This is a genomic window from Streptomyces sp. NPDC014907 (assembly GCF_055562975.1).
This window is the reverse complement of the sequence record NZ_JBVHEG010000018.1, coordinates 1-53,529: the sequence shown is the minus strand read 5'-3', so window position 1 is coordinate 53,529 and position 53,529 is coordinate 1. Positions and strand designations below refer to the sequence as shown.

Sequence of the window (53,529 nt, the reverse complement as noted above, 5' to 3'; positions counted from 1 at the left end):
GCAGGGGGGACCCTGTGGGAGAGTAGGACACCGCCGAACAATCATTGTGGGAAAGCCCCGCACCTCATGGTGCGGGGCTTTTCTGCGTTCCGGGGCGGTTCGGCCCCCCTGTGCGGAACGGCCGGTGGCTGAAGGTAGGGTCGGGGGGCAACGTCGGCACCAGCCCAGCAGGAGGCCCCCGGGTGGAGGTCCAGGAGACTCGCGTTCAGACCGACCGGGTCCTCACCATCCCCAACATTCTCAGCATGGCGCGCCTCGTCGGCGTGCCGCTGTTTCTGTGGCTGATTCTCCGACCCGAGTTCGGCGGCCCCAAGAGCGACGGATGGGCGCTTCTCGTACTGGCGCTCAGCGGCGTCAGCGACTATCTCGACGGAAAACTGGCCAGGCGCTGGAACCAGATCAGCAGCCTCGGCCGGCTGCTCGATCCGGCTGCCGACCGTCTGTACATCCTCTCCACCCTCGTGGGCCTGACCTGGCGGGAGATCCTGCCGCTCTGGCTCACCGCGGCCCTTCTGGCGCGCGAGGCCATGCTTCTCGTCATGGTGGGAATCCTGCGGCGCCACGGCTACCCGCCGCCGCAGGTGAACTTCCTCGGAAAAGCTGCGACTTTCAACCTCATGTACGCGTTTCCGTTGCTCCTCCTCAGTGACGGAACCGGTTGGCTTTCGTCACTCGCTGAAGTTTTCGGGTGGGCCTTCGCCGGATGGGGTACAACTCTGTATTGGTGGGCAGGAATCCTCTACGTGGTCCAGGTCCGTCGACTCGTGAAGACGGATACCGAGGCCGATTGAGCCCGTCCCTCATGTGTCGAGCAGCGTCGCCGGCAACGACGAGGAAGTCCGCGGGTGACCGAGCGGACAGGTGAAGTCGGCAGGACCGTCATCTCTTGAAGGAGGACGCTTCCGACATGAAGGCCGTCGTGATGGCCGGTGGCGAGGGAACACGTCTTCGCCCCATGACCTCGAGCATGCCCAAGCCTCTTCTGCCGGTGGTGAACCGGCCGATCATGGAGCACGTCCTACGACTGCTCAAGAGGCACGGTCTCAACGAGACCGTCGTCACCGTCCAGTTCCTCGCCTCCCTGGTCCGGAACTACTTCGGCGACGGCGAAGAACTCGGGATGGAGCTGACGTATGCCAACGAGGAGAAGCCGCTCGGCACAGCGGGCAGCGTGAAGAACGCCGAGGAAGCGCTGAAGGACGACGCCTTCCTGGTCATCTCCGGGGACGCGCTCACGGATTTCGACCTCACGGATCTCATCGCCTTCCACAAGGAGAAGGGCGCCCTCGTCACGGTCTGCCTCACCCGGGTACCGAACCCGCTGGAATTCGGCATCACGATCGTCGACGAAGAGGGCAAGGTCGAGCGCTTCCTGGAGAAGCCCACCTGGGGCCAGGTCTTCTCCGACACCGTCAACACGGGCATCTACGTGATGGAACCCGAGGTGTTCGACTACGTCGAGGCGGACGTCTCGGTCGACTGGTCGGGTGACGTCTTCCCGAAGCTCATGAAGGAGGGCAAGCCGATCTACGGCTATGTCGCCGAGGGCTACTGGGAGGACGTCGGCACCCACGAGAGCTATGTGAAGGCCCAGGCGGACGTCCTGGAGGGCAAGGTCCAGGTCGACATCGACGGCTTCGAGATCTCGCCCGGCGTATGGGTGGCCGAAGGCGCCGAAGTACACCCCGACGCGGAACTGCGGGGACCGCTCTACATCGGCGACTACGCGAAGGTCGAAGCCGGCGCCGAGATCCGCGAGCACACCGTCGTGGGCTCCAACGTGGTCGTCAAGAGCGGCGCCTTCCTGCACAAGGCCGTCGTCCACGACAACGTCTACATCGGTCAGCAGAGCAATCTGCGCGGCTGCGTGATCGGCAAGAACACCGACGTCATGCGGGCCGCCCGGATCGAGGACGGCGCCGTCATCGGCGACGAGTGCCTGGTCGGCGAAGAATCGATTGTGCAGGGCAACGTCCGGGTCTACCCGTTCAAGACGATCGAGGCCGGCGCCTTCGTCAACACCTCGGTCATCTGGGAGTCCCGCGGACAGGCCCACCTCTTCGGCGCACGCGGCGTCTCCGGCATCCTCAACGTGGAGATCACCCCGGAACTGGCCGTGCGCCTCGCGGGAGCGTACGCGACGACCCTGAAGAAGGGCGCGACCGTCACCACGGCCCGCGACCACTCCCGGGGCGCCCGCGCACTGAAGCGGGCGGTGATCTCCGCCTTGCAGACCAGCGCCATCGACGTGCGGGACCTGGAGAACGTACCGCTGCCGGTGGCCCGCCAGCAGACCGCCCGGGGCAGTGCGGGCGGCATCATGATCCGGACCTCGCCCGGCGTGCCCGACTCCGTCGACATCATGTTCTTCGACGAGCGCGGAGCCGACCTCTCGCAGGGCGGGCAGCGCAAGCTGGACCGCGTGTTCGCGCGCCAGGAGTACCGGAGGGCCTTCCCCGGCGAGATCGGTGACCTCTCCTTCCCGGCGAGCGTCTTCGACTCGTACACCGGATCGCTGCTGCGGAACGTCGACACCTCCGGGATCGCGGAGGCGGGCCTGAAGGTCGTCGTGGACGCCTCCAACGGCAGCGCCGGACTCGTGCTGCCCAGCCTGCTCGGCCGGCTCCAGGTCGACTCGCTCACGATCAACCCGGGTCTCGACGAGTCGCGGCCCACCGAGTCGCCCGAGAGCCGGCGGGCCGGTCTCGTACGGCTCGGGGAGATCGTGGCCTCGGCCAGGGCCGCCTTCGGCGTGCGGTTCGACCCCGTCGGCGAGCGGCTGTCCCTCGTGGACGAGCGGGGCCGGATCATCGAGGACGACCGCGCGCTCCTGGTGATGCTGGACCTGGTGGCGGCCGAACGCCGCTCCGGGCGGGTCGCGCTGCCGGTGACCACCACCCGGATCGCCGAGCAGGTCGCCGCGTACCACGGCACCCAGGTGGAGTGGACGACCACCTCCCCGGACGACCTCACGAGGGTCGGCCGGGAGGAGGAGACCATCTTCGGCGGCGACGGACGCGGCGGCTTCATCGTGCCCGAGTTCAGCAGCGTCTTCGACGGCACCGCCGCGTTCGTGCGGCTGCTCGGTCTCGTGGCGCGGACCCAGCTCACGCTGAGCCAGATCGACGCCCGCATCCCGCGGGCCCACGTCCTGAAGCGGGACATCGCCACCCCGTGGGCCGTCAAGGGGCTCGTGATGCGCCGGGTGGTGGAGGCGGCGGGCAACCGCTCCGTCGACACCACCGACGGCGTCCGGGTGGTCGAGGCCGACGGGCGCTGGGTGATGGTGCTGCCCGACCCGGCCGAGGCCGTCACCCACCTGTGGGCGGAGGGCCCCGACGACACCTCCGCCCAGGCCCTGCTCGACGAGTGGGCCGAGGTGGTCGACGGCGCAGGTCGCTGACGGGTACGGACCGTCCGGTGGGGAGGTGCCCGAGGGGTGCCTCCCCACCGGACGGAGGGGCCATTCGGTGGTAGGCCGTACGACGTGCGACGATGTGCGGCATGTCGCAGCAGTCCCCCGTTCGGAGCACCGGTTCGCCGCCGCCGCGCCCGGACGCCTCCATGTCGCTGCTGAACAACGTCATCGACCACGCCCTCGACGACGGCTACGCCGAGGCCACCGCCCGGCGCGCCGCCGAGGGCGCGGGACTGCCCCGGAGCCTGCGGGCGAAGCTCGGCCTCGCCGCCGGCCTCGCGCTCGCCGCCGCGGTGGTGACCGTCGGAGCGGCCGAGGCGCGCGTCTCCGCGCCGGTCGTCGCCAAGGAGCGGCAGGAGCTGATCGGCCGGATCGAGGCGGACACGTCGAGCGCCGACGCCCTGGAGCGGGACGTCGAACGGATTCGTTCCGAGGTCGGGGAACGCCAGCGGCGGGCGCTGCAGCAGTACGGCGGCGACCAGGCCGAGCTGGTGGCCCTGCTCTCGGGCGCCACGCCGGTCCACGGCCCCGGGGTGCGGCTCGTCGTCGACGACGCCAAGGGAACCGGCGGCGGTGGTGGCGGGCCCCGGGAGAGCAGCGGCTTCTCCGACACGGGCCGCGTCCGCGACCGGGACATGCAGCGCGTGGTCAACGGGCTGTGGGAGTCGGGCGCCGAGGCGGTCGCGATCAACGGGCAGCGGCTGACGTCGCTGTCCGCGATCAGGGCGGCCGGCGACGCCATACTGGTCGACAACAAGCCGCTGGTGCCGCCGTACACCGTCCTCGCGATCGGGGACGGACAGCGGCTGAGCACCGCGTTCCAGAACAGCGCCGACGGGCAGTACCTGCACGTCCTGGTGGAGAACTTCGGGATCAGGAGCCGGATCTCGGCCGAGGGCGACGTGCGCCTGCCGGCCGCGCCCAGCCTGACCGTACGTACCGCAGAGCCGAGGAGGGCCGGGGCGACGCCGTCCGGCCGGGCCACGGCCGAGACAGGGAAGGGCACATCGTGATCGCCGTACTGGGCCTGATCGCCGGAGTGGTGGTCGGGCTGTTGGTCCGCCCCGAGGTTCCGGCGGTGTTCGAGCCCTACCTCCCGATCGCCGTGGTCGCCGCCCTCGACGCGGTCTTCGGCGGGCTGCGGGCCATGCTCGACGGGATCTTCGTCGACAAGGTCTTCGTGGTCTCGTTCCTGTCCAACGTGGTCGTGGCCGCGCTGATCGTCTTCCTCGGCGACAAGCTGGGCGTGGGCGCGCAGCTGTCCACCGGCGTGGTCGTCGTCCTCGGCATCCGGATCTTCTCCAACGCGGCCGCCATCCGGCGCCACGTCTTCCGGGCGTGAGGCCGATGAGCGAGAACCCGGAGAACTCCAGGAACCCCGAGAATCCCGAGAACGCCAAGAACCCCGAGATTCCCGAGGCTCCCCGGAAGGGCGAGAGCCCCCGGGAGACCGGGGAGTCCGGCCCCGGCGGCGTCCGGGGCGCCGGGAACGGCGGCCTGCCCGGCGAGGACCGGCCCGCTACGCCGGAGCCCCCGGGCGGGGAGCCGCGAGCGGACGAGGACGTCCGGAGGCCCGGTCCGCCTCCCGCGCCCGGGAGGTCCTCCGTACCGGGGCCGCCCCGCACTTCCCAGCCGCCTTCCGTACCGGCGCCGCCTTCCGTACCCGGGCCGCCCCGCACTTCCCAGCCGCCCTCCGTACCGACGCCGCCCGCCCCCCGGCCGCCCGGCGCCCCCGGGGCGCCGGCCCCCGCCCGGCCCGTCCGGGACGAGCAGGGCGGGCGGCGCAGGCTCGTCTCCGCGCTGTGGCCGCCCAGGGTGACCAGGGCCCAGCTCGTCGTCGCGCTGCTGCTGTTCGGCCTCGGCCTCGGCCTGGCCATCCAGGTCTCCTCGACCAGCGACAACAGCGCCCTGCGCGGCGCGCGCCAGGAGGACCTGGTGCGGATTCTCGACGAGCTCGACGACCGCACGCAGCGCCTGGAGGACGAGAAGACCCGTCTGGAGAAGCAGCGCTCCGAGCTGGAGTCCAGCTCGGACCAGGCCGAGGAGGCGCGCAAGCAGACCCAGGAGAAGGAACGCCAGCTCGGCATCCTGGCCGGCACGGTCGCCGCCGAGGGCCCCGGCATCACCCTGAGCGTCGGCGACCCCACCGGGGCGGTCGAGTCGGACATGCTGCTCGACGCCATCCAGGAGCTGCGCGCGGCGGGGGCCGAGGCCATCCAGGTCAACGGCGTCCGGGTGGTGGCGAACAGCTATTTCACCGGTGCCGGCGACGACATGCGCATCGATGGAACGAAGGTGACCGCTCCGTACGTCTTCAAGGTCATCGGCAAGCCCGAGGATCTCGAGCCCGCGCTCAACATCCCGGGCGGTGTCGTGCAGACCCTGGAGAAGGAGCAGGCCACGGCCACGGTGGAACGGGCGGCGAAGATCGTCGTCGACGCCTTGCGACCGGCGGAGCGGCCTGACTACGCTCAGTCGTCCTCGCGGTGAGAAGGAGCGCGAGGGGGGTCCCGCGACAAGCGCGAGAGGTTGCGGGGGGTCGGCGCATCACAACGGTGGTGCGTGGTGGAAACTGTCCGGAGGATACGGACGTTGTGAAGGTGTCCGGGTCGGCAGGTGTGATGGATCTCGGTTCGTCCTGCCCCACGGGCGGGTCTGTTTCGGTCAAGGGGAATCGCCCGTGAAGTTGTTTGCGAAGTTGTTCGGCAAGAGCGGACGCGAGGACGGCGGCAACGCCCGGCACCGCGCGTCGCGCCACCAGAGCGAGGATCAGGGGGACGAGCGCCCGCTGTTCCGCGATGAGGTCGAGGGCCGCCGGGGCGGTGACATTCCGGGCACACCGGGCGCGTCTTCTGTTGACCCCGCCGGGGCCGCCCGCATAGGTTTCGGAGAACCATCGACCTCGAGTACGGGTGGAGGGTTCTCTCCCGATCCGTACGCGACACAGACCTCGGCGGGGCAGCCGCGGCAGGAGGATGCGTCCATGCCGGTGTGCACGAGGTGCGGTCACCGCAACGCGGCCGACAGCCGCTTCTGCTCCCACTGCGGCACGCCGCTCCGGGGCGGTGCCGTCCCCGAGCGCGCGTCGGAGACGACGTCCACCATCTCCATCTCGGGCCTGGAGGCCTACGACGCGGAGGTCACCGGCCAGACCGCGCTGCCCTCGCTCTCTCCCGAGGCGCTGGCGGCCGTGGAGGCGCTCCCGCCCGGGTCCGCCCTCCTGGTGGCGCGCCGGGGGCCGAACTCCGGCAGCCGGTTCCTCCTCGACGGCGAGCTGACGACGGCCGGCCGTCACCCGCAGAGCGACATCTTCCTGGACGACGTCACGGTCTCCCGGCGGCACGTGGAGTTCCGGCGGGCGCAGGACGGCAGCTTCACCGTCTCCGACGTGGGCAGCCTCAACGGCACCTACGTCAATCGCGAGCCGATCGACTCGGTCGTCCTCTCCAGCGGTGACGAGGTACAGATCGGCAAGTACCGGCTGGTCTTCTATTCGAGCCAGCGGGGCGTGTGACGCCTCGGAGAAGCCCCTTCAGGGAAGGTCCATGCTGCGAACACCGACGGGCGGTGCCGGATTCGGCGCCGCCGCCGAGGGCGACAGGCTGGTCAGCATCGGCACGGTGCTGAACCAGCTGCGCGACGAGTTTCCCGAAGTGACCATCTCCAAGATCCGGTTCCTGGAGGCCGAGGGGCTCGTCGAGCCCCGGCGGACGGCCTCCGGATACCGCAAGTTCAGCCCGCAGGACGTGGAGCGGCTCGCCCAGATCCTGCGGATGCAGCGGGACCACTATCTTCCGCTGAAGGTCATCCGCGAGCACCTCGACGCCCTCGCCCGGGGAGAGCAGGTCCGGCTTCCGGCGCCCGGACGCCGGCGGGACCTCCTGGAAGGGCCCTGGGAGCAGGAGGCGGAGCCGCCGGCCGCCGCGCGGCTCGGACGGGCCGAACTGCTCGCCGCCGCCGGGGTGACCGAGGCCGAGCTCGCCGAGTGGGAGTCGTACGGCCTGATCGCCGAGGCGGTGGGCGGGGGCTACGACGCCGAGGCCGTCACCGTCGCCCGCCTCGTCGCGGATCTGGGCAGGTTCGGTCTGGAACCCCGGCACCTGAGGGCCGTCAAGGCGGGCGCGGACCGGGAGGCCGGGCTGATCGAGCAGGTGGTCGCGCCGCTGCGCCGACACCGGAACCCGCAGACCAGGGCCCATGCGGAGGCCACGGCCAAGGAGCTGGCGGCGCAGTCGGTACGGCTGCACGCGGCCCTGGTGCAGATCGCCCTGGGCATCCGGTCGCAGTGACCCGGGAGGGGCCCGACTATCCAAACCGGCCGGGCACGTCCTAGGGTTGCTGTGTGAACGAGCTCGACGTTGTGGGTGTCCGAGTGGAAATGCCCTCCAACCAGCCGATCGTGCTCCTGCGTGAAGTGGGAGGCGATCGGTTCCTCCCCATCTGGATCGGACCGGGTGAGGCGACCGCGATCGCCTTCGCCCAGCAAGGCATGGCGCCTCCGCGACCGCTGACGCACGACCTCTTCAAGGACGTGCTGGAGGCCGTGGGACAGGAACTCACCGAAGTCCGCATCACGGATCTGCGTGACGGGGTCTTCTACGCCGAACTGGTCTTCGCCAGCGGCGTCGAGGTGAGCGCGCGGCCGTCCGACGCGATAGCGCTGGCCCTCCGGACCGGGACGCCGATCTACGGCAGCGACGGCGTCCTGGACGACGCCGGCATCGCGATTCCGGACGAGCAGGAGGACGAGGTGGAGAAGTTCCGCGAATTCCTCGATCAGATCTCACCGGAGGACTTCGGGACCAACAGTCAGTGAGACCGGCGTCCGGTCACCGGCGGGGCCGGTGGCCGGCCGGACCGGGCGGTACGGCCGGAGGCCGTTCGCGGGGCGCCGTCAGAGCATTCGAGTAGCCTTTCCCCGGAGAGAGATACGGGAAACCACTCTCAGGGTGATTATCACTCGGCGTGCCGAGTGTGGCGATCGTTGACGCACCCCGAGTGACTGCCTACCTTCGTGTGGGCAGGTCAAGGACGGAGGGTCGGCGTGATGAGCAGCGCGGACGGTACGGCAGGCAGCTCCCTCGGACGTGTGTCCGGGGAGAGCGGTCCGTATCCGCTTCACGGCAGTGTGGGCGACTTCGGCACGGGCGCCGGTGAGGGCGTGCCGGACGAGGCGGTCGGCTACCGCGGTCCCACGGCCTGTGCGGCCGCCGGGATCACCTACCGCCAACTGGACTACTGGGCGCGCACCGGGCTGGTGGAGCCGAGCGTGCGGCCCGCGTACGGGTCGGGGACGCAGCGGCTCTACAGCTTCCGCGACGTCGTCGTCCTGAAGATCGTGAAGCGTTTCCTCGACACCGGGGTGGCCCTGCAGAACATCCGGGCCGCCGTGCAGCACCTGCGCGCCCGGGGCTTCCGCGACCTGGAGCGGATGACGCTCATGAGCGACGGGGCCACCGTCTACGAGTGCTCCTCGCCCGACGAGGTCGTGGACCTGCTCCAGGGCGGCCAGGGAGTCTTCGGCATCGCCGTCGGGGTGGTCTGGCGGGACGTGGAGGCTGCGCTGTCCCAGCTGCACGGGGAGCGGGTGGACACCGGCGAGACCCTCGTGGGGCACAACCCGGGGGACGAACTGGCCAGGCGGCGCAGGGACAGGGCGGTCTGAGACCGTCCGCCCCGCCGCGCCGGCCCCGGCCCGGTGGGGCGCTGTCAGTGGCATGAGGCAGCATCGGACGCGTGAGAGCCGCGCCGACGATCCTGCACCTCGACATGGACGCGTTCTTCGCCGCCGCCGAGCAGGCGGCGAAGCCCAGCCTGCGCGGAAAGCCCGTGATCGTCGGCGGTCTCGGCCCCCGGGGAGTGGTGGCCACCGCGTCGTACGAGGCACGCCGCTTCGGGGTCCACTCCGCGATGCCGATGGGACAGGCGCGGCGGCTCGCGCCGAACGCGGCCTACCTCGTACCGCGCTTCGCCTTCTACCGGTCGATCAGCGAGCAGGTCATGGGACTGCTCGGGCGTCTCTCCCCGCTCGTGGAACCCCTCAGCCTCGACGAGGCCTTCGTGGACCTGGAGGCGGGGGGCGTCGCCGGTGACGCCGCGAGCGCGCGGGCCGCGGGGGAGCGGCTGCGGGCCGACATCCTGGCGACGACCGGGCTCACGGGGTCGGTCGGGCTCGCCGGGTCCAAGATGATCGCGAAGATCGCCTCCGAGGAGGCGAAGCCGAACGGGCTCGTCCTCATCGAGCCGGGAACCGAACGGGAACTCCTGGGACCGCGTTCCGTGCGCATCCTCCCCGGCGTCGGGCCGGCGACCGGGGAGCACCTGCGGAGGGCCGGGATGACCACCGTCTCCGATCTCGCGGAGGCGGGCGAGGACGAACTCGTACGGCTCCTCGGCCGGGCGCACGGGACCTCGCTGCACCGGATGGCGCTGGGGCACGACGACCGGGCCGTGGTGGCCGAGCGGGACGCCAAGTCCGTCTCGGTCGAGGACACCTTCGACGTGGACCTGCACGACCGGACACGGATCCGGGCCGAGGTCGAGCGCCTCGCCGAGCGGTGTGTCGCACGGCTGCGGGCGTCGGGGCACTCGGGACGGACGATCGTCCTGAAGGTCCGGCGGTTCGACTTCTCGACGCTGACCCGCTCCGAGACGCTGCGGGGGCCGACGGACGCCCTCGGAGTCGTGCGGGAGGCCGCCGGGCGGCTGCTCGACGCGGTGGACACCACGGGGGGCGTGCGGCTGCTGGGGGTGGGGGTGAGCGGCCTCGCGGACTACACGCAGGAGGACCTGTTCGCCCAGGCGGAGGCGGAGGCGGTGGAGGACCGGGGCACCGGGGGGAAGGACGGCACGACGGGGGCGGACGCCGAGGCGGCGGAGGCCGCCGGAACCGGGCCCACCGGGCCCGTGGAGCGGCGCTGGACACCCGGGCACGACGTGCGGCACGCGGTGTACGGGGCCGGCTGGGTGCAGGGGAGCGGCATCGGACGGGTCACGGTGCGGTTCGAGGACCCGTGGTCGGCACCGGGACGGGTGCGGACGTTCGCCGTGGACGATCCGGAGCTGACGGCGGGAGAGGCGCTGCCGCTGGTGAGGGGAGGGACACCGGTGGCCGCCGTGCCGGCGGCGGCCGGGGAGCACGGGGACGTGCCCGGCCCGGGCTCCCCTCCGCGCCGCCCGTGACGCCGGGCGGAGGGGCGGGACCGTTCCTCCGGGCGGTCCGGTCCCCGGCCGCCGTACGGCGGCCGCGCGCCTCCCGGCCGGGCCCCGCCGCCTCGGCGGGGCGCCCGGGACGGGTCAGGCGCCGTCCCGGCCCGCCAGGCGGCCGAAGTCCTTGTCCGGGTGGTCCTCGGGGGACGGGGGGAGGGCGAGGTCGTAGTGGCGGTAGAGCTGGAGCTCCTGCTCCGGGGAGAGGTGGCGGCCCACACCGAAGTCCGGGGCGTCCCTGATGAGGGCGCGTTCGAACGGGACGTGGAGGCCGTCGTCGAGCAGGCTGCTCGGCTCCAGGGGGACGAAGGCGTCCCGGCTGAACAGGCCGGTGCGGACGGCGGCCCACTCCGGTACGCCGGTCGCGTCGTCCAGGTACACCTCGTCGACGGTCCCGATCTTGTTCCCGTCGCGGTCGAACGCCTTGCGGCCGATCAGGCTGCGCGGATCGATGTCGGTCTGCACGGTCCCTCCAAATGGTCGCAGCTCCTCTACCCCCTACCAAAGGGCACATCCGGGATGTCGGCCACTTGAGCGAAAGGAGCCACAATCGCGCTGGTAGGCTGGGCGTGGCTGTCGACCCCGTGCGGGAGAGTCCCCCGGAGAAAGCTTCCGGAGGGCGCCGAAGGAGCAAATCCTCCCCGGAATCTCTCAGGCCCCTGTACCGCGCGGACGAGGTCACTCTGGAAAGCAGAGCGGATGTCCGACGGCATGCGCTCTCACCGACGGTGAAAGCCGGCGGGCCGCGAGGCGCGCCGGTGAAACTCTCAGGTTGAGATGACAGAGGGGGAGGCCGTCCGGGCACCCGCGCCGTGGTGCCCCTCGCAGGTCGTGACGACCAGGAGGCCTCCGTACATGACCGCCAACCGCATTCCGCTCTCCGAGCTCGAGCAGGGCATCCCGTTCGAGCAGCGGCACATCGGGCCCGATGCCGAGGCCCGGGCCAAGATGCTCGCCCAGGTCGGTTACGGCTCGCTCGACGAACTCACCGCCGCCGCGGTGCCGGACGTGATCAAGAACGCCGAGGCGCTGGACCTGCCGGCCGCGCGCACCGAGGCCGACGTCCTCGCCGAACTGCGCGCGCTCGCCGACCGCAACCAGGTGCTCGCCCCGATGATCGGCCTCGGCTACTACGGCACCTTCACCCCGCCGGTGATCCTGCGGAACGTGATGGAGAACCCCGCCTGGTACACGGCCTACACGCCGTACCAGCCGGAGATCTCCCAGGGCCGCCTGGAGGCCCTGCTGAACTTCCAGACGATGGTCGCCGACCTGACCGGTCTCCCCACCTCCGGCGCCTCCCTCCTGGACGAGGGCACCGCCGCCGCCGAGGCCATGGCGCTGTCCCGCCGCGTCGGCAAGGTCAAGAACGGCGTCTTCCTGGTCGACGCCGACGCCCTGCCGCAGACGATCGCCGTCATCGAGACCCGCGCCGAGCCGACCGGCGTCGAGGTCGTCGTCGCCGACCTGAGCGGGGGCATCCCCGCCGAGGTCGCCGAACGCGGCGTCTTCGGCGTGCTCCTCCAGTACCCCGGTGCCTCCGGTGCCGTCCGCGACCTCAAGCCGCTGATCGACGCGGCCCACGAGCTCGGCGCGATCGTCACCGTCGCCGCCGACCTCCTCGCCCTCACCCTGCTCACCTCGCCCGGCGAGCTGGGGGCCGACATCGCCGTCGGCACCACCCAGCGGTTCGGCGTCCCGATGGGCTTCGGCGGCCCGCACGCCGGCTACATGGCCGTCCAGGACAAGCACGCCCGTTCCCTGCCCGGCCGTCTCGTGGGCGTCTCCGTCGACGCCGACGGCAACCGCGCGTACCGCCTGGCGCTCCAGACCCGCGAGCAGCACATCCGCCGCGAGAAGGCCACCAGCAACATCTGCACCGCCCAGGTGCTGCTCGCCGTCATGGCCGGCATGTACGCCGTCTACCACGGCCCCGACGGCCTGAAGGGCATCGCGCTCCGCACCCACCGCTACGCCGCGATCCTCGCCGCCGGTCTGCGCGCCGGGGGCGTCGAGCTGACCGGGGACGTCTTCTTCGACACCGTCACCGCCCGCGTCCCGGGCAGGGCCGACGAGATCGTCGCCGCCGCCCGCGAGGCCGGCGTCAACCTCCACCGCGCCGACGCCGACCACGTGTCGGTCTCCTGCGACGAGACCACCACGCGCGAGCGGCTCGCCGCCGTGTGGGGGGCCTTCGGCGTCACCGCCGACGCGGAGGCCCTGGACGCGGTCACCGGGGACGCGCTGCCCGCCGGTCTCCTGCGCTCCGACGCGTACCTGACCCACCCGGTCTTCCACGCGCACCGCTCCGAGACCTCGATGCTGCGCTACCTGCGCCGCCTCGCCGACCGCGACTACGCGCTCGACCGCGGCATGATCCCGCTCGGCTCCTGCACGATGAAGCTGAACGCGACCACCGAGATGGAGCCGGTGACCTGGCCCGAGTTCGGCCAGATGCACCCCTTCGCCCCGGTCGAGCAGGCCCGGGGCTACCTCACGCTCATCACCGAGCTGGAGGAGCGCCTCGCCGAGGTCACCGGCTACGACAAGGTGTCGATCCAGCCGAACGCCGGATCGCAGGGCGAGCTGGCCGGCCTCCTCGCCGTCCGCGCGTACCACCGGGCCAACGGCGACGAGCAGCGCACCGTCTGCCTCATCCCGTCCTCCGCGCACGGCACCAACGCCGCCTCCGCCGTGATGGCCGGGATGAAGGTCGTCGTGGTGAAGACCGCCGACGACGGCGAGATCGACGTCGAGGACCTGCGGGCCAAGATCGCCCAGTACCGTGACGAGCTGTCCGTGCTGATGATCACCTACCCGTCCACGCACGGCGTGTTCGAGGAGCACGTCGCCGACATCTGCGCCGAGGTCCACGAGGCCGGCGGCCAGGTGTACGTCGACGGCGCCAACCTCAACGCCCTGGTCGGCCTCGCCAAGCCGGGCCACTTCGGCGGCGACGTCTCGCACCTGAACCTGCACAAGACCTTCTGCATCCCGCACGGCGGCGGCGGTCCCGGTGTCGGCCCGGTCGGCGTCCGCTCCCACCTCGCCCCGTACCTGCCGAACCACCCGCTCCAGCCCACCGCGGGCCCGGAGACCGGCGTCGGCCCGATCTCGGCCGCCCCGTGGGGCTCCGCCGGCATCCTGCCGATCTCCTGGTCGTACGTGCGCCTCATGGGCGGCGAGGGCCTCAAGCGGGCCACCCAGGTCGCGGTGCTCGCGGCGAACTACATCGCCAAGCGCCTGGAGCCGCACTTCCCGGTGCTCTACACCGGTCCGGCCGGTCTGGTCGCGCACGAGTGCATCGTGGACCTGCGCCCGCTGTCCAAGGCGACCGGCGTCACCGTCGACGACATCGCCAAGCGCCTCATCGACTACGGCTTCCACGCGCCGACGATGTCCTTCCCCGTGGCCGGCACGCTGATGATCGAGCCGACCGAGTCCGAGGACCTGACCGAGCTGGACCGCTTCTGCGACACGATGATCGCGATCCGGGCCGAGATCGAGAAGGTGGCCGCGGGCGAGTGGCCCGCGGACGACAACCCGCTGCGCAACGCCCCGCACACCGCGGCCGCGCTCGGCGGCGCGTGGGACCACCCGTACACCCGGGACGAGGCCGTCTTCCCGGCCGGCGTCCCGGCCGCCGACAAGTACTGGCCGCCGGTGCGCCGGATCGACGGAGCCTTCGGCGACCGGAACCTGGTCTGCTCCTGCCCGCCGCTGGACGAGTACGACCACTGAGGCCGCGCACCGCGTGACGGGGGCCGGTCCGTGAGGTTCTCCTCCGGACCGGCCCCCGGTTCTCGTTCTTCGCCCGGACCCGTCAGGCGGCGGTCGTCACCCGGCCCGCCGCGAGCGGCCGGTGCGGGGCGATGACCTGTCCGTCCGGCAGCAGTTCACCGGTGTCCTCGAAGAGGAGGACGCCGTTGCACAGCAGGCTCCAGCCCTGCTCCGGGTGGTGTGCCGTCAGTCGGGCCGCCTCCCGGTCGGCGGAGTCGGCGGTGGGACAGGCGGGATGGTGCTGGCACATGGGTGGGTTCTTTCGCTGCGTCGTGGTGGATGTCCTGCGGCTCTGCGCGCTCATGGCCGCCCCCGTCGGTCGGTTCGGTTCCGGTCCCAGTCTTGCTCCAGGGGCGGGCTTCCGCAGGCATTTCGCGGCAGCTCGTCCCTTCTCGGGAGGACGCGTCACCCGCAAGGGCGGTTCGGTCCAACCACCCCGTCCCTTCGGGTGGTTCGGGGTGGCCCGGGCGGGCTAGTCCGTCGGGGAGGGGTGTTCGGGCGGCGCGTTCGGACGCGCGGTCCGGGCAGCGGCGCGCCCCGTGACCCGGACGGGCACGGGGCGGCGGGCGTGGGGCGACGGTTCAGGCGGGTGCCGGCGAGCCCAGGAGCGGCGGCGCGAGGCGCGTGCTGAGGACGGGCAGCAGGTCGGCGGCCGGGTACGGGTGGTGGGCGGTGATCCCCGGCGGCGCGGGGGCCAGCGGCACCAGCAGGTCGGCGGCGGCCGGGGCGGCCGTGGCGGCGTCCTCCTCCGGATCCGCCTGCAGCCAGAGGGTCAGCATGTAGAGCTCCGGCACGGAGAGCAGCCGCGGCCGGTACGCGACAGGGATTCCCTCGGCCTGCTGCAGGGCCCGTTCCGTGGAGGAGACGTACGGTCCCTCGAAGAAGTGCGAGAAGGACCAGCCGTCCGGGGTGAGCGCGGTGTCCGCGGCCGCGATCGTCCGGTCCCCGTGCCGGATCAGGAAGCGCCATCCGGCGAGCCGGGTGCGGGGCGGGTGTCCCGGGGCTCCGGTGATGTCCAGGACGTGGATGGGCAGGGGGAGTTCGGGGCTCAGCGGTCCCTGCGCGGCCCGCAGGGCGGGGGTCCGCGCCTCACGGACGACGGTCGGTGAGCCGAGCGCCGCGAGGACGCTGCGGAGGGCCGGCGCGGGGGCCGGGGAGGGTCGGAGCATGGTGGGTCGCCTCTCGCTCAGGAGACACGGTGACGCGTGGGCAGGTACGACGGCGCTGTCGGCGGCGGGGCCAGAGAGGGGCCGTGGGGCCATGGCCGGGCGCCAACACTCTGCCTCGTCCGCGGAGTTTATACGACACGTGTTCACACAGTGTTTCCGCTAGACGTCCGCGTTATTCCTGACAAGACGTCATCAGGACTTCGCCGCAGGGCATCGAAGCGGAATCAGAAGGACGATACCGCTCCCACCCGCATATACCGCTCGGGACCGGACGGCTGAATTTAGACCGGGGTTATCAAGGCAATATGACATTGGTATATGTCGGTCACCCGTTGCCCGTGGAATGTGCCATTGGGGTGCTGCATCCAGCCTATCTTCCGACAGGCCGGTTCCGCAGGCGTTGTGGATCAGCGGGGTGGGCATCATGGTCCGTGACGCGCGGCCGCCACGGCGGCCGCCCACCCGGGGAAGGACGCTTCGATGGGCGAGAAGGTCGTGGCCGACGGGTTCGGCCCGTCCGACCGGCAGCACTACCGGAGAAAACTCCAGCAATGTCTGGCGGGACTCGCGAGGCTCCTGGCGGAGAAGAGGTTCGACCGCCCGCGCAATCTCATGGGCGTGGAGATCGAACTCAATCTCGCCGGGGCCGACGGGCTGCCCCGCATGCTCAACGGGCCGGTACTCGAAAAGATCGCCAGCCCCGATTTCCAGACGGAACTCGGAATGTTCAACCTCGAAGTGAACATCACCCCCCACCAGCTCGAAGGCCGCGTATTCGACCGGCTCGCGGAAGAGATCGGGGCCGGCATCGGATACGCCGACCGCATGGCGGCGGAACTCGACGCGGGCGTCGTCATGATCGGCGTGCTGCCCACGCTCGAACAGCACGACCTGGTCCCCGAGAACCTGTCGGACAACGACCGCTACGCGCTCCTCAACGACCAGATCCTCGCCGCCCGGGGCGAGGACATCGTCCTCGACATCCACGGGGTCGAACACCTCCGGTGCACCTCGGAGTCGATCGTGCCCGAGGCGGCCTGCACCTCGGTCCAGCTCCACCTCCAGGTGACGCCGGCCCGGTTCGCCGCCGTGTGGAACGCGGCACAGGCCGTCTCGGGCGTGCAGATCGCACTCGGCGCCAACGCGCCCTTCGTCTTCGGCCACGAGCTGTGGCGGGAGTCCCGGCCGCCGCTCTTCCAGCAGGCCACCGACACCCGGCCGCCCGAACTGCAGTCCCAGGGGGTGCGGCCGCGCACCTGGTTCGGGGAGCGCTGGGTCGACTCGGCGTACGACCTCTTCGAGGAGAACCTCCGCTACTTCCCCGCCCTGCTCCCCATCCAGGACGAGGAGGACCCGCTGCTCGTCCTCGACCGGGGCGGGGTGCCGGGCCTCCAGGAGCTGGTCCTGCACAACGGCACGGTCTACCGCTGGAACCGGCCCGTGTACGGAGTGGTCGACGGGGTGCCGCACCTGCGCGTCGAGAACCGGGTCCTGCCGGCGGGGCCGACCGTGACGGACGTGATCGCCAACGCGGCCTTCTACTACGGCCTCGTGCGCGCGCTCGCCGACGAACCCCGGCCCGTCTGGAGGCGGATGGCCTTCGAGGACGCCGAGGCCAACTTCGACACGGCCTGCCGCCACGGCATCGAGGCGGAGCTGCGCTGGCCCCGCCCGGGACGCGCGGGCGGGATCGCGACCGTGCCGGCGGTACGGCTCGTCCTGGACGAACTGCTGCCGCTCGCCGCGGCGGGACTCGACGCCTGGCGCATCGAACCCGCCGACCGGGACTTCTACCTCGGAGTGATCGAACAGCGCTGCCTGCGGCGGGTGAACGGCGCCTCCTGGCAGGTCGACACCTTCCACCGGGCCCTGGAGGCGGGCCTCGACCGGCGGACGGCCCTCGCGGCGACGACCCGCCGCTACCGGACCCTCATGCGCGAGGGCGATCCGGTGCACACCTGGCCGGTGGGCATCGACTGAGGCGGACCCGTCCCCCCCCCCGGGACCCGCCCCTCCCCGGACCCGTCCCCCCGGGACCCGCCCCCCGGCCCGCCTCTCCCCGGGTCCACCCTTCCCCGGGGCCGCCTCCCCGCCGTCCCCGGACGCCCATGGGCGATCATGTCCACACGGTTCGGTCGTCCGGGGAAGTGGAGACAGGTGTGGTGTCTGAGCAACGAGTGAGGGAAGCCTCCCCGTCCCCCGGCGGGCTGCCGCCCCGGGTGCTGCGCTCCGAGACGCTGATCGTGCTCTCCCTCTCGCTCGGGGCGAGCGGCGTGTCCGCGCTCATCAGCTTCATCGGCTCGCTCACCAGACCCGGGGCGCTGAAGGAGCAGGCGGCGACCCTCAACGGCTCGTACGCGCCGGGGCGGCCCTGGCTCGACCTGTCCTGGCAGCTCTTCGGCATCGCCACGGCCCTCGTGCCGGTCGTGCTCGTCGCCCACCTCCTGCTGAGGGAGGGCTCGGGCCTCCGGGCCGTCGGCTTCGACCGGACCCGGCCGTGGTCCGACCTGGGGCGCGGGGCGCTGGTCGCGGCGGGGATCGGGAGCGCCGGACTCGCGTTCTACCTGGCGGCGAGGGCGTCCGGATTCAACCTGACGGTGGTCCCCGAGTCGCTGCCCGACGTGTGGTGGAAGTACCCCGTGCTCGTCCTCTCGGCGCTCCAGAACTCGGTCCTGGAGGAGGTCGTCGTCGTCGGCTACCTGCTGCGCAGACTGGGGCAGTTGGGATGGTCGCCGACGGCCGCGCTGGTGGCGAGTTCGGTGCTGCGCGGTTCGTACCACCTCTACCAGGGGATCGGCGGCTTCCTCGGCAACATGGTGATGGGCGTGGTCTTCGTCCTGCTGTACCGCCGGTGGGGACGGGTCGGGCCGCTGGTCGCGGCGCACGCGTTCCTCGACGTCGTGGCCTTCGTCGGGTACGGGCTGCTCGCGGGGAAGGTGGGCTGGCTGCCGACCGCGTGACGGGACGACGGGAGGGGCGTGCGGGGTTTCCCGTACGCCCCTCCCGTCGTCGCGGCGTCCCGTCGTCCCGGCGGGAGGCCGGGTGCGCGGGCCGCCCCTCAGGCGCGCAGGTCGCCCTCGATGACGGTGACGGCGTGACCGTTCAGGAGGGTGCGGTCGCCGCGCAGCCGGGTGCGGACGAGACCGGTGCGCGCGCCGCCCTGGAAGCCGGTCAGCTCGTCGCGCCCGAACCGGGCCGACCAGTACGGGGCGAGCGCGGTGTGGGCGCTGCCGGTCACCGGGTCCTCGTCGATGCCGACGGCCGGGAAGAAGCCGCGCGAGACGAAGTCGTAGCCGCCGTCCGGGCGTTCGGCGGCGGCGGTCGCGATGACGCCGCGCGACGACATGCGGCCCAGGGCGGCGAAGTCCGGGGCGAGGGATCGCACGGTGGCCTCGTCGCGCAGCTCGACGACGAGGTCGCCGATGTGGACCCCCGTGTCGTGGACGGCGACCGCCCGGGCGCCGAGCGCGTCCTCCAGGCCCTCCGGGACGGGGACCGGGGTGAGGGGGGAGGTCGGGAAGTCCATCGTGATCGTGCCGTCGTCCTCGGCGGTGGCGCCGAGGACGCCGCAGCGGGCCGCGAAGCGGACGGTGCCGGTCGCGGCGCCGGTGGTGTGCAGGACGTGGGCCGTGGCCAGCGTGGCGTGGCCGCACATGTCGACCTCGGTGGCCGGGGTGAACCAGCGCAGGGCCCAGTCCGCCTCGCCGCCTGCGGGCAGCGGATGGGCGAAGGCGGTCTCGGAGAGGTTGACCTCGGCGGCGACCTTCCGGAGCCAGTCGTCCTCCGGGAAGGAGTCGAGGAGGAGGACCCCCGCGGGGTTGCCGGAGAAGGGCCGGTCGGTGAAGGCGTCGACGATTCGGATGCGCATGGCGGCGACGGTACCGGGGCCGGTTTCCCGCGGGCCAAGGCCAATCGCGGAGAACTGGACCGCGGGGGCCGCGCCCGGGCGCGGCCCCGGCCGCCCGACGGCGTCACGGGCTCCGTCCGCGTGCCCGCCGGGCGGCCGGCGGGCGTTCAGTGCCGGTGGGCCGTCAGCTCCGCGGCGGCCGGGCCCGCTCCGTCGCCGACCCACCGGATCTCGGCCGTGTCGAAGCTGTCCGAGGCGCGCGGCGCCCCGTCCTCCTCGTGGCAGTGGAACGCGGCCCAGAACAGGTCGGCCGGCAGCGCCTCCCGGGGTGCGTACACCCGGTACACGTACTGCCGTCCGTCGAGCGCGAGCAGACCCACCGTCCAGAACACGTGCGTAGGACGAGCGGAGAGGGGGCCGCGGTTGCACCGGGAGGCGGGGCGGGGCAAGACGGCGCGCCCTCCCGGGCGGCGGAACGCGCGATCTCATCCGCGAGGAGGAGGAAACACGCGTCCGTGCCCCACTCCGGTGGGACGCGGGATGCTCCTCCCCGGCGATGTCCCGGACGCCGGAGCCTGATGAGGTGGGAGGGTGCACCGTCCCGTCCCCCGCCCTCCGTCGCCCGTCGCCCCGCGCGCGGAACTCGCGCCGTTCCTGACGCCGTCGCTGGCGGCGGTCGTCGCGGGCGCGCGGCGCAGGGCCCTGCGGGGCGGGGACCGCCAGGTCGACACCGCGCACCTGCTGCACTCGCTGGTCGAGTCCGACCCCGAGGCCGCCGCCGCGCTCGGGGACGGCGACCGGCTCGCCCGCGTCCTCGGCTACCTCGTCCAGCGGTCCATCGGCTACGGCCTGCGCTGGCAGCGCTCCGCCGAGGACACGGGGGCCGGCCGCCTGCTCCCCGCGGTGCGCGGGGACGAACCCCGGGAGGCCCGTGCCCCCGGCTGGTCGCCGGCCGCGACCGCGGCTCTGGAGGGCGCCTTCCGGCGGGCCGCCGGACGCGGCGAGTCCCGGGCCGGGGGCGTCGACCTGCTCGCCGTCGTCGCCGCCGATCCCGGGAGCCGGGCCGCCGAGGTGCTGCGCCGCGCCGGGGTCGATCCCGCCGGCCTGGCCGTCCGTGCCGACGCCCTGGAACCCGCCGGCGACGGCGCCCCCGGCGGGGCCCGCCCCGAGGGGTCGTCCCCACAGGAGCGACGGGGGTTACACCCCTGACGGGGGCCTGTCATCATGGCCCCATGCACGTGTCTCAGGGGAGAGGTGCCGGCCTGGGGCTCGCCCTCGTGTCGGCTTTCGCGTTCGGTGGTTCGGGAGTGGCGGCCAAGCCGCTCATCGAGGCGGGACTCGACCCGCTCCACGTGGTGTGGCTCCGCGTCGCCGGCGCCGCGCTGGTCATGCTCCCGGTGGCCTGGCGCCACCGGGGCCTCCTGCGCCGGCACCCCGCCCTCCTCGCGGGCTTCGGACTGCTCGCCGTCGCCGGGGTCCAGGCCTTCTACTTCGCCTCGATCTCCCGGATTCCCGTCGGCGTCGCCCTCCTCGTCGAGTACCTCGCCCCGGCCCTCGTCCTCGGCTGGGTCCGCTTCGTCCAGCGCCGCCCGGTCACCCGCGCCGCCGCCTTCGGCGTCGTCCTCGCCGTCGGCGGCCTCGCCTGCGTCGTCCAGGTCTGGTCCGGCCTGAGCTTCGACCTCGCCGGACTGCTCCTGGCGCTCGCCGCCGCCTGCTGCCAGGTCGGCTACTTCGTCCTCTCCGACCAGGGGACCGACGGGGCCGGGCGGGCGGACCCGGTCGGGGTCATCGCGTACGGACTGCTCATCGGCGCCCTCGTCCTCACCGTCGTGTCCCGGCCGTGGGGCATGGACTGGACGGTCCTGGGTGACCGCGCCCGCATGGGCGACGTGAGCGTGCCCGCCTGGCTGCTGCTCGGCTGGATCGTGCTGATCGCCACCGTCCTCGCCTACGTCACCGGGGTCGTCTCGGTGCGCAGGCTCTCCCCGCAGGTGGCGGGCGTCGTGGCCTGCCTGGAGGCCGTCGTCGCCACCGTCCTCGCCTGGGTCCTGCTCGGCGAGCACCTGGGCGCGCCGCAGATCGCCGGCGGCGCGGTGGTCCTGGTCGGCGCCTTCATCGCCCAGGCCTCCGCCCCGAAGGCGCCGCCGGCCGGACCCGTGGCCGGTTCGGGCGAGGGGAGCGCGGGGGAGGGCGGACCGCGCCGGTCCGCCTCCGCCGTCAGAGCGCGGTGAGGTAGCCGGGCAGGGCGACGGCCGGGTCGAGGTCGTCGGCCGGGACGGGCGCGCCGTAGCCGTTCCGCACGGGGACCACGCCGGACCAGTGGGGGAGGCCGAGGTCCTCGGGCTCGTCCGAGGGCCCGCCGGAACGGACCTTCGCCGACACCTCGTTCAGGTCGAGACGGATCACGGAGGTGGCGGCGAGTTCCTTGGCGTTCGCCGGGCGCGAGTCGGCGGAGCGGCCGGGGACGACGTGGTCCACGAGGGCGTCGAGGGCGATCCGCCGCTCCTCCGGGTCGGTGACCTGGTGGGCGGTGCCGTGCACGACGACCGAGCGGTAGTTCAGGGAGTGGTGGAAGGCGGAGCGGGCGAGCACGAGGCCGTCGACGTGGGTGACGGTCAGGCAGACCGGCAGGCCGGGGGCCTTCACGCCGTCGCCGGTCGCGCGCAGCGGTCGCGAGCCGGTGGAGCCGTGGACGTAGAGGCGTTCGCCGACCCGGCCGAAGAGGGTCGGGAGGACGACCGGCGCGCCGTCGCGGACGAAGCCGAGATGGCAGACGTAGGCCTCGTCGAGTATCGAGTGGACGAGTTCCCTGTCGTACGAGGCGCGTTCGCGGGAGCGCGTGGGCACGGTCCGGTCGGACGGGACGTAGGCGTCGGCGGGGGCACTCATGGCGTACTCCATTGCACTAGTGCATAATCGTTTTTGTGCTAGGAGAGTATCGGATCGAAGGTCGCCGCGCATCGGACATCGCCACCAGCGTCGAACGGGGGGTCGCCTCGGGCGCGCTGGAACCCGGCCGGCTCCTCCCCCCTCTGCGGGAGCTGGCGGCCGGACTCGGCGTGAACCCCAACACCGTCGCCGCCGCCTACCGGACCCTGCGCGAACGCGGGGTGATCGAGACGGACGGACGGCGCGGCAGCCGGGTGCGGTCACGTCCCGCCACGACCGCGCGCGGATCGATCCGGGTCGAGGCGCCCGCCGGGGTGCGGGACGTGAGCGACGGCAATCCCGACCGCGCCCTGCTCCCCTCCCTCGACGAGGCCCTGGCGGAAGCCGCGCGACGGTACGCCGAACGGCCCGGCATGTACGGGGAGTCCCCGATGGACGGGCGCTTCGGGCGGCTCGCGCGGGCCGCCTTCGACGCGGACGGAGTGCCGGACGGGCCCGTCGGCGTCGCCTCCGGCTCCCTCGACGCCATCGAGCGGGTGCTCATGGCCCGCCTCAGGCCGGGCGACGCCGTCGCCGTCGAGGACCCGGGCTGGGGCAGCCTCCTCGACCTGGTGCCCGCCCTCGGCCTGCGGCCGGTCCCGGTCGCCGTGGACGACGAGGGGCCGCTGCCGGAGGAGGTCGCACGCGCGCTCCGGCGGGACGGGGCGCGGGCGGTGATCGTCACCGACCGGGCCCAGAACCCGACCGGGGCCCGCGTCACCGGGGCGCGGGCCCGGGAACTGCGGAGCGTCCTCGCGGAACACCCCGGCGTCCTGCTCGTGGAGGACGACCACGGATACGGCATCGTCGCGCAGCCGCTCCACCCGCTGGCCGGGGTCACCGACCACTGGGTGCTCGTCCGTTCGGTCGCCAAGGCGTACGGCCCCGACCTGCGGATCGCCTCCTTCACCGGGGACGCCGAGACCGTCGACCGGGTGCTCGGGCGGCAGCGGCTCGGCCCCGGCTGGGTCAGCCGGCTGCTCCAGTGGACCGTCGCACACCTCTGGGCCGCGGAGGCGGTGGACCCGGACGCCGTCGCGCGTTCGTACGGAGAACGGCGCGACGGCCTGGTCCACGCCCTCGCCCGGCGCGGCGTCCGGGCGCACGGCAGCTCCGGGATGAACGTCTGGGTGCCGGTCGCCGACGAGACGGGCGCGGTGACGCGGCTCCTCGCGGAGGGCTGGGCGGTGGCCCCCGGGGCGCGGTTCCGCATGGAGGCCGGCCCGGCCGTCCGGCTCACCGTCTCCGGTCTGGCCGTCGCGGACGTCGAGCCCCTGGCCGACGCCGTCGCCGGAGCGGCGGGACCCGCGCCGGCGCGGAGCTACGGGTAGCGGGGTGCGGAGACTTCGCGGCGCGGGGCGTGGAGCCTTCGCGGTGCGGGGACTTTGCGGTGCGGGGCGCGGGGGCGGGTGCGGGGGCTTCGCGGGTGTCGTCGGTTCGCCGGGGCCTCACGGGGCGGGGCGCGGAGACGGGACGCGGGCCGGGGGCGGGCTCCGGTTCCCCCGGCCGCGGCGGAGCGGTCGCGCGGCGGGAGGCGCGGGTCTGGGTGAGGGCCGCGCCCGCCATGACCACGAGCGCGCCGACCGGGGTGTTCCAGGTGAGCCCTTCGCCCAGGAGGGCGACGCCCGCCGCCGTGGCGATGACCGGGATGAAGTACGTGACCATGGAGGCCGTCGTCGGCCCGACCTCCGCGACGATGCCGTACTGGAGCAGCATCGCGTACCCCGTCCCGAGCGCGCCGAGCGCGATCACCGCGAGCAGTGGCAGAACCTCCACCGACTCCGGGACGGAGGTGAACAGCGGGGTGACCACGGCCAGTTGAAGCGTCGCGAGACCCACCTGGGAGCCGGCGAGCGAAAGGTGCGAGGCGCCGGTGCCGGCCAGCGTCCGGCGGACGTGGACCCAGCCGACCGCGTAACTGAGCGAGGCGAGGAGGGCGAGCGCGGTGCCGGTCGCGTCGAGGCCCGAGAAGCCCTGCCACGCGCCCAGCACGGTGAGCACGCCGACGAAGCCGAGCCCCAGGCCGGCCGCCCGGGCCCGGGTCGGGCGGTCCTCGGAGAGCGCGACGAGGGAGAGCAGCATGCCCCACAGCGGGGTCGTCGCGTTGCAGATGCCGGCCAGGGTCGAGGGGATCGTCAGCTCCGCGTACGCGAAGAGGGAGAACGGCAGCGCGTTGAGGAGGAAGGCCGCGATCGTCAGATGACCCCAGACGCGGGCGCCGCGCGGCAGCCGGTCGCGCTTCACGGCCAGGGCGACGGCGAGCACCGCCGTACCGAACAGGAGCCGTCCGAAGGTGACCTGGAAGGGCGCGAAGCCCTCCGTGCCGACCTTGATGAAGAGGAAGCTGAAGCCCCAGATGAGGGCCAGGGCGCCGAACCGGACGCGCCAGTCGAGCAGACGCGGCGCGGGAGCGGGGGGCCGTCCGGCCCGGTCCGCCCGGCCGGGGGCGGGCTCGGCGGAAGGGGCGGTGGAGGGGGCGGCGGGAGGTCCGGGGGGTCCGCCGGGAGGAGCGACGGAGGGTTCGGCGGGAGGTCCGGAGAGCTCGCCGGGAGGAAGGGCGGAGGGTCCGGCGGGAGGGACGGCGGGAGGCCGCACTGCGGGGCTCATGCCCTTCAGGGTGTCCGGAACGACTCCTTAGGACAAGTGAGAATTCCTCGACCCCTTGCCTTAGCATTCCTTACATGTTGAACCTGGAGCGCCTCCGCATCCTGGACGCCGTCGCCCGGCACGGCTCCGTCAGCGGCGCGGCCGACGGACTGCACGTCACCACCTCGGCCGTCTCCCAGCAGTTGTCCAAGCTGGAGCGCGAGGTCGGGCAGCGGCTGCTCGCCAAGAACGGGCGGGGCGTGCGCCTCACCGACGCCGGACTGCTGCTCGCCGAACACGCCGCCCGCATCCTCTCCCAGGTGCAGCTGGCCCAGGCCGACATCGAGGCCCAGCGCGGCCGGGTCGTGGGCGAGGTGCGGCTCGCCGGATTCCCCACGGCGGCCCGGGGGCTCTTCCCGGCCGCGCTCGCCGCCCTGCGCGCGGACCACCCCGAACTCCGGGTCCGCACGACGGAACTGGAGCCCGAGCCGGGCGTGCGGGCGGTGCTGCGCGGCGACGCCGACCTCGCGATCGTCCTGGACTGGAGCAACAAGCGGGCACCCGTGCCCGGCGGCCTGGAGCGCCTGCACCTCTGCGACGACACCGCCGACGTGGCCCTGCCCGAGGGGCACCCGCTGGCCGGGCGCGAGGCGGTGGACCTGGTGGACTTCGCGGGGGAGGAGTGGGTGTCCTGGCCCAGCGGGGAGTTCTGCCACGACTGGCTGATGTTCACCCTGCGCTCCCAGGGCATCGAACCGCTCATCGGCCACTTCGCGGGGGAGCACCACACCCAGCTGGCGCTCGTCGCGGCCGGGCTCGGGGTCTGTGTGACGCCCCGGCTCGGCCGGCCGGTGCCGGACGGGGTCGTCTTCGTGCCCGTGCGGCAGAAGATGCGGCGACACATCTACGCCACCTGGCGCGCCGACGCGGGCCGTCGCCCCTCCGTGCGGGCGGTCGTCGCGGCGCTGCGGACGGCGGCCGAACCGCTGGGGTGCTGAGGGCCGGGGGGAGTGCCGCCGTGGGGTCCGCCCCCCCCGGCCGGCCGGCCGGGTCCGGTGACGGTGGGCGCGAGGTGACGGCGCCGGCCGCGCGGGGCACGTGCGTTCCCCGCGTCCGGGTGACACTGGTCGTGTGATCATCGAACGCGCGTATGCCCATCTCTCCTCGCACGACGACGAGGAGGCCTGGCCCTGGTCGGTGCCCTGCGTCCGGCAACTCATCGAGGAGGGGCTGCGGTTCACCGCCCCGGTGACCTTCCTGGTCGGCGAGAACGGCTCGGGGAAGTCGACCCTGGTCGAGGCGCTGGCGGAGGGGTTCGGCCTGGACTCCTACGGCGGCTCCCACGACTGGCGCTACGCCTCCCCGCGCGGCAGATCGGTCCTCGGCGAGCGCGTGAAATTCGACGCCGCCCCGGGGCGCGGGCGCCGCATGGCCACCAGCTGGTCGGCCCGCAAGGGCTTCTTCCTGCGCGCCGAGACCGCCCTGGACGCCCTGGACAGGGAGGGGTTCTCGCCGGACCGCGTCAGCCACGGGGAGGGCTTCCTCGCGGCGTTCCGCGGGAAGTTCCTCCACGCCGGGCTCTATGTCCTCGACGAGCCGGAGGCGGCGCTCTCCTTCTCCTCGTGCCTCGAACTGATCGGGCACATCGACCGGTTGGCCAAGGAGGGCGGACAGGTCATCTGCGCCACGCACTCCCCGCTGCTGACCGCGCTGCCGGGCGCGGACCTCATCGAGGTCGGCGAGCACGGCATGCGGAGGGCCGCCTGGCGGGAACTCGGCGTCGTGGACCACTGGCGCCGCTACCTCGCCGACCCGCACGCCTACCTGCGGCACATCGTCGAACCGTAGGCGGATCTCCCCGCGACGGCGCGGTCCCCTCGGCGCAAGGCCGTGGGTGCTGCCACCGGTCCCGTCACGGTGGGGCTTCGTGGTCGGCGAGGGCGCGGCGGGCCGGCCGGCAAGACCGTTCCGTCCCCCCGGAAAGAGCGTCCCGTCCCCTCGGCCGTGCCTTCGGGACGCGCTGACACCCGTGCACCGCCGGGCCCGATCGGGACCCGTCCCGCGGGTGACGCGCGGTGAGATCCGGTCGCCGGTCCGGAGGTGCCGGGGGGCTTCGCCGATCACGGCCGACGCCCGGGCGGCCCGGTTCCGGTCCGCCCGGGCCGACCGGGACGCCGAAGACCGCAGTCCCCCGGCACATCGCGGTACTCGGGGGATCAGCCCGGGCGGACGCCGTCGGCCGGTTCGGTGTTCCCCTGCCGGTGCGGGCCGCCGCCGGACAGGAGCTTCCGCCCGGCTGGATGGCCCAGATCGATCCGGGCGGTCCGCCCGAAGACGAAATCGGCCTCGACGAGCAGGGCGGCGTCCGCCAGTCGTCGTGGCATCCCGGCGGCGAGCAGCGGCCTCTTCGGGATGCCGAAGCGCGTGTACCGGTCGTCGGTCTCCTCGTCCCAGGTGAACAGGTAAGGCCCCCGGTCGAGCGTGACCGGGCAGTGCGTTCGCGGGCACTCCTCCGGGTCGTCGTGGCAGATCCAGTCGAACCATTCGGGGTGCGACGCCTTTGCCCGGGCGGTCGCGCCGTCCATGGCCGCCACGTGGGCATGGGCCGCGGCCGGGACGGGGCCGAAGGCGGACTGGAACAGCCCCACCTGCCCGGACCGGTCCACGGCCCACCAGTGGAACTGAAGCCCCCAGCGGGGGTGCACGAAGGCGCTCGACGTCGTCACGGGACCCAGCGTAAGGAACGGGGAACGGACTCCTGGCGGAGGAGGGGGTTCCGGCCGGTGACGGGGCGGCGCCGATGGCACCCCGGACGTCCCGCCCGAAGCACGCGAACCGATCCATGAGCCGGGCACCGGGCGGGCCCGATGGAGCAAGCCCGAGCGAACGGGGCTCCCGTCGCCCTCAGGTGGGGAGGCGCCGACCCGTCGCACGGGTCGCGTCGTCGCACCTCGTCGCACGAGCGACGCGGAGGACCCGAGGAGCCTTACAGTTCTCATGGGAGTGTCCGAAACTGGACACTCACCGTGAGAAGTGTCTCGGCGCGGTGGGCGCGGGGCCCGACGCGGCCGGAACGGAGGCGACGCGCATGCCGACGGAGACGACGCACGCGCCGGCACGGTCGGTCGGCGTCCACCACGTGCGGGCCGCGCTGTCCGGCGCCGAGCGGCGCGGAGTGGCCGCCGGACCGCTCCTCGCCCGGGCCGGACTGTCCCCCGCCCTCCTGGACCAGCCCCGGGCCCGGGTCTCCGCCGAGGAGTTCGGGCGGCTCGTCCGGGTCCTGTGGACGGTCCTGGACGACGAGCTGATCGGCTTCGGCGGCGCGCCCAGCAAGGTCGGCACCTTCGGGATGATGGCCCACGCCGCGGTCCACGGCAGCCGGGACCTGCGCGAGGCGCTGAGGCGCGCCCAGACCTTCTACTCCCTCTTCCCGGCCGGCCCGCGCTTCCGGCTGGTGGAGCCCGCGGCGGACGGGGAGGCCCCCGGGGCCGGGGACCCGGACGAGGCCCGGATGGAGTTCGACGTCTCCGGGTACGACGACCCCCTCCACTTCGCCGCCGAGTCCACCGTCCTCGTCGCCCACCGGTTCGCGGGCTGGCTCGTCCGGCGCCGGATCGGGCTGCGGCGGGTCGAACTCGCCCACCCCGCGCCCCGGCACGCCCGTGAGTACGCCCTCCTCTCCGGTGCGCCCTGCGTCTTCGGTGCCGGGCGGACGGCCGTTGTCTTCGACCGGGCGGACCTCGGCGAACCCGTTCTCCGCGACGGGGCCGCGCTCGAGGCCTTCCTGCGCCGCGCCCCCGCCGGTCTGCTGTTCCCGGCCGGTCACGGCGGCACCGTGACCGGCCGGGTGCGGCACCTGATGGCGCGCGCCCTGCCCGCCGGCCCGGTGCCGGCGCCGGAACGGCTCGCCGACCTGCTGGCCGTCAGCCCGCAGACCCTCCGCCGCCGGCTGGCCGCCGAGGGGACGACGTACCAGCGGCTCCGCGACCAGGTGCGGCGGGACCACGCCATCGCCGAACTGGCCGGCGGGCGCGTCTCGATCGAAGGCCTCTCGCGTCGGCTCGGCTTCTCCGAACCCAGCGCGTTCCACCGGGCGTTCCGGCGCTGGACGGGGGAGACGCCCCGGGCGTACCGGGGCGGGGGACGGGCGGAGTCCCGGACGGCCGGGGCGGCGCCGGAACCAGGGGCCGGCCGGGACGGAGGGGAGAGCGGCCGCATCGGCGGGGGAAGTGGCCGGACCGGCGAGGGAAGCGGGGGGAACGGCCGCACCGGCGAGGGAAGCGGAGGGAACGGCCGCACCGGGGAGGGAAGCGGCCGCACCGGCGGGGAGAGCGGCCGGGCCGGGCCGCCGGCGCCGCCTCCGCCCGGACCGGCCCGCGCGGCGACCGGCACGCCCCGGGGGCCGGTCCCCGCGCGGGCCGGCTCCCCGGCGGAACCGGCCGCCGGTCCCGGACGCGCGTGGTCAACAACCCCGAGCGGTACGGTCACGGCCGATCCCCGCCGCCCGTCCTACCGTCCGGCCATGACCGAAACCGACCGGCCCGGTGCCGTGCGGCCCCCGGCTCCCGGTCCGCGCCGATGAGGGCGCGCCGGGCGGCCGGAGCCGTCCTCGGAACCGGAGCCGCGCTCTGCCTCCTCGCGGGCGTCGCCGTCACCGCCCTCGGCGTCCGGGTCGACGGCTCCAGCATGGCCCCCACCCTCCACCCCGGGGACCGCGTCCTCGCCGTCCCGGGCTCCGCCGGCGAGGCGCGCCGGTTCGACGTGGTGCTGCTGCGGACCACGGCGAAGGACGCCCTCCTGGTCAAGCGGGTCGTCGCGCTCCCCGGCGACCGGGTCGCGATCGTCTCCACGCCGGACGAGCCCTTCCAGGTCCTCCTCCAGGAGCGGGGCACGGGCCCCGTGTACCGGGTGGTGTCGCCCCGGTGGACGGCGCGGGCCCGCCGCACGGGCGCCTGCTGCACGGCGGAGGGCACCCGTGCGGGACGCGCCGAGCTGCGGACCGTGCCCGAGGGGGCGTTCTTCTACCTGGGCGACAACCCCGACCTGTCGGACGACTCGCGGACGTACGGCTGGGGCCGGATCGACCGGATCGAGGGCCGGGTCGGCATGCGGGCCCGGCCGCTCCCCCCGTCCCCGGACATCGGCGGCCGGCCGGTCCTGGAGGAGTACGGGGGGCCGGGTCCGTAGGGGCGTGCCCCGGCGGTCCCGCCCGGCGCCGCTCCCGGGCCCTACGCCGGGGGGAGCTTCTCGTGGCCCGTGCTCAGGGCGATCCGGACCACGGTGTCCGCGATCCGGCGGGCCGACGCCTCGGGGGACGGGCCGGCCTGGACGATGTGACTGGCGGTCAGCCGGACCGCCGCGTCCGCGGCCAGCTCGCGCGCCACCGGGTCGACGCCGGGCCAGGCCTCCGTGACGTACGCGTCGGCCATGGCGGTGGCCGTGGCGAACGCCGCCCCGGACCGGGTCGTCAGGTAGGGGAGGAGCCCGTCCTCGCCGGTGCTGGTCAGCATGGCCTTGATCAGGGGGTTCCGGCGGGCCAGCCGGAGCGTGAAGCAGACGGCGGCCTCGACGGCCGCCCGCAGATCGTCCCGGTGGGCGTCCAGGCCCGCCTGGATGCCGACGAGACAGCGCTCCAGCTCGCGCTGGAACAGGGCCTCGCCGACCGCTTCCTTGGAGGGGAACTCCGAGTACAGCGTCTGGCGGCTGACGCCGACCGCGCCGGCCAGGTGCGCCATGCGCAGCTTGTCGAAGCCGCGGTCCGCGACCGCCTCGTACGCGGCGTCCAGCAGGCGCTCGCGCAGCAGTGTCCGGACCGTCTCCCTGAAGCGTGGCATCGGCCAAGCGTAGTCCAGGAGGAATTCTCCTCAAGATGGTCCGAACTGTTGACAATTGATGGAGGACTGTCCAATTCTCGAACAAGCAGCCGCAAAGTGTCATCCGTCTCCGACCATCCGGCCGAGGACGCACGGCTGTGTCCACTCCCACCCGCGCGGCGCGCGGGACGACGGTTGGAGAGCACATGCAGGAAGAGAGCAGAGGGGTCACCCGCTGGCGCAGATCGGCGTTCCTCGCCCTGCCGGCGACCGCGGCGGTCGCCGCCATGGCCACCGCCATGGTGCAGGGAGCCCTCGCCGCGAACCTCTCGCTGACGAGCGTCCCCTTCACCCTCAGCTCCAAGACGGTGGCCGCGCCGCAGGGCATCGGCGCGGTCATGCACACCATCGACGCGGGCGGGGCCAAGGGCGCCGCGCAGGTCGGCATCGCCAAGGCGGGGCTCGACGGCATCTGCGTCCACGCCGTCCAGTCGGTCGGCCTCCCGGTGATCGGCAGCCTCGGCACCTGGTCGCTCAACATCTCCTCGCCGGCCGCGGCCACCCCGCTCACCAGCGACCAGCTCGTCGCCGGCTCCGGACTCCAGGCGAACAAGCTGATCCTCGACGCCCAGGCGCTCAAGGCGTCCACCGCCACCCTGAACGCGAGCGACGCCACCCCGAACGTCATCGGCGCGGCCGCCGACGGCGCCGGGATCAAGGGCACCGGCATCAACGACGGCACCCCCGGCCAGTTCGGCCTGGACGCCACCGGCGGCCGCACGGACATCAAGAACCTCAACGCCGACGCCAACGGCGCCACGATCGCCGGCGCGATCACCCTGCCGGACCTGGCGATCGGAATCGCCCACGGCGACAAGGGCTGCTGAGCCGTACGGCCCCGGCGGACCGCCCGCGCGGCGGCGCCACGAGCCGGGCCCCGCGCCCCCGAAGGACGCGGGGCCCCGGCCCCACCCCCTCCCCGACCCACCGCTGCGAGGCCCCCATGAGCACCGATCCGCCGCCCGAGCCGACCGAGGGGAACGCCACGGACGAGCCCCGGCCGTCCGGGCGGCCGCGCGGCGCGCGCGCGGCGTTCCGCGCCTGGCGCCGCACCCGGCCGTTCTGGGCGGCCGTCTGGACCGGAACCGGCGGCTTCGTCATCTTCTTCCTGCCGATGGCCCCCCTCGGCAGAATCCTCCAGGTGGGGGTCGGCGGGATCGCCGGCATGGCGGGCGGCGTCGTCCTGATGGCGATGGCCCTGCTCATCCTGCTGCTGCCCGGCCAGCGCCACACCGCCGGCGTCCTCGCGGTGATCGCGGGCGTCGCCTCCTTCCCGCTGTCGAACCTCGGCGGCCTCTTCGTCGGCATGGCCCTCTCGGTCCTCGGCGGCTCCATGGCCTTCGGCTGGCTCCCCGAGAAGCCCGCCGGACGGCGCGGTCTCCTCCGCCGCGCCCGGACGGCCCCCGAAACCCCCGAAACCCCCGTACCCCCCGTGTCCGTTGGGAGCGGCTCCGCATGAAACCCCTCATCTCCGGCGCCCGCGCGCTCGGCAGGTCCGTGACCCGGACGCGTACGAGCGGCGTCCGCGCCGCGGCCGACTGGAACACCCGCATGCTGGCCGAGGCGGCCGACGGCACCCGCCGCGGCACCCGCTGGGGGCGCGGCGCGTTCGCCCTCGTCCCCTCGGCCCTCGCCGTGGGCGTCCTCGGCACGGCGCTCGCGCAGGGGGCGCTCGCCGCCAACTTCAGCGTCACCGGCGAGCCCTTCACCCTGACCTCCAACGGCGTCCGGGGCAGCGGCTTCGGCGCCATCGTCAACGCCCCTGCCGTCGGGCGCCCGGACGGCACCACGACCACCGACACCGCCATGGCGCGCGTCGGCTTCGCCAGCGCCGGGCTCGCCGGACTGTGCGGCATCGTCCACCAGAAGATCGCCGGGCTCCCGTACTCGCTGCTCCTGACCGGAGGTCAGAAGGTGACGGCCGCCCCGCCCGCGGACTTCACCACCGACATCGACGCGTCGAACCTCTACATCCAGGCCACCGAACTCCAGGCGTACGGCCCCACCACCCTCCAGAACGCGGTGCTCGGCCAGTCCGCCGACCAGGTCACCGTCGCCGGCAAGCCCCTCACGGGCGCGCTGCCCGGCGGGTTCGGGCTCGGCTCGGCGGGAGGCGAGGGCGGCAGCTCCATCAAGCTGCACGGCCTGAACGCGACCGCGTACGACGCCGAGATGGCGGGCGCGCTCGTCCTGCCCGACCTGAGGATCAGGGTCGTTCCCGGATCGGCCACGACGTGCTGAGCCGCGCGAAGGCCGCGTGGACGTGGTTCCGGGCCTTCCGCCGCACCCGGCCCTTCTGGGGCGGGCTGTGGATGGCCGCCGGGGGCTGGACCGTCCTCAAGTTCTCCCTCAGCTCCCTGCAGCTGATCGTGAGCACGGGCTTCGGGGGAGTCGCCGGCTACCTCGTCGGCGGCGGAATGATCCTGTGCGGCCTCATCCCGATGGCGCTGCCCGGCCAGCGGTACACCTTCGGGATCATCGGCGTGGTGCTCGCGGTCGTCTCCCTCGTCGTCTCCAACCTGGGCGGCTTCCTGGCCGGCATGGCGCTCGGCGTCCTCGGCGGCTCCATGATGGTCGGCTGGGGCGTCAAGCGCCCGCGCCGCGAGGCGGTGGAGGGGTGACGGCCGGGACGCGCGCGGTACGGCAGGGGCGCGGGGCGCGCCGCAAGGCCCTCGCCGTGACCGTCTCCCTGGCCCTGGCGGTCGCCACCGCCCTCTGGTCGGGGCAGCCGAGCAGCGCCTCCGGGGCGAGGGCCGCCGTCGAGCCGATGGGCGTCCCCTTCCTGCCCGCCCCCGACCCCCTGCGCGTCACCATCGACAGCATGGTCGCCGTGTCGATGACGGTGGACAAGGACGTCACCGTCCGGCTCTCCGACGGCACGACGCGGACCACCACCAAGTACACGTTCACCAAGCTCAAGATCCGCTCGCACATGAGGGTGGTCCAGAAGGCGGACGGCCACACCGTCACCATCGACGTGCCCGGGGAGGGCTCGCTCGGCGGTTACGACAGCGCGGGGAAGCCCGAGACGACGACGATGTGGGGGAACATCACCCACGTCTGCGTCCGCGTCCTCGTCAAGATCTGCGGGGTGCAGGGACTCCTCGACTTCTTCGGCTCCTTCATCCCGCTGACCGCCGGCGCCGAGGACTTCAGCGGGGACATCTACGCGATCCGGACGGTCGACGACCACGCGGCCCTCGACTCCACCGACAACCCCGTCCACCTCCCCGGAACCATCACGGTGACCTCCCCATGAACTCCGAGAGCAGCAGCCCCGAAGGGCACGCCCCCGTCCCGGAAGGAACCGCGGGCGACGACCGCGCGCGGGAGGGCCGCACCCACTGGCGCCGCGCCCTCGCCGTCGCCGTGCCCGCGCTCCTCGTCGCGGGCGGCGCCGCGACCGCCATGGCGAGCGGCGCGCTGGCCGTCGGCCTCCGGATCCAGGACCGGCCCGTCGACTTCACCACCAGCAGCCTGTACGGGACGCAGTACGGCGCCGCCGTCGTCGACCAGGCCGTCGTCCGGCCCGACGGCTCGGCCGGGACCGTACGGGTGCTCCGCATGGGCTTCGCGGACGGGGTGATCAACGGGCTCTGCCTGAGCCAGAAGCAGCAGATCGCGGGAGCCACGTACACCCTGATGCTCACCCTCGGCGACGACGACCCGGGCTCCTGGGAGATCAGGACGAAGAACACCGTCCTCGACCTCAGGAACGCCACCGGCGTCCTCGACATGGACGGCGTCGTCGACCTCAACACCAACGGCGCCGACGTGAGGACCGTCAAGGACGCCTCCGGGGCGTACGTCGTCAACCCGCTGGACAGCCCGCAGCACCGCTTCGGCATCCAGGCGCGCTACGCCAAGTTCGACAGGATCACGGGCACCGCCCAGGACTTCCAGCTCCCGGGGCTCCTCACCGCGCCCGGGCTCGAACTGAGCGTGCGGCCCGGCACCGTCGCCTGCCCCGCCCCGCCGGCGCCCACCGGGACCCCCGGCACGCCGTGAGCCGGCACGGCCCCGCCCGCCCCGCCGTACGCCGGACCGCGCCCGGGCCGGCCGGGTCAGGCGCGCTTCCCGGAGGGGACGGCCCGGTCCCGGTCCGGGGCCGGGTCCGCCGGGAGGCGGCTGAGCGCACCGGGCCACCACGCCTTCGGCCCGAGGTCCCGGACCAGCGCGGGCACCAGGAGCGAACGGACCACCAGGGTGTCGAGCAGGACGCCGAAGGCGACGATGAACGCGATCTGCACGAGGAACGCCAGCGGGATCACGCCCAGCGCGGCGAAGGTCGCCGCGAGCACCACGCCCGCCGAGGTGATCACGCCGCCGGTGGCGGTCAGACCGATGCGGACGCCCTCCCGCACCCCGTGGCGCAGCGACTCCTCGCGGACCCGGGACATGAGGAAGATGTTGTAGTCCACGCCCAGGGCGACCAGGAAGACGAAACCGTACAGCGGGACGGAGGAGTCCGTTCCCGTGAAGCCGAGGACGTGCTCGAAGACCAGCGCCGAAACGCCCAGGGTGGCGGCGAAGTTGAGCGCCACGGTGGCGACGAGGAGCAGCGGCAGCACCAGGGAGCGCAGCAGCGCCACCAGGATGACCAGGATGATCGCCAGGACCACCGGGACGATGAGCGCGCGGTCCCGGGCGGCGGTGCGCTGGGTGTCGTACTGCTGCGCCGTCGAACCGCCCACCAGGGCGTCCGCCCCGGGGACCGCGTGCACGGCGGTGCGGAGGCGGGCGAGCGTCTCCCGGGCCGCGTCGCTGTCGGCCGCGTCGGCCAGGGTGGCGTCGATCCGCACCCGGCCGTCGGCCACGAACGGCTTCCCGGGGGCGGGGCGGCCCGACGCGTCCACCGGGAAGGCCGAGTCGACGCCCTCGACGTCCTTCGCGGCGGCGGTCACGCGGGAGGCCGCCCCGGCGTCGGCGATGATCACGGCGGGGTTGCCGGCGCCGCCGGGGAAGTGACGGCCCAGGGTCTCCTGCGCGGCGACGGACGGCGCGTCGTTCACGAAGATCTCGTCGAGGGGCACGCCCCGGGAGTTCAGCGCGGGCGCGAAGGCGGCGCAGGCCAGGAGCCCGGCGAGGGTGACCGCCCACACCTTGCGGGGCGCGCGGTCGACCGCGGCGGCGATCCGGGTCCAGAGGGCGTGGCCGCCGCCGGTCCTCCTCGCGGAGTCCGTGCCGGCGTCCGCGGGGAGGGGCTTCGGGCGGGCCGGCCAGTACGCGGCGCGGCCCGTGAGGACCAGGGCCGCCGGGAGGAAGGTGAGCGCGCTGAGGACCGCGCAGACGATGCCGATGGCGCCGACCGGCCCCAGCGCCCGGTTGTTGGACAGGTCGCTCGCGAGGAGGGCGATCAGCGCCAGGGCGACGGTCGCGGCGCTCGCGACGATCGGCTCGACGGAGCGGCGCAGCGCCTTGCGCATGGCGGCGAAGCGGTCCGCGCCGGGGACGGAGAGCTCTTCGCGGTAGCGCGCGGCGAGGAGCAGCGCGTAGTCGGTGGCGGCGCCGATCACCAGGATGGAGAGGATGCCCTGCACCTGCCCGTCCACCCTGACCAGGTCGGCGTCGGCGAGCACGTACACGATCGCGCAGGCCAGGCCCAGGGCGAAGACCGCGCCCAGGATGATCATCAGGGGGAGCAGGACGCTGCGGTAGACGACGAGCAGGATCAGCAGCACCGCGATCAGGGCGACGCCGAGCAGGAGTCCGTCGATGCCGGCGAAGGCGCCGGAGAGGTCCGCCTGGGTGGCGGCGGGACCGGCGAGCCACACGGTCGTCCCCGGGACCCGGGCCGCCGCCTCCTCCACCGCGTCGAGGGCGTCCGGCAGGGCGTCGCCGAGGCCGGGCCGGAGCGGCACGACGGCCCGGAGCGCCTTCCCGTCCTCGGAGGGGAGCGCGGGGGAGGGGCGCTCGGCCACCTCCGGGCGGCCGGAGAGCGCGGTGAGGGCGCGGGTCGCCCCGGCCGCCGCGCCGGGGGCGAGGTTCCCGCCGTCCTTCGCCGTCCACACCACGATCAGGGGCACGGACCCGGAGGTGCGGAAGGCCTTCTGCGCCTCGATCACCCGGGTGGACTCGGCGCTGCGCGGCAGGAAGGCCGCCTGGTCGTTGGTGGAGACCTCCCCGAGCCGGCCGGCGAACGGGCCGAGCCCGCCGCCGACGGCGAGCCAGACGACGAGGAGGGCCAGGGGCAGAAGGAAGCGGGTCCGGCGGAGGGCGCGGGGCATCGGTTCTCCGAACTGTTACTCGACCATTAAGCATCTCAATGATTGAGAGAAGTATGCACGGTCCCGGTCCGGGGCGTACGGACGAGTACCCGGGACGGGCGGCCGCATCCCCCGGTAGGTGCCTTCGGGGGTGCTCTCGGAGCGCTTTCGGGTCCCTTCGGGGAAAGGAGGCCGTGCGGACGCACCGTTCGGCCGCCTTCGGGGACAGGGGGTGGCGCGGGCGCGCCGTTCCGCCGTCTTCGGGGAAGGGGGCCTCCGGGGAAGGGGGCCCCGGGAGAGGGGGCCGTACGGACGCGCCGTTGCGCCGACTCCCCGGTCCCGGGGCCCGCCGCGTCCGGGCCTCCTCAGCGCCGGGGTGCGCGCAGGGCGCCCAGCTCCTCGTTCAGGACGTTCAGGAAGCGCAGGACCACCGCGAGTTCACCGGCGTCGAACTGCTCCCGCGCCCGGGCGGTCGCCTCCGCGAGGGGGAGGAAGTACCGCCGGGCCGCCGCCCTCGCGCCGTCCTCGTAGCGCACGTGGACCACGCGGCGGTCGGAACTCTCCCGGGACCTGCGGATGTGCCCGGCCTTCTCCAGCCTGTCCAGACAGGCCGTCACCGCGCCGGAGGTGAGCCCGAGGTGCTCCCGGAGCCGCCCGGGCGTCAGCGGTTCGGGGCTGTCCAGGACGACGGCCAGGGCCTGTACGTCCGTGGGGTGCAGGCCCTGCGCCTGGGCGAAGCCGTGCACGAGGCGGTTGATCTCGCCCTGCGTCCGCCGCAGCGCGACGGCGAAGCCGTGCAGGTCGGCCGCGCCGTACTGCGGGGCGGCGGAAACGTCTCGGTCTTCTTCGCGGGCCACGCGTTCAGCCTATAGACAACACCCTCGCGCATCCGTTTGGGCCGGTATGGGGGAAGAATCGGCGTGGCGTCCGCCTCGCGCGGACGTCGCGGCAAGCCCGCCCCCGGGACGGAACGGAGCACCCCACCATGGCGACGCATCCCAGGGCCACGTCCGGTCCGCAGCCCGGCGAGCCGTCCGGCGCGGAGCCCGGCTCCGCCCCCCGTCGGGGGGCCGACCCCGTTTCCGCCCCGGCCCCCGACCGGGCGTCCGGGCGCGCGGGGGCCCCGGCCCTCTGCCTCGTGACCGGCGCCGGGGGCTACATCGGCGGGCGGCTCGTCCCCGAACTGCTCGACGCCGGCCACCGCGTGCGCTGCCTCGCCCGCACCCCCGCCAACCTCCGGGACCACCCCTGGGCGGACCGGGTCGAGATCGTCCGGGGCGACGTCACCGACGCCACGAGCCTGCGACCCGCCTTCGAGGGCGTGGAGGTGGCCTACTACCTGGTGCACTCCCTCGGGTCCGGCCGGGACTTCGAGGAGACCGACCGGCACGCGGCCCGCACCTTCGCCGCGGAGGCCCGCGCCGCCGGGGTCCGCCGCATCGTCTACCTGGGCGGCCTCACGCCGAAGGACCTGCCCGAACGCGAGCTCTCCCCGCACCTGCGCTCACGGGCCGAGGTCGGCCGGATCCTGCTCGCCTCCGGCGTCCCCACGGCCGTGCTGCGGGCCGCCGTCGTCATCGGCTCCGGCTCCGCCTCCTTCGAGATGCTGCGCTACCTCACCGAACGCCTCCCCGTGATGCTGACGCCCAGCTGGGTCAGGACCCACGTGCAGCCCATCGCCGTGCGCGACGTGCTGCGCTACCTCGTCGGCAGCGCGAACCTGCCGGCGGACGTCAACCGCGCCTTCGACATCGGGGGTCCGGACGTCCTCACCTACCGGGACATGATGATCCGGTACGCGACGGTCGCCGGTCTGCCCAGGCGCCTCATCGTGCCCGTGCCGATGCTCACCCCCGGCCTGTCCAGCCACTGGATCGGCCTCGTCACCCCCGTGCCCGCCGGCCTGGCCCGGCCGCTCGCGGAGTCGCTGCGCTACGAGGTGGTCTGCGCCGAGCACGACATCGCGGAGTACGTGCCCGGCCCGCCGGGCACCCCCCTCTCCTTCGACCGGGCCCTCGACCTCGCCCTGCGGCGGGTCCAGGAGGCGGGGGTGACCACCCGCTGGTCCTCCGCCTCCCTCCCCGGGGCCCCCAGCGACCCCCTGCCCACCGACCCCGACTGGGCCGGCGGCAGCCTCTACACCGACGAGCGCGAACGGACCGTCGACGCCGCCCCGGACACCCTGTGGAAGGTCATCGAGGGCATCGGCGGGGAGAACGGCTGGTACTCCTTCCCGCTGGCCTGGGCCGTACGGGGCTGGCTCGACCGGCTCGTCGGCGGGGTGGGGCTGCGCCGGGGCCGCCGCGACGCCCAGCGGCTCCGGGTCGGCGACGCGCTCGACTTCTGGCGGGTGGAGGAGATCGAGCACGGAAGCCTGCTCCGGCTGCGCGCCGAGATGCGGCTCCCCGGCCTCGCCTGGCTGGAGATGCGCTGCGAGCGGGACGAGGAGGGGCGCACCCGCTACCGCCAGCGCGCCCTGTTCCACCCGCGCGGACTCGCCGGGCAGCTCTACTGGTGGAGCGTGGCGCCGTTCCACGCCGTCGTCTTCGGCGGCATGGCGAGGAACATCGCCCGCACGGCGGAGCGGGCCGCGCGCGGCGCGTCCGCGTCGCCGCGCGCCGGGGGCGTACCGGCGCGCGCCGGAAACGCGCCGCGCGCCGCCGGTCCGCCGCCCCCGTGAGCGCATCCGCGCACCGGCCGTACCGGGAAAAGAGGCGGCAGACCCGTACGACCGCCCCAGCCCGCCGCGTCCCCGGCCCCCGTGGGGCCGCCCGGTGGTCGAACCCCAGGAACCAGGCGCCATGACCGTCTCCGTCGTCCTCTTCACCTCCGACCTCCGCCTGTACGATCACCCGCCGCTGCGCGCCGCCGTGGACGGGGCGGACGAGACCGTCCCGCTGTTCGTCCGGGACCCCGCCGTCGACCGGGCCGGATTCGCCGTCCCCAACCGGCTCGCCTTCCTCGCCGACTGCCTGGCCGACCTCGACGCCGGGCTGCGCGCACGCGGCGGCCGGCTCGTCGTGGGCGACGGCGACACCACGGCCGAAGTGTGCGCGGTGGTACGGCGGGCCGACGCCGACGAGGTGCACATGGCGGCGGACCACTCGGCCTTCGCCCGCGCCCGGGAGGCACGGCTGAGGCACGCCCTGGAGGCGGACGGACGCCGGCTCTACGTGCACGACGCCGTGACCACCGTCGTGCCGCCCGGCGACGTCACCCCGCAGGGCTCCGACCACTTCGCGGTCTTCACCCCGTACTTCCGGCGCTGGTCCGGCGAACCGCTCCGGACGCCCCTGGCGGCACCCCGGACGGTACGGGTGCCCGCCGGCCTCCGCTCCGCGGAGCCGCCGGCGCGCGCCTCCGTCACGGGCGTGTCCGAGGGCCTGGCGAAGGGCGGGGAGAGCGAGGGGCGGCGCAGGCTCGGCGCCTGGCTCTCCCGGCACGCCGACGCGTACGGGTCCGGCCACGACGACCTCGCCGGTGACACCACCTCGCGCCTCTCCCCGTACCTGCACTTCGGCGCGGTCTCCGCCACCGAGGCCGTCCACCGGGCCCGGCGCCGGGGCGGCCCGGGTGCCGAGGCCTTCGTGCGGCAGCTGTGCTGGCGGGACTTCCACCGCCAGACGCTCGCCGCGCGGCCCCGGGCCGCCACCGAGGACTACCGGCCCCGGAACGACCGCTGGCGGCGGGGCGAGGAGGCCGGGGCGGACCTGCGGGCCTGGAAGGAGGGCCGGACCGGCTACCCGGTGGTGGACGCGGCCATGCGCCAGCTCGTCCACGAGGGCTGGACGCACAACCGGGGCCGCCTGCTCGCCGCCTCCTTCCTCACCAAGACGCTCTACCTCGACTGGCGGGAGGGCGCCCGGTACTTCCTCGACCTGCTCGTGGACGGGGACGTCGCCAGCAACCAGCTCAACTGGCAGTGGGTGGCCGGTACGGGGGCCGACACCCGGCCCAACCGGGTCCTCAACCCCGTCCTCCAGGGCAGGCGGTACGACCCCGACGGGGTCTACGTCCGCCGCTGGGTCCCGGAACTCGCCGGGCTGTCCGGCGCGGCGGTCCACGAGCCCTGGAAGCTGAAGGGCGGCGACCGGGCCGCGTACGACTACCCCGAACCGCTCGTCGACCTCGCCGGGGCCGCCGCCCGCTTCCGGCGCGCGCGGGGCCGGGAGTGAGGAACGGGCGGGGGCGGGGAGAGCCGGTGGCCGGGCCGGAGTGGTCTTCCGCAGGGGCCTTCCTCCCCCTTCGCGGGCAAGACGACGCACAAACGACGCGAGTTGATCGCTCCCGCCCGCCGACCGGACGCTGAGGGGGCCGGGAGCACGGAGCCCCGGGAGGAGGAGGCCCGCCATGCCCGCAGTCCGCGCCACCGCAGCCCGCACCGCCGACGGCCTTTCCGTCCCCGGTCCTCCCGCCCTCAGCTTTTCCGCCCCCGGCCGTCCCGCCCCCGGGGACGCGGCCCCCGGCGCCACCGCTCCTCCCGTCCCCCTCTCGGACGGGGAGATCGGCCTCGGGCTCGCACGGGGCGACGAACACTGCCTCGTCCTCGCCCACCACCGCTGGGCACGCCTCGTGCACGCCCTGGCCTCCCGGGCCCTGGGCGATCCGCGCGAGGCGGAGGACGTCACCCAGCAGGTCTTCCTCGCCGCCTGGCGGGGCAGGGCCGGATACCACCCCGAGCGCGGTCCCGTCCCCGCCTGGCTCGTCGGCATCACCCGGCGGAAGATCGCCGACGCCCTCACCGCCCGCACCCGCAGGCTCGACCTCGTCGCCGCGGCCGGTGCCGCCCTGCCGGCTCCCGACGGCGTCCGGGAGGGCCCCGAACACGTCCTCGACCGGCTCGTGGTCACCCGCGAACTCGCGCGCCTGCCGCGCGTCCAGCGCGACGTCCTGACCCTCGCCTTCTTCGCGGACCTGACACAGACGCAGATCGCCCGCCTCACCGGCATGCCCCTCGGCACCGTCAAGAGCCACGCGCGCCGGGGCCTCCGGCGCATGCGCCACAGCCTCACCGCCGGGGAGGCGGCCACCGCCTGAAACCGGGCCCTTCGGACACCCCGGACCCCGGGCGGCCCGTTCCCGGCGTCCCGGCGGCCCCCGCCCCGGCACCCGGGCCGCCCCGGCTCCCGCGCCCGGCGCGCCCCCGGGGCCTCCCCGTCCGGCGGGCCCGCACCTGACGGCCCGTGGGACCTGGCAGACTGCGGCCCTCACGATCGTCTCCCCTCGTCATGAGCGGACCGCTCATCCTGGGAAGCGGCAAGCGACTCCTGGAGGTCCATATGGCGCAGAGGCCCGGACAAGCGGCCCACGAGGTCCGTACGAACGGGTGCTCCTCCCCGTCGTCGTGCTCGCCGTGCCGCCGCGCGAGCGGGACGGCCGCGCGGTGAACGGCTGCCGCACCCGGCGCGCCGAAGCCGGAGTCCTCCTCGCCCGCAGTGCCCCCGCCGCGCCCACGGCGGCCGTCCTGCTGCTCTCCGGGGGGCGCGAGGAAGGGTCCGGGCCGCCTCCCGTCCTCGACCTTCCCGCGCTGCGCATGCGCCCCTTCGCCGCCGCCGTGACCCGCGCCGTACGGGGCCGGGCCGTGCTGGTCGCCGAGGTCCGCTACCGCCACCGCGGCTGGAACGGCGCGCGCGCCGACGCCGCCCGGGACGCCGAGGCCGCCCTGGCCGGCCTCCGGGAGCGGATCGGCCCCGTGCCCGTCGTGCTCGTCGGCCATTCCATGGGCGGCCGCGCCGCGCTCCGTACCGCGGGCGACCCGGCGGTACGCGGAGTCGTCGCCCTCGCGCCCTGGTGCCCGTCCGGCGAGCCCGTCGACCACCTCGGCGGCCGGCGCCTCTACCTGCTCCACGACGAGGCCGACCGCGTCACCCCGGCCCGCGAGTCCTGGGACTTCGTCCGCAGGGCCAGGGCGGCGGGCGCCGACGCCGTGGGCATCCCGATGCCGCTCGGCGGCCACGCGATGCTCCGGGGCGCCGGCCTCTGGCACCGCCGCGCGGCCGAACTCACGGCGGCGCTGCTCTCGCACGGCTGAGGCCCGCCTCCGCTCCGGCCCGGAGTCGTCGGCCCGGAACGTCGCCCCGGCGCGCGTCACGCCGGGGACGGCGCCCGCGTCCCCGCGTGGTGGCGGGAGAGCGCGTCGAGCGCTTCCCGCAGACCGCCCGGCCGCAGCATCCCCGGCTCCACGCCCCGGCCCGCCCAGCCGGGACCGGCGAGCAGGACCAGGGGGTGCGTCCGCGCCCCCTTGACGCCGAACGAGCTGCCCGCGACGTGCCGGGCGAGCGCGTGGTGCGCGGTGGAGCGCGCCTGCGACCACAGCACGACGGCGGCCGGGCCCGTGCGCCGTACGGCGGCGTCGAGCGCCTCGGCGGGGACGGCCGCGCCGAACATCCGGTGCGGCAGGCCGCGTTCGGTGAGCCCGGCGGCCAGCGCCTCCAGCGGAAGGGTGTGCTGCTCGCCGGGGACGCAGGCCAGGAGCACCGGCGCTACGGAGGCCAGGGGGCCCCGCCCGGCGGGCGCGACCTGCCGGAGGGCGGTCGACACGTGCCAGGACAGCAGGTGCTCCACCTCGACGTAACGGTCCCCGGACGACTCCCACTTGCGTCCCACCGCGTGCAGGGTGGGGGCCATCACCTCCTCCCAGGCGGTGACGAGCCCGTGGTCCGCGACGGCCTCCCGCAGCAGCGCGTCCAGAGCGGGGCCGTCCAGCCGGACGGCGGCCCTGGCCAGCCCCCGGCACTCCCGCCGCACGGAGCCGAGCGGCAGCCCGTTCCCGGAACCGGGCTCCCGGGGCGGTCCCGCTCCGGGGACCGGCTCCGCCCGGACACCGGCCCCTCCGTGCGGGCGGGGGAGGGGCGCACCGGACCGGCGGTCCCCCGGCGCGCGGGGACGGTCCCCGGTGCCGTCCGCCTCCCGGCCCGGGGAGCCCGGGCCCCCGCCCTCCCCGGGGTGCGGCTCCGCCGCCCGGGCCCCCGCACCGGCGCCGGGGGAGCCGGCGCCCTCCACGTCCTCGGTGCCGCCGGCCCGCCCGGCCCCCGTCCTCGCCGCCCGCGCGATGCGGGCCGCCTCGGCGGGAGGGGCCCCCGAAGCCGTCAGCCGGCACATCTCCTCCAGCATCGCGACGTCCTCCGGCGCCCAGCGCCGGTGCCGCCCGTCCTCACGGGCGGCGGGGCCGATCCCGTACCGCCGGTCCCACGAACGCAGCGTGGTCGGCGACACCCCCAGGCGCCGTGCCACCGTTCCGGTCGTGATCCCGTACGCCACCGTGTCGGTCATGCGGCCAGGTTACGACGCACGAACGTTGCGAGCGACCCTCAGACGGTGGAACCGGAGCCCTCCGCGGCCAGGGGGCCCGCACAGGCCTCCCGGGTCGCCCGGTGCACGGCGCGGGCGATCCGCGCTCCCCAGAGCGAGCGCGGCCCCGCGAACGGCTCGGCCCCGTCTCCCGCGGGGGCGGCCACGCAGACGGCGTCCGTCGGGGTGCCGGACGCGTCGGCGCCCAGTTCCACCAGGGCCTGGGTCTTCGCCTCGGTGGCGGTGACCACCGCGTTCACGAGGGCGGCGTCCGTGAGCGGAACGGGCAGCGACACGATGATGTTGATCGTCCCGGGGCGCGGGACCGCGACCCCGCCGGCCCCCGGCGCGGCGGCCCAGCCGCGCACCCCGATCCCGGCCGTGACCACGGCGTGCGCGCCGCCGTCCACCGCGTGGCGCCGGTCCGCGACCGAGGCCGCCGTCATGAGTCCCACGCCCGCGCCCGACAGTCCCGCGCCCCCGGCCAGTTCACGGAGGTGGGCGACCGGGTCGAGCCGGTCGTAACCGGGCGGGACCTGGGCGTTGAGCACCCATTCCCGCTCGCCGACGCCCCCGCCGAGCACCGCGCTCGACACCATCCGCGTCCCGGGCCCGGGGACCCAGACGAGCAGGGGCCACTCCCGGCCCCGTTCCGTGTGGCCGAGGAGGGCGGCGTCGGCGAGCGAGGGGCGGGCGGGAAGGGTCCGGGGAAGCACGGCACACCTTAACGCGCGCCCCTCTTCCCGCTCGAACGGATGAACGGTCGCCCGGGCCTTCCGGAGCGGCCGTGAACGGTGCCGCCCGGCCCCGGTCGCGCGGTCGCCCGGCCGCCCCCGCGTCCTGTCGCGCCCGCGCCGCCGTCGCCCGCGCTGTCGTCGCCCGTGCCGCCGTCGCCCGCGCTGTCGTCGCCCGTGCCGCCGTCGCCCCCGGCGGGCGGCCCGCCGGCGGCCGGGCCACTGGGCCGACCGGGTGAGCCGACGCCCGGGACGGCCGCGCACACCCGCCGACGAGTGGGGCAAAGAAGAGGAATCGGGAACCATACGCCGGGTACCCGGCTCTCCGCGGGCCGGGGAGGCGCACCGGGCCCGTGCCGCGCGCCCTCCCCCGGGCCGTACCCGAAGGAACGAGGAGCACACGTGGCCCAGGAGCAGTCGGCGCAGGCCGCGCCCCAGCAGCGGGACGCACAGGACCCCCACCGGTGGAAGGCGCTCGCCGTCTGTCTCGTGGCGGGGTTCATGACCCTGCTCGACGTGTCGATCGTGAACGTCGCGCTGCCCTCCATCCGCACCGGGCTCGACACCCCCGAGTCGGACCTGCAGTGGGTGCTCTCCGGTTACGCGCTCGCCTTCGGGCTCTTCCTCGTCCCGGCCGGACGGCTGGGCGACGCGCGCGGCAGGCGCAGCGTCTTCATAGCGGGCCTCGCGCTGTTCACGCTCGCCTCGGCCTCCTGCGGAGCGGCGCAGACGAGCCTGTGGCTGGTGATCTCGCGCCTGGCGCAGGGAATGGCGGGCGGCCTCGTCTCCCCGCAGATCTCGGCGCTCATCCAGCAGATGTTCCAGGGCCGCGAACGCGGCAGGGCCTTCGGCATGTTCGGCACCGTCGTCGGCATCTCCACGGCGGTCGGCCCCCTGCTCGGCGGCCTGCTGATCCAGACGGCGGGCCCCGAGGAGGGCTGGCGCTGGGTCTTCTACGTCAACCTCCCGATCGGGATCGTGTGCCTGTTCCTCGCCCGCCGGCTGCTCCCCGACACGCCGGACGCCAAGCCGGTGCGCCTCCGCCGCCTGGACCCGGTCGGCGTACTGCTCCTCGGATGCGCCGTGCTCGCCCTGCTGCTGCCCTTCGTCCAGTCCCAGCAGTGGCACGGGAACGCGAAGTACCTGCTCGTCCTCGCCGCCGCCGCGCTGCTCGGGGTCTTCCTCCGGTGGGAACGCCGCTGCGCGCGGACGGGCGCCGAACCCCTCATCGACCTGGAGCTGTTCCGCGTCCGGTCCTACTGGCTCGGCTCGCTGCTGATCCTGCTGTACTTCGCCGGCTTCACCTCGATCTTCTTCGTCAGCACGCTCTACCTCCAGAGCGGACTGCACTACACCGCCCTCCAGGCCGGACTCGCCATCACCCCCTTCGCCGTGGGGTCGGGCGTCTCGGCCGGGATCGGCGGCCGGCTCGTGGACCGCTTCGGCCGTCCGCTCGTCGTCCTCGGCCTGACCATGGTGGCGCTCGGCCTCGCCGGGACGGCGTTCGCCGTGCACCAGGTGCCCGGCAGGGGGGCGGGCTGGGCGATGCTGGCCCCGCTGCTGTTCGCGGGGCTCGGCAGCGGCCTGGTGATCGCCCCGAACCAGACCCTCACCCTCTCCGAGGTGCCGGTGCGCCGCGCGGGCAGCGCGGGCGGCACCCTGCAGACCGGCCAGCGGGTCGGTTCGGCGATCGGCATCGCCGCGGTCGGTTCGGTCTTCTTCACCCAGGTCACCGGGGAGGGCTGGGCCACCGCCTACGACCACGGCCTCCTGGTCTCGATCGCCTTCGTCGTGGCCGCGCTCGCCGTCGCCGTCGCCGACGTGGTGGCGGGACGGCGGTCCGCCGCGCGCGGCTGAGGGCTGTCCCGTACCTCCGAATGCCGCTTGCCGGTGTCCGGCTCGACCCGTTTGGCCAGAATCCCGCCGAGGCTGAGATTCAGGATGAAACCGGACAGGCTGATCTGCCTGTAGCGACCCACTGGCCTTCGCCCCGAGCTACGGGACAACCCTGGGGCTCTGTCTCTTCGATGGATTTCAAGGACGCCATTCCTCGCGGTAATCCGGGTGCTCCGCACAGGACTGCGCGAGTACGCGGAGCGTGTGGGTGAGGCCGGCGAGGCGCGGGTCTGCGGGATCCATGATGCCGCTCGGTTGGGTGCGGAGGCCGCGCGGCGGTTGGCGGAGGCGGACTGCTGTGAGATAGCCCCAGGGCTCACGGAGGAAGAGTTCAACCGGATCGCGGGGGCGACCTCTGAGGCCGCCTCCGCGATCCAGGAGGCCCGCCACCCGCCGCGCCCGCGCCGAACGCACCACACCGCATGACCCCCAGCATGTCGAGCGGCCCCACGACGACCTGGGGGCCGGCACCTTCGGCCAGGAGGACCAGGCAACGGCGCCGCCGAGCCGCAGCAACCGAGGCCGCCGCGACCGCCGCGCTCCCGTGTGTGCCGGGCAGGCCGATGTGGCCAGGGTTCGCTCCTGCGCTGCGTCAGGCCGGTTGAGCTTGTGCGCTCCGGTCGGCCGATCCCGGCGGAAGTGCCAGTCGGTGAAGACCTGCTCGGCGCCGGCCCCGACGACGTGCCGCAGGTCTTCGCCCCGTCCGGGACGCCCATGCCGAGTGCGCACTCGTTCTCGTTTCCGCAAGCAGCCCTTGAACCACACCACCAGGAGGAACCCGTGTCATACCCGCGGCCGCTCACCCCCGAGGAGAAGCTCGCCGACGCGAAGAAGCTGTCGAACCTCCCGCACATCGTCGTGATCTGCGGCTCCACCCGCTTCATGACCGAGATGAACGAGGCCGATCTGCGGGAGACCAAAGCCGGAAAGATCGTCGTCAAACCGGGCATCGACATGAAGTCGCCCCACGGACTCCGGTCCGATCCCGCCGAGGCCGCGACGCTGAAGGTCCGGCTCGACGACCTGCACCGGGCGAAGATCCGGCTCGCTGATGAGGTGCTCGTCGTCGGCGACTACATCGGGAACAGCACCCGAGCCGAAATCGCCCACGCCCGGTCGCTGGGCAAACCCGTGCGGTTCACACACCCCGAAATCGACCCTGATGCCCGACCACCCCGTGTCTGCTTTACGGCGTAAAGAACACGAGGGCTCTCCGGAGCGTCAACCCGGCCCAGGCAGCGTCGCCCGTCCTGGTGGTCTGCGGCCCGACGGCGGCCAGGATGTCCTGGCCGCCGCCACACTCGTGGTCGTGACCGACCTGAACCTCCCCGGCACCACCCCCGAGGACCTCTCCGACGGGACGGGCCGAACGACAGCCGGCACCGGCCGCGTCCACTTCTCGCTCGCGCGGTGGCTCCTGGCACCGCGCACGACGTGGCGGGCACGCCGCCTGGCCGCCGGCTTCGGCGAGGGGATGGACGCCCGGACCGCGTGGGCAATGGCCCGCCTGCCCCGGCATCCGGACGAACGCGGCTACGCCATGGCCCACCTCGACGACCGTCAGGCCGCGAACTGAGCAAAGTCCGGACGCCGGCCTCCGGCACGCGCAGCACGGCTTCCTCCCCGCCCTCGTGCTGCGCCCGGGCCGACCGCAGCCCTGGCGGCTGCTCTCGGCTCAGGTGCGTGGGCCTGCGCCGTGCAGCAGGGTGTCGATGATGCGGGTGGCGAGGGTGTCCGGGTCGGCGCCGCCCGCGTTGTCGTGCAGGCATTCCCCGATGAGCGCGTAGTAGACCCGGCGCACCCAGTCGAGGTCGGCCGCGTCGTCGATGAGTCCGTCGTCCTGGGCCCGCTTCAGCACGGTGACGCAGCGGCGGGCGATGTCCTGATGGAGGGCGACGGCCTCGCTGTACGGGTCGGTCGGTTGCTCCAGGGCGAAGGCCCAGGCGCTTTTGACCTGCAGCACGTTGGCCGTGATCCGGTGCATCGCGACCAGCGGCGGCGCGGTGTCCGGCCTGCCGTCGTCCACCGCCCGGGCGAGCTGGCGGGCGGCGGAGGACGCCAACGCCTCGATCAATGCCTGCCGGTTGGCGAACCGCCGGTGGATCGTCGTGCGGGCCACTCCCGCCGCCGCGGCGATCTGCTCCATGGAAGCGCCGGGTTCCTCGGCGAGCACCCGCTCGGCCGCTTCCAGGATCGCGCGCACGCTGCGTTCCGCGTCCGCCCGCAGCGCTCGTCCCGCCGTCTCGCCCATCACGCCTCCTGTTGATCCTCTTGTCCGCGACATCGTACCGCCGTGACGCACCATCGGGCCTAACTGCATCATGGTTGTTGCGGTTCTTCGGCTTACTGATACATACTCACCTCAGTTTCCCATGACTGAAGGAGAAGACCCGTGCACAGCACCGCCCTCATCACCGGAGCGTCGTCCGGTCTCGGTTCGGAGTTCGCCGCGCAGCTCGCCGCCCAGGGGCACGATGTCGTCCTGGTGGCGCGCTCCGGCGACCGGCTCGCCGCCCTCGCCGAGCGGCTGATCGCCGAGCACGGCGTCCGCGCGCACGTGCTGGTCCAGGACCTCGCCGAGCCGGACGCGGCCCGCCGCGTCGCCGACCGGCTGGCCGCCCGCGGCCTGAGCGTCGACCTGCTGGTCAACAACGCCGGCTTCGGCACCTGCGGCCGCTTCGAGGAGATATCCGGGGCGCGCGATCACGACCAGCTGATGGTCAACGTCGTCGCACTCGTCGACCTCACCCACGAACTGCTGCCCGGCATGCTGGAGCGCGGCCGCGGCGCGGTCGTCAACGTCGCCTCCAACGCGGCCTTCCAGCCTTCCCCGTACTTCGCCGTCTACGGTGCGGCCAAGGCGTTCGTGCTGAACTTCGGTCTCGCCCTGCGCCAGGAGTGCCGCGGGCGTGGCATCCGCGTGCTCACCTTGTGTCCCGGCCCCGTCGAGACCGCCTTCTTCGACGTCATCGGCACCCGCCGGGCGGCGGTCACCGGCTCCATGACCACACCGGAGCCCGTCGTACGCGCCGCGCTGCGCGCGCTGGAGCGCGACCGAGGTTACGTCACTCCCGGCCTCGGCAACGCGCTGGCCGCACACCTGACACCCCGCCGCCCCCGGGCCCTGGTCGCCGCCCTCGCCGAACGCGTCACCCGCAAGGTCCTGGCCACTCCGACCGCCACTCCGATCGCCACCTCGGCCTCACCGGAGCACGCCGCATGAGAGCCTCCGCCGCCCCCGTCGGCGCCGCGTCGGCGATGCTGCTCGTCGGCACCTCGACCGCGGTCTCCGCCACCATCGCCGGCTATCCGGTCTTCACCGGGCAGGCCTTGCGCTACGCGCTCGCCGCGGCGATCCTGCTGGCCGTCGTACGTCACCGGCGCCTGCCCCGTGTGCGTCTGACCGCGCGTGACCTGCTGCTGCTGATCGCGCTGGCCGCCACCGGCCTGGCGGGGTTCAACGTCTTCCTCGTCGAAGCCACCCGGCACGCCGGGCCCGCCATGATCGCCGCTGTGGTCGGAGCGGTCCCTCTCGTGCTCGCCCTCGTGGGGCCGCTGTCACAACGCCGGCGCCCTGCGCCCCGCACCGTCGGTGCCGCAGTCGTGGTGGCGCTCGGCACGGCCGTCGCCGCCGGCCTCGGCTCGGGCAGCGTGCGGGGCCTCCTCCTGTCCCTCGGCGCACTCGCCGGCGAGGTGGCCTTCTCCCTGCTGGCCGTCCCGCTCCTGCCCAGACTCGGCCCCCTGAGGGTCGCCGCCTACCCCGCTGCCCTGTCCGTGCCCATGCTGATGGCCGCGGGGCTCGCCCTGGACGGCACGGCCTCCCTGAGGCTGCCCACACCAGGCCAGGCAGCTGCCTTCGGCTATCTCGGCGCGATCGTCACCGCTGCCGCCTTCTTCCTGTGGTACGACGCGCTGCGCCACCTCGGCGCCGACCGCGCGGGCCTCTTCGCCGGCCTCGTGCCGGTGGGCGCTCTGCTCACCGCCGTTCTCCTCGGCCTCGGCCGGGTGGGGCCCGCCGACGTCACCGGCGCCCTGCTCGTCACGGCCGGCGTCGCGGTCGGCCTGCGACGGCCGAGCCCGGGACCGCACCCTCCCCGAGCGGCTGCCGGCGAACTGGTGCGGGGGAGCGGCTGAGGTGTGCCGTCCCGTTCGAGGACCTGGTTCAGGTTCGCTCTCGGACCGCTCGGACCGCTCGGACCGCTCGGATCGCTCGGACGTGCGCGGGACGTCGTCGACGAGGGCCTCGGCCGGCGTGGCTCGCGGGCCCTGTCCAGACGGTGGGCGTTCGAGCGCACCTTCTCCCGGCGAACCGCTCACGGTTCCCCGCCCGGGACTACGCCGTTTCGGCCTGCTCCGAGCCGTGGTCCGCCGGGCGGTGACCGGCGTCATGGTCCGCCGACTCGCCCGCGGTCGGCCGGTGACGCGCCCGGGTCCGCACCTGCGGACACCTCTCCAGGTGTTCGCGACCGGCGCCCTCCCAAGTGCGGCCCTCGGGCAAGCCCGCCCCGAGCGACGGAGCGGGATCTACTCTGGTCCCATGGAGATCGCCAAGCTTCCCGCCGGGGCGCGGGCCCGACGGAGCGCCGAGATACGGGAGTTCCTGCGGTCGAGGCGGGCGCGGATCACTCCGGCCGATGCCGGCATGGCGGTCGGTGACGCAGGCCGCCGACGCACTCCCGGACTGCGCCGGGAGGAGGTCGCGGTGCTCGCCGGGGTCGGAGTGTCCTGGTACACGTGGCTGGAGCAGGGCCGGGACATCAACGTCTCCGCGGACGTGCTGGACGCGATCGCACGGGTGCTGCGCATGGACGGCCCCGAACGCGAACACCTCTACCTGCTGGCCGGGTTGAACCCGCCGCAGGCGCCCCCGGCGCCCGCTCGCCGGGTCCCGGACGGGCTGCGCCGCGTGATCGACTCCTGGCTGCCCCGCCCGGCCTACCTGATCGACCGGCACTGGAACCTCGTGGCCGTCAACCGAGCGGCCGAGCTGGTCTTCGGCTACCACGAGCACGATCACAACTGCCTGGTCACCTTCTTCACCAGCGCCCGCTACCGGTCGTCGCTGATCCACTGGCGGGACGCCGCAGAGGTGATCGTCGGCCAGTTCCGGGCGGACGCCGCCCGCTGCCCGGACGACGCGGAGTTCGACCGGATCGTCACCGACATGTGCGCCGCCAGCCCGGAGTTCGCGGAGATCTGGGCCGAGCACGCCGTCCGCGACGCCGGCTCCGGCACGAAGGCCGTCGCCCACCCGGAAGCCGGCGAGCTCGTCTTCGACTACACCACCCTGACCATCCCCGACCTGCCGGGCCACCGCCTCATGCTGCACACCCCGACGGCGGGCACGCGGACGGACGAACGCCTGGCCTCCCTGCTGGGGGCCGCGGCCACGCCGCTCGACTGACCGAAACGCACCCTCGTGGCGGCGTTGTGCGGAGCTGTGCCCGCGAAGATGGTGGTGGCAGACCCATGTTCGTCCCGCACTGCTGATCCACCGCTCAGCGGCGGAGGATCAGCCGCATGATGCGATTCACCAACCACACGGTCCTGATCACCGGCGGCACCTCGGGCATGGGCCTCGCCACCGCCCGCCGCCTCCTCGACGAAGGCGCCTACGTCGTCATCACCGGACGCGACGAGGATCGGCTCGCCAAGGCCGCCGTCGAACTCGACGCAGGAGAGCGCCTGCTGGCCGTCCGGGCCGACGCCGCGGACCTGGCCGCACTGGATGTCCTGATGCGCCGCGTCGAGACCTGGCGGGGCAGCCTGGACGCCGTCTTCGCCAACGCCGGCACCGGCGTCTTCAAGCCCAGCGCCGACATCACCGAAGCAGACTTCGACCACTCCACCGACGTCAACTTCAAGGGCGTCTTCTTCACCGTCCAAAAGGCGCTACCACTGCTGAAGGACGGCGGCGCGATCGTCCTCAACGCCTCCTGGACCCTCTACCGCGGCCTGCCCATCGCCTCCGTCTACTCGGCGACCAAGGCCGCCGTCCACAATCTGGCCCGCACGCTCGGGTCCGACCTGGCCCCACGCGGCATCCGCGTCAACTCCGTCAGCCCCGGCTACATCGACACCGAGATGTACCGCGGCGCCAACCCGGACCCCGAGGCCGATGCCCGCAACGCGGCCCAGGTACCACTCGGCGCCGTCGGCCACGCCGACCAGGTCGCCGCCGCCGTGGCCTTCCTCGCCTCCAGCGACGCCTCCTACATCACCGGCCAGGATCTGGTGATCGACGGCGGTCTGGTCGGCTCCGTGCCCCACCACTGACGCCGGAGACCGCCGTGGCCCTGTAGCCGGATTTCGAGAACGCCGGCTGTCCGGCCATGGGAACACCCGCCCCATCGGGAAAGCGATGCCGCCGAATCCCGAGAACACCCCGGTGCCCGCGCCGGAACGCGGTTGTGCCCACGTGGCGACGCGGCGGACCTGGCAGGACCCCATCGATCACGGCCCCTACGAGATCGGCCGGACAAGTCCTAGTCGTCGATGGCTCCTGGGGCGAGGGCCGGGGTGGGGAACGCGAAGCGGGCTTCGGCGCCCGACCACCAGACGCCGATGGCGAAGACGGCGGTGGCCTCCAGCAGGGC

At 74.0% G+C, this 53,529-nt stretch carries 51 protein-coding genes and 1 riboswitch; of the genes, 37 read left to right on the top strand and 14 right to left on the bottom strand.

Going from position 1 to position 53,529, the window contains the following annotated elements:
- Positions 1-182: 182 nt before the first annotated feature.
- From ACZ3IL_RS28580 to ACZ3IL_RS28535, 10 genes are all read left to right on the top strand, one after another.
- The gene (locus tag ACZ3IL_RS28580; protein ID WP_125667251.1) at positions 183-791 is read left to right on the top strand and encodes a CDP-alcohol phosphatidyltransferase family protein; all 609 of its coding nucleotides are present in this window, start codon (positions 183-185) and stop codon (positions 789-791) included.
- A gap of 116 nt (positions 792-907) precedes the next feature.
- The gene (locus ACZ3IL_RS28575) at positions 908-3,403 is read left to right on the top strand and encodes a sugar phosphate nucleotidyltransferase (RefSeq protein WP_467394978.1); all 2,496 of its coding nucleotides are present in this window, start codon (positions 908-910) and stop codon (positions 3,401-3,403) included.
- A gap of 101 nt (positions 3,404-3,504) precedes the next feature.
- Positions 3,505-4,431 (top strand): DUF881 domain-containing protein, encoded by a 927-nt coding sequence (locus ACZ3IL_RS28570; RefSeq protein ID WP_467394968.1) that lies wholly within the window; start codon positions 3,505-3,507, stop codon positions 4,429-4,431.
- On the top strand, positions 4,428-4,760 hold the full coding sequence (locus tag ACZ3IL_RS28565) for a small basic family protein (RefSeq protein ID WP_388692450.1): 333 nt from the start codon (positions 4,428-4,430) through the stop codon (positions 4,758-4,760). Before ACZ3IL_RS28570 ends, ACZ3IL_RS28565 begins: the two co-directional genes overlap by 4 nt.
- A 155-nt stretch (positions 4,761-4,915) precedes the next feature.
- On the top strand, positions 4,916-5,908 hold the full coding sequence (locus ACZ3IL_RS28560; protein ID WP_467394976.1) for a DUF881 domain-containing protein: 993 nt from the start codon (positions 4,916-4,918) through the stop codon (positions 5,906-5,908).
- Positions 5,909-5,990: 82 nt separating this feature from the next.
- Entirely contained in the window at positions 5,991-6,932 is a 942-nt protein-coding gene (locus tag ACZ3IL_RS28555) for an FHA domain-containing protein (protein WP_467394974.1), read from the top strand.
- 31 nt (positions 6,933-6,963) lie between these two features.
- Positions 6,964-7,707 (top strand): transcriptional regulator FtsR, encoded by a 744-nt coding sequence (gene ftsR, locus ACZ3IL_RS28550; protein ID WP_467394965.1) that lies wholly within the window; start codon positions 6,964-6,966, stop codon positions 7,705-7,707.
- Between the two features lie 53 nt (positions 7,708-7,760).
- Positions 7,761-8,234: a bifunctional nuclease family protein gene (locus ACZ3IL_RS28545; protein ID WP_467394963.1), complete on the top strand. Its 474-nt coding sequence runs from the start codon at positions 7,761-7,763 to the stop codon at positions 8,232-8,234.
- A gap of 231 nt (positions 8,235-8,465) precedes the next feature.
- The gene (locus ACZ3IL_RS28540) at positions 8,466-9,083 is read left to right on the top strand and encodes a MerR family transcriptional regulator (RefSeq protein ID WP_467394961.1); all 618 of its coding nucleotides are present in this window, start codon (positions 8,466-8,468) and stop codon (positions 9,081-9,083) included.
- A gap of 71 nt (positions 9,084-9,154) precedes the next feature.
- On the top strand, positions 9,155-10,600 hold the full coding sequence (locus tag ACZ3IL_RS28535; protein ID WP_467394959.1) for a DNA polymerase IV: 1,446 nt from the start codon (positions 9,155-9,157) through the stop codon (positions 10,598-10,600).
- Positions 10,601-10,714: 114 nt separating this feature from the next.
- On the opposite strand, the gene ACZ3IL_RS28530 is transcribed toward ACZ3IL_RS28535, so the two are convergent.
- A complete protein-coding gene (locus ACZ3IL_RS28530) occupies positions 10,715-11,089 on the bottom strand; it encodes a PRC-barrel domain-containing protein (protein ID WP_467394957.1) in 375 nt (124 codons plus the stop codon).
- A 112-nt stretch (positions 11,090-11,201) separates the two neighbouring features.
- Positions 11,202-11,301: riboswitch (glycine riboswitch) on the top strand.
- 178 nt (positions 11,302-11,479) lie between these two features.
- Between ACZ3IL_RS28530 and gcvP the strand changes: the two genes are divergently transcribed.
- On the top strand, positions 11,480-14,365 hold the full coding sequence (gene gcvP, locus ACZ3IL_RS28525; RefSeq protein WP_467394955.1) for an aminomethyl-transferring glycine dehydrogenase: 2,886 nt from the start codon (positions 11,480-11,482) through the stop codon (positions 14,363-14,365).
- A gap of 82 nt (positions 14,366-14,447) precedes the next feature.
- On the opposite strand, the gene ACZ3IL_RS28520 is transcribed toward gcvP, so the two are convergent.
- Both ACZ3IL_RS28520 and ACZ3IL_RS28515 read right to left on the bottom strand, forming a co-directional pair.
- On the bottom strand, positions 14,448-14,654 hold the full coding sequence (locus tag ACZ3IL_RS28520) for a DUF5999 family protein (protein WP_388692438.1): 207 nt from the start codon (positions 14,652-14,654) through the stop codon (positions 14,448-14,450).
- A gap of 331 nt (positions 14,655-14,985) precedes the next feature.
- Positions 14,986-15,573, bottom strand: a complete 588-nt coding sequence (locus tag ACZ3IL_RS28515; protein ID WP_467394953.1) for a hypothetical protein — start codon at positions 15,571-15,573, stop codon at positions 14,986-14,988.
- A gap of 480 nt (positions 15,574-16,053) precedes the next feature.
- On the opposite strand from ACZ3IL_RS28515, the gene ACZ3IL_RS28510 reads away from it, so the two are divergent.
- Together ACZ3IL_RS28510 and ACZ3IL_RS28505 are read left to right on the top strand one after the other, a co-directional pair.
- A complete protein-coding gene (locus ACZ3IL_RS28510; protein WP_467394951.1) occupies positions 16,054-17,553 on the top strand; it encodes a glutamate-cysteine ligase family protein in 1,500 nt (499 codons plus the stop codon).
- 197 nt (positions 17,554-17,750) lie between these two features.
- Positions 17,751-18,533 (top strand): CPBP family intramembrane glutamic endopeptidase, encoded by a 783-nt coding sequence (locus ACZ3IL_RS28505; RefSeq protein ID WP_467394972.1) that lies wholly within the window; start codon positions 17,751-17,753, stop codon positions 18,531-18,533.
- A 98-nt stretch (positions 18,534-18,631) separates the two neighbouring features.
- Here ACZ3IL_RS28505 and ACZ3IL_RS28500 read toward each other — a convergent pair whose 3' ends face one another.
- Entirely contained in the window at positions 18,632-19,441 is an 810-nt protein-coding gene (locus ACZ3IL_RS28500; RefSeq protein WP_467394949.1) for a PhzF family phenazine biosynthesis protein, read from the bottom strand.
- 146 nt (positions 19,442-19,587) lie between these two features.
- The gene (locus ACZ3IL_RS28495; protein WP_467394947.1) at positions 19,588-19,812 is read right to left on the bottom strand and encodes a hypothetical protein; all 225 of its coding nucleotides are present in this window, start codon (positions 19,810-19,812) and stop codon (positions 19,588-19,590) included.
- 199 nt (positions 19,813-20,011) lie between these two features.
- Between ACZ3IL_RS28495 and ACZ3IL_RS28490 the strand changes: the two genes are divergently transcribed.
- On the top strand, positions 20,012-20,629 hold the full coding sequence (locus ACZ3IL_RS28490; protein ID WP_467394945.1) for a Clp protease N-terminal domain-containing protein: 618 nt from the start codon (positions 20,012-20,014) through the stop codon (positions 20,627-20,629).
- A 23-nt stretch (positions 20,630-20,652) separates the two neighbouring features.
- Positions 20,653-21,651 carry an EamA family transporter gene (locus ACZ3IL_RS28485; protein ID WP_467394942.1) on the top strand — a complete coding sequence of 333 codons (999 nt, stop codon included), beginning with the start codon at positions 20,653-20,655 and terminating at the stop codon, positions 21,649-21,651.
- On the opposite strand, the gene ACZ3IL_RS28480 is transcribed toward ACZ3IL_RS28485, so the two are convergent.
- Positions 21,638-22,309, bottom strand: a complete 672-nt coding sequence (locus ACZ3IL_RS28480; protein WP_467394940.1) for a pyridoxamine 5'-phosphate oxidase family protein — start codon at positions 22,307-22,309, stop codon at positions 21,638-21,640. The genes ACZ3IL_RS28485 and ACZ3IL_RS28480 overlap by 14 nt on opposite strands.
- A gap of 35 nt (positions 22,310-22,344) precedes the next feature.
- On the opposite strand from ACZ3IL_RS28480, the gene ACZ3IL_RS28475 reads away from it, so the two are divergent.
- Positions 22,345-23,679: an aminotransferase class I/II-fold pyridoxal phosphate-dependent enzyme gene (locus ACZ3IL_RS28475; protein ID WP_467394938.1), complete on the top strand. Its 1,335-nt coding sequence runs from the start codon at positions 22,345-22,347 to the stop codon at positions 23,677-23,679.
- On the opposite strand, the gene ACZ3IL_RS28470 is transcribed toward ACZ3IL_RS28475, so the two are convergent.
- A complete protein-coding gene (locus tag ACZ3IL_RS28470) occupies positions 23,585-24,955 on the bottom strand; it encodes a DMT family transporter (RefSeq protein ID WP_467394936.1) in 1,371 nt (456 codons plus the stop codon). The genes ACZ3IL_RS28475 and ACZ3IL_RS28470 overlap by 95 nt on opposite strands.
- A 74-nt stretch (positions 24,956-25,029) precedes the next feature.
- Here ACZ3IL_RS28470 and ACZ3IL_RS28465 point away from each other — a divergent pair, with 74 nt between their 5' ends.
- Together ACZ3IL_RS28465 and ACZ3IL_RS28460 are read left to right on the top strand one after the other, a co-directional pair.
- Entirely contained in the window at positions 25,030-25,932 is a 903-nt protein-coding gene (locus ACZ3IL_RS28465; protein WP_467394934.1) for a LysR substrate-binding domain-containing protein, read from the top strand.
- 133 nt (positions 25,933-26,065) lie between these two features.
- Complete coding sequence (locus ACZ3IL_RS28460; protein ID WP_467394932.1) at positions 26,066-26,782, top strand: AAA family ATPase; 717 nt, start codon at positions 26,066-26,068, stop codon at positions 26,780-26,782.
- Between the two features lie 368 nt (positions 26,783-27,150).
- Here ACZ3IL_RS28460 and ACZ3IL_RS28455 read toward each other — a convergent pair whose 3' ends face one another.
- Positions 27,151-27,660 (bottom strand): hypothetical protein, encoded by a 510-nt coding sequence (locus tag ACZ3IL_RS28455; RefSeq protein WP_467394930.1) that lies wholly within the window; start codon positions 27,658-27,660, stop codon positions 27,151-27,153.
- A gap of 362 nt (positions 27,661-28,022) precedes the next feature.
- Here ACZ3IL_RS28455 and ACZ3IL_RS28450 point away from each other — a divergent pair, with 362 nt between their 5' ends.
- A complete protein-coding gene (locus ACZ3IL_RS28450) occupies positions 28,023-29,516 on the top strand; it encodes an AraC family transcriptional regulator (RefSeq protein ID WP_467394928.1) in 1,494 nt (497 codons plus the stop codon).
- Positions 29,513-30,121, top strand: a complete 609-nt coding sequence (gene lepB, locus ACZ3IL_RS28445) for a signal peptidase I (protein ID WP_467394926.1) — start codon at positions 29,513-29,515, stop codon at positions 30,119-30,121. Before ACZ3IL_RS28450 ends, lepB begins: the two co-directional genes overlap by 4 nt.
- Positions 30,122-30,162: 41 nt before the next feature.
- On the opposite strand, the gene ACZ3IL_RS28440 is transcribed toward lepB, so the two are convergent.
- Positions 30,163-30,768, bottom strand: coding sequence for a TetR/AcrR family transcriptional regulator (locus ACZ3IL_RS28440; protein WP_467394924.1), 606 nt, complete (start codon positions 30,766-30,768; stop codon positions 30,163-30,165).
- A gap of 185 nt (positions 30,769-30,953) precedes the next feature.
- On the opposite strand from ACZ3IL_RS28440, the gene ACZ3IL_RS28435 reads away from it, so the two are divergent.
- The 6 genes from ACZ3IL_RS28435 to ACZ3IL_RS28410 all read left to right on the top strand — a co-directional run bounded on the left by ACZ3IL_RS28435 (position 30,954) and on the right by ACZ3IL_RS28410 (position 34,815).
- Positions 30,954-31,634 carry a DUF6230 family protein gene (locus tag ACZ3IL_RS28435; protein WP_467394922.1) on the top strand — a complete coding sequence of 227 codons (681 nt, stop codon included), beginning with the start codon at positions 30,954-30,956 and terminating at the stop codon, positions 31,632-31,634.
- A gap of 116 nt (positions 31,635-31,750) precedes the next feature.
- A complete protein-coding gene (locus ACZ3IL_RS28430; protein WP_467394920.1) occupies positions 31,751-32,266 on the top strand; it encodes a DUF6114 domain-containing protein in 516 nt (171 codons plus the stop codon).
- Positions 32,263-33,048, top strand: coding sequence for a DUF6230 family protein (locus tag ACZ3IL_RS28425; protein ID WP_467394918.1), 786 nt, complete (start codon positions 32,263-32,265; stop codon positions 33,046-33,048). The genes ACZ3IL_RS28430 and ACZ3IL_RS28425 overlap by 4 nt, the downstream gene beginning before the upstream one ends.
- Positions 33,042-33,428, top strand: a complete 387-nt coding sequence (locus ACZ3IL_RS28420) for a DUF6114 domain-containing protein (protein ID WP_467394916.1) — start codon at positions 33,042-33,044, stop codon at positions 33,426-33,428. Before ACZ3IL_RS28425 ends, ACZ3IL_RS28420 begins: the two co-directional genes overlap by 7 nt.
- The gene (locus ACZ3IL_RS28415) at positions 33,425-34,066 is read left to right on the top strand and encodes a hypothetical protein (RefSeq protein WP_467394914.1); all 642 of its coding nucleotides are present in this window, start codon (positions 33,425-33,427) and stop codon (positions 34,064-34,066) included. The genes ACZ3IL_RS28420 and ACZ3IL_RS28415 overlap by 4 nt, the downstream gene beginning before the upstream one ends.
- Positions 34,063-34,815 carry a DUF6230 family protein gene (locus ACZ3IL_RS28410; RefSeq protein ID WP_467394912.1) on the top strand — a complete coding sequence of 251 codons (753 nt, stop codon included), beginning with the start codon at positions 34,063-34,065 and terminating at the stop codon, positions 34,813-34,815. The genes ACZ3IL_RS28415 and ACZ3IL_RS28410 overlap by 4 nt, the downstream gene beginning before the upstream one ends.
- A gap of 56 nt (positions 34,816-34,871) precedes the next feature.
- On the opposite strand, the gene ACZ3IL_RS28405 is transcribed toward ACZ3IL_RS28410, so the two are convergent.
- A complete protein-coding gene (locus ACZ3IL_RS28405; protein ID WP_467394910.1) occupies positions 34,872-37,034 on the bottom strand; it encodes an MMPL family transporter in 2,163 nt (720 codons plus the stop codon).
- A 344-nt stretch (positions 37,035-37,378) separates the two neighbouring features.
- Positions 37,379-37,870, bottom strand: a complete 492-nt coding sequence (locus ACZ3IL_RS28400) for a MarR family winged helix-turn-helix transcriptional regulator (protein ID WP_467394908.1) — start codon at positions 37,868-37,870, stop codon at positions 37,379-37,381.
- A gap of 128 nt (positions 37,871-37,998) precedes the next feature.
- Between ACZ3IL_RS28400 and ACZ3IL_RS28395 the strand changes: the two genes are divergently transcribed.
- The 4 genes from ACZ3IL_RS28395 to ACZ3IL_RS28380 all read left to right on the top strand — a co-directional run bounded on the left by ACZ3IL_RS28395 (position 37,999) and on the right by ACZ3IL_RS28380 (position 43,044).
- Complete coding sequence (locus ACZ3IL_RS28395) at positions 37,999-39,693, top strand: SDR family oxidoreductase (RefSeq protein ID WP_467394906.1); 1,695 nt, start codon at positions 37,999-38,001, stop codon at positions 39,691-39,693.
- A gap of 121 nt (positions 39,694-39,814) precedes the next feature.
- Entirely contained in the window at positions 39,815-41,188 is a 1,374-nt protein-coding gene (locus ACZ3IL_RS28390) for a cryptochrome/photolyase family protein (protein ID WP_467394904.1), read from the top strand.
- Between the two features lie 175 nt (positions 41,189-41,363).
- The gene (locus ACZ3IL_RS28385; protein ID WP_467394902.1) at positions 41,364-42,050 is read left to right on the top strand and encodes a sigma-70 family RNA polymerase sigma factor; all 687 of its coding nucleotides are present in this window, start codon (positions 41,364-41,366) and stop codon (positions 42,048-42,050) included.
- A gap of 346 nt (positions 42,051-42,396) precedes the next feature.
- Positions 42,397-43,044 (top strand): alpha/beta fold hydrolase, encoded by a 648-nt coding sequence (locus tag ACZ3IL_RS28380; protein WP_467394970.1) that lies wholly within the window; start codon positions 42,397-42,399, stop codon positions 43,042-43,044.
- Positions 43,045-43,100: 56 nt separating this feature from the next.
- Here the strand turns inward: ACZ3IL_RS28380 and ACZ3IL_RS28375 are convergent, their stop codons facing one another.
- Both ACZ3IL_RS28375 and ACZ3IL_RS28370 read right to left on the bottom strand, forming a co-directional pair.
- Complete coding sequence (locus tag ACZ3IL_RS28375) at positions 43,101-44,285, bottom strand: MerR family transcriptional regulator (protein WP_467394900.1); 1,185 nt, start codon at positions 44,283-44,285, stop codon at positions 43,101-43,103.
- Positions 44,286-44,323: 38 nt separating this feature from the next.
- Positions 44,324-45,019 carry an adenosylcobinamide amidohydrolase gene (locus ACZ3IL_RS28370; protein ID WP_467394898.1) on the bottom strand — a complete coding sequence of 232 codons (696 nt, stop codon included), beginning with the start codon at positions 45,017-45,019 and terminating at the stop codon, positions 44,324-44,326.
- Positions 45,020-45,439: 420 nt separating this feature from the next.
- On the opposite strand from ACZ3IL_RS28370, the gene ACZ3IL_RS28365 reads away from it, so the two are divergent.
- The 3 genes from ACZ3IL_RS28365 to ACZ3IL_RS28355 all read left to right on the top strand — a co-directional run bounded on the left by ACZ3IL_RS28365 (position 45,440) and on the right by ACZ3IL_RS28355 (position 48,509).
- Entirely contained in the window at positions 45,440-46,894 is a 1,455-nt protein-coding gene (locus ACZ3IL_RS28365; protein WP_467394896.1) for an MFS transporter, read from the top strand.
- 819 nt (positions 46,895-47,713) lie between these two features.
- Positions 47,714-48,130 carry a hypothetical protein gene (locus ACZ3IL_RS28360; RefSeq protein WP_467394894.1) on the top strand — a complete coding sequence of 139 codons (417 nt, stop codon included), beginning with the start codon at positions 47,714-47,716 and terminating at the stop codon, positions 48,128-48,130.
- 112 nt (positions 48,131-48,242) lie between these two features.
- On the top strand, positions 48,243-48,509 hold the full coding sequence (locus ACZ3IL_RS28355; RefSeq protein ID WP_467394892.1) for a hypothetical protein: 267 nt from the start codon (positions 48,243-48,245) through the stop codon (positions 48,507-48,509).
- A 99-nt stretch (positions 48,510-48,608) separates the two neighbouring features.
- Here the strand turns inward: ACZ3IL_RS28355 and ACZ3IL_RS28350 are convergent, their stop codons facing one another.
- Positions 48,609-49,184 carry a TetR/AcrR family transcriptional regulator gene (locus ACZ3IL_RS28350; protein WP_467394890.1) on the bottom strand — a complete coding sequence of 192 codons (576 nt, stop codon included), beginning with the start codon at positions 49,182-49,184 and terminating at the stop codon, positions 48,609-48,611.
- 141 nt (positions 49,185-49,325) lie between these two features.
- On the opposite strand from ACZ3IL_RS28350, the gene ACZ3IL_RS28345 reads away from it, so the two are divergent.
- The 4 genes from ACZ3IL_RS28345 (at position 49,326) to ACZ3IL_RS28330 (ending at position 53,209) form a co-directional block, all read left to right on the top strand.
- A complete protein-coding gene (locus tag ACZ3IL_RS28345) occupies positions 49,326-50,156 on the top strand; it encodes an SDR family NAD(P)-dependent oxidoreductase (RefSeq protein WP_467394888.1) in 831 nt (276 codons plus the stop codon).
- On the top strand, positions 50,153-51,067 hold the full coding sequence (locus ACZ3IL_RS28340; RefSeq protein WP_467394886.1) for a DMT family transporter: 915 nt from the start codon (positions 50,153-50,155) through the stop codon (positions 51,065-51,067). Before ACZ3IL_RS28345 ends, ACZ3IL_RS28340 begins: the two co-directional genes overlap by 4 nt.
- Positions 51,068-51,470: 403 nt before the next feature.
- A complete protein-coding gene (locus tag ACZ3IL_RS28335) occupies positions 51,471-52,337 on the top strand; it encodes a helix-turn-helix transcriptional regulator (RefSeq protein ID WP_467394884.1) in 867 nt (288 codons plus the stop codon).
- Between the two features lie 116 nt (positions 52,338-52,453).
- Positions 52,454-53,209: an SDR family NAD(P)-dependent oxidoreductase gene (locus tag ACZ3IL_RS28330; protein ID WP_467394882.1), complete on the top strand. Its 756-nt coding sequence runs from the start codon at positions 52,454-52,456 to the stop codon at positions 53,207-53,209.
- The last annotated feature ends 320 nt before the right edge of the window (positions 53,210-53,529 follow it).

Bases quoted from the DNA above. Each gene is read 5' to 3' on its own strand.
- ACZ3IL_RS28575 (WP_467394978.1), top strand. From the start codon at position 908: ATGAAGGCCGTCGTGATGGCCGGTGGCGAGGGAACACGTCTTCGCCCC.
- ACZ3IL_RS28570 (WP_467394968.1), top strand. From the start codon at position 3,505: ATGTCGCAGCAGTCCCCCGTTCGGAGCACCGGTTCGCCGCCGCCGCGC.
- ftsR (WP_467394965.1), top strand. From the start codon at position 6,964: ATGCTGCGAACACCGACGGGCGGTGCCGGATTCGGCGCCGCCGCCGAG.
- ACZ3IL_RS28540 (WP_467394961.1), top strand. From the start codon at position 8,466: ATGAGCAGCGCGGACGGTACGGCAGGCAGCTCCCTCGGACGTGTGTCC.
- gcvP (WP_467394955.1), top strand. From the start codon at position 11,480: ATGACCGCCAACCGCATTCCGCTCTCCGAGCTCGAGCAGGGCATCCCG.
- ACZ3IL_RS28520 (WP_388692438.1), bottom strand. From the start codon at position 14,654: ATGTGCCAGCACCATCCCGCCTGTCCCACCGCCGACTCCGCCGACCGG.
- ACZ3IL_RS28515 (WP_467394953.1), bottom strand. From the start codon at position 15,573: ATGCTCCGACCCTCCCCGGCCCCCGCGCCGGCCCTCCGCAGCGTCCTC.
- ACZ3IL_RS28510 (WP_467394951.1), top strand. From the start codon at position 16,054: ATGGGCGAGAAGGTCGTGGCCGACGGGTTCGGCCCGTCCGACCGGCAG.
- ACZ3IL_RS28500 (WP_467394949.1), bottom strand. From the start codon at position 19,441: ATGCGCATCCGAATCGTCGACGCCTTCACCGACCGGCCCTTCTCCGGC.
- ACZ3IL_RS28485 (WP_467394942.1), top strand. From the start codon at position 20,653: ATGCACGTGTCTCAGGGGAGAGGTGCCGGCCTGGGGCTCGCCCTCGTG.
- ACZ3IL_RS28480 (WP_467394940.1), bottom strand. From the start codon at position 22,309: ATGAGTGCCCCCGCCGACGCCTACGTCCCGTCCGACCGGACCGTGCCC.
- ACZ3IL_RS28470 (WP_467394936.1), bottom strand. From the start codon at position 24,955: ATGAGCCCCGCAGTGCGGCCTCCCGCCGTCCCTCCCGCCGGACCCTCC.
- ACZ3IL_RS28465 (WP_467394934.1), top strand. From the start codon at position 25,030: ATGTTGAACCTGGAGCGCCTCCGCATCCTGGACGCCGTCGCCCGGCAC.
- ACZ3IL_RS28450 (WP_467394928.1), top strand. From the start codon at position 28,023: ATGCCGACGGAGACGACGCACGCGCCGGCACGGTCGGTCGGCGTCCAC.
- lepB (WP_467394926.1), top strand. From the start codon at position 29,513: ATGAGGGCGCGCCGGGCGGCCGGAGCCGTCCTCGGAACCGGAGCCGCG.
- ACZ3IL_RS28440 (WP_467394924.1), bottom strand. From the start codon at position 30,768: ATGCCACGCTTCAGGGAGACGGTCCGGACACTGCTGCGCGAGCGCCTG.
- ACZ3IL_RS28435 (WP_467394922.1), top strand. From the start codon at position 30,954: ATGCAGGAAGAGAGCAGAGGGGTCACCCGCTGGCGCAGATCGGCGTTC.
- ACZ3IL_RS28430 (WP_467394920.1), top strand. From the start codon at position 31,751: ATGAGCACCGATCCGCCGCCCGAGCCGACCGAGGGGAACGCCACGGAC.
- ACZ3IL_RS28425 (WP_467394918.1), top strand. From the start codon at position 32,263: ATGAAACCCCTCATCTCCGGCGCCCGCGCGCTCGGCAGGTCCGTGACC.
- ACZ3IL_RS28410 (WP_467394912.1), top strand. From the start codon at position 34,063: ATGAACTCCGAGAGCAGCAGCCCCGAAGGGCACGCCCCCGTCCCGGAA.
- ACZ3IL_RS28405 (WP_467394910.1), bottom strand. From the start codon at position 37,034: ATGCCCCGCGCCCTCCGCCGGACCCGCTTCCTTCTGCCCCTGGCCCTC.
- ACZ3IL_RS28395 (WP_467394906.1), top strand. From the start codon at position 37,999: ATGGCGACGCATCCCAGGGCCACGTCCGGTCCGCAGCCCGGCGAGCCG.
- ACZ3IL_RS28390 (WP_467394904.1), top strand. From the start codon at position 39,815: ATGACCGTCTCCGTCGTCCTCTTCACCTCCGACCTCCGCCTGTACGAT.
- ACZ3IL_RS28385 (WP_467394902.1), top strand. From the start codon at position 41,364: ATGCCCGCAGTCCGCGCCACCGCAGCCCGCACCGCCGACGGCCTTTCC.
- ACZ3IL_RS28375 (WP_467394900.1), bottom strand. From the start codon at position 44,285: ATGACCGACACGGTGGCGTACGGGATCACGACCGGAACGGTGGCACGG.
- ACZ3IL_RS28350 (WP_467394890.1), bottom strand. From the start codon at position 49,184: ATGGGCGAGACGGCGGGACGAGCGCTGCGGGCGGACGCGGAACGCAGC.
- ACZ3IL_RS28340 (WP_467394886.1), top strand. From the start codon at position 50,153: ATGAGAGCCTCCGCCGCCCCCGTCGGCGCCGCGTCGGCGATGCTGCTC.
- ACZ3IL_RS28335 (WP_467394884.1), top strand. From the start codon at position 51,471: ATGGAGATCGCCAAGCTTCCCGCCGGGGCGCGGGCCCGACGGAGCGCC.
- ACZ3IL_RS28330 (WP_467394882.1), top strand. From the start codon at position 52,454: ATGATGCGATTCACCAACCACACGGTCCTGATCACCGGCGGCACCTCG.